This is a genomic window from Aquabacterium sp. A7-Y (assembly GCF_026153205.1).
In the GTDB taxonomy this organism is placed as follows: domain Bacteria; phylum Pseudomonadota; class Gammaproteobacteria; order Burkholderiales; family Burkholderiaceae_C; genus Caldimonas.
This window is the reverse complement of sequence record NZ_JAPFBW010000007.1, coordinates 166,595-222,324: the sequence shown is the minus strand read 5'-3', so window position 1 is coordinate 222,324 and position 55,730 is coordinate 166,595. Positions and strand designations below refer to the sequence as shown.

The window sequence follows — 55,730 nt, the reverse complement described above, 5'->3', positions numbered from 1 at the left end:
GCTCGCCCGGCTGCATGAGGTTGTAGCGCACCGCCGAGAAGTAGAGCGTCATCGCCAGCGGCACGATCATCCACAGCAGCAGCGTCAGCACGGCAGGCGCCATCAGCAGGCGCGGGACCACGCGGCGCCGGTCGGCGCCCGGGGCGGGCGCCGACCCGGCGAGGTCCTGCCCGGGGGACACGGCGGCCGCCGCGGCAGCGGAGGCCTGTGCGCTCATTTGTAGTAACCCGCCTTCCTCATTTCACGCTCGGCGGCGGCCTGGGCCACTTCCAGCGCCTTGTCGACCGTGACCTTGCCCGCCAGCGCCGCGCTCATCTGCTGACCCACCGCGACGCCGATGGCCTGGAACTCGGGGATCGCCGCGAACTGCACTCCGACATAGGGCGACTTCGGCAGGGTGCTGTCGCTCGGATTGGTCGAGAAGATGGCCTTGCGCTCGGCCTCGGCGAACGACGCGGCCTTGAGGAAGTCCGGGTTCGCATAGGTCGATTGCCGGGTGCCGGTGGGCACGCGCGCCCAGCCGGACTCCTTGGCCACCAGCTGGATGTAGTCCCGCGAGGTGGCCCAACGGACGAACTTCTGCGCCTCCTCGACCTTCTTCGAGCCGACCGGGATGCCCAGCGCCCACGCCCACAGCCAGTTGGCGCCCTTGGGCGTGACGGCGGTGGGCGCCTGCGCGAAGGCCACCTTGCCGGCCACCTTGCTCTGTTTCGGATCGGAGACGAAGGAAGCCGCGATGCTGGCGTCGACCCACATGCCGCACTTGCCCTCGTTGAACAGCGCGAGGTTCTCGTTGAAGCTGTTGGCCGACGCACCGGGCGGCCCGTACTTCTTCATCAGGTCCACGTAAAACGTGATGGCGTTTTTCCAGGGCTCGGAGGTGAGCTGCGGTTTCCAGGACATGTCGAACCACTGCCCGCCGAAGGTATTGACCATCGTCGTGATCAAGGCCATGTTGTCGCCCCACCCCGGCTTGCCGCGCAGGCAGATGCCGTAGACGCCGCTTTTCGGGTCGTGGATCTTGGCGGCCGCCTGGCGCACCTGTTCCCAGGTGGGCGGGTCGGACAGGCTGATGCCGGCCTTCTGCATCAGGTCGCTGCGGTACAAGAGCATCGAGCTCTCGCCGTAAAACGGCGCGGCATAGAGCTGGCCGTTCAGCGACAGGCCCGAGGCGATGGGCGGAAGGATGTCTTCCGGCGCATAGGCCGGGTCCGCCTTGATCGGTACCAGCCAGCCCCTTTTCGCCCAGATCGGCGTCTCGTACAGGCCGATGGTCATGACATCGAACTGCCCGCCCTTGGTGGCGATGTCGGTGGTCACGCGCTGGCGCAGCACGCCCTCTTCCAGCGTGACCCACTTCAGCCTGATGCCCGGGTTGGCCTGCTCGAACTGCTTCGAGAGCTTCTGCATCTCGATCATGTGCCCGTTGTTCACGGTGGCGACGACCAGCTCGCCGGCCTGCGCGGCGGCCATGGCCGCCATGCCGGCGACGATCGTTATGGAAGCCTTGAGCTTCATGGCAAGTCTCCTTCTGCAACCTTGTGCTTGCGGTACTGTGAATCGGCAGACGAAGCGTAGGAGAAGGCAGCCGGGCTCACCGCGCCGTTTCGGCCTCGGAATCGATACTTTCATGCAGGGCCGGCCTGGGACTTACCCTTCCTGGTGACTGCGGATACCGGAACGGGTGCCCGGGGGCATGGAAGGAGACGTCGGGCGAGCCCTCAGGAGCGCGCGGCCCGGCCTTGCAGCGCCAGGCCAGCGTGTTCCCGGGGTTTCCCCCGGCAGCGCCCGAGCCGCCTCAGGCGGCCATCTGCACGCAGTTGCGGCCGCTGCTCTTGGCTCGGTACAAGGCCTGGTCGGCGCGCTGCAGCAATTGCTCCGGCGTTTCGCCGTCGAGACCGACCGCCACACCGACGGAAACGGTCACGGCCAGGTTGGGCGCCAGCTCGGTCCAGGGCATGCCGGCAACCGCCGCGCGCAGGCGCTCGGCGGCTTGCACGGCGTGGTCCGACGAGGCGCCCGCACCGATCAGCAGCAGAAACTCTTCCCCACCGTAGCGACCCAGCCGGTCGCTGTGGCGCAGGCTACCGATGGCCGACAAGACAAAACGCCGCAACACCTCGTCGCCCACCAGGTGGCCGTGACGGTCGTTCACCTGTTTGAAATGGTCGAGGTCCAGCAAGGCCACCGCGGCAGGCGGTCCACCCTCGGCGTGGTGCTGCAGGGCCTGCCGCACTTCGGCCATGATGGCGCGCCGGTTCAGCGCGCCGGTCAGCTCGTCGCGGGCGGCCAGGGCGTGCAGCTGCGCCTGGGCCTCGGCCAGCTCCCGGTTGCGCGAGCCGAGCAGTTGGCGAACCGAGGCGCCGTAAAGGCCCACGAAGGCGCAGCGGCCCACCGCCAGCGACATCCACAGCGCCGATATCAAGGCCTGCCAGGCGGTCTCGTGAGGAATGCCCAGCGGCTGCGATGCCTGCGCGACGACCAGCGCGATGCCGGCCGAAATGAGCAGCCACAAGGGCATCAGCTGGCGTGGCGTGAGCCGCAGCGCGCTGAACGCGAACACCAGGAAGATCATGCAGAGCGACAGCATGCCCACCTGGGGCGCCCAGACAGCCGTCAGCAGCTGCAGCCCCGAGGCCGTCACCATCTGCGGGCCGGTGAGATAGGGGTCGCGGAAGCGCTCGCTGAAGCCGCTGCGCAGGGCGAGGTAGTAGGTGCCGCACACCGCGGCACCGATCGCTGCATAGAGGAGCGGCACCCACAAGGGGACGGCGCCCGCGAAGTGGAACAGCACCAGCAGCATGGTGTCCAGGGCGGAGCTGGCGTACACCATTCCCACCATGCGCACGCGCTCGCCCCGGCGCCGGCGCGCACGCGCGTCGGCATCCTCCGGATGAACGGGAGGCACATGCGTGGCGGCGGACGGGATAGGCACGCGGGTCATCTCAGGGCTGCGGGGTCGACATCTCGGGTCGTCTGCAGCTCTATCGGCAGGCGCGGCGAGTTCTTGATGGCGGCGCGGGAGAGAGGCCGCTGCGCCGGTTGCCGGGGAAAGCCTGAGCAAGCGGCCGGACGGATGCATCGCCGACAAAAATCCTGCGATGAACGCCATGTCACAGCCAAAAACGCCACCACCCCTGACATTGCCAGTCAAAAAAATAGACCAGCGGATCGTAAAGCGCTCGCCGCGCCCTGCCCCAGGCAGTGCACCGGTGATGCGATCAGTTCAGATCGAAAGGAAGAGGGGCAATCGGCCGGTCTGGACGCCGAGGGCCTCAGGCGCCGCCCGGGGCACCGCGCTGCATCGCACCCAGGCGAGCCATCACGCCTTCGAAGATCTCGCGGCTCGTCTGCCAGGCGGCGTCTTCGTCGACGGCACGGCATTCCAGCAGGCCGATGGCGCGCTCCAGCGCCTGCCCGGCAGCCTCCAGCGTGGAGCAGGTTGCACGGGCATCGGCACCGGCGTGGCGCAGCTTGCTGGCCAGTTCATCGCTCTGCCCGGGCGGCAAGGCCGCCTGCAGCGGCTCGGCCGCCAGCGCATCGAGCCGGTCGCCGCAGACGCTCGCCCTGCCCCAGCCCACCGCGGTGAGGGTGTGGGCGGCACGCGCCAGCGGCAGCAGCGACTGCGCTGCCCCCACCGTGGCGGGCGCCTCGCTGACGCCCTGCCGCGCCAGGCCGACCATCTGCACGCACAGCAGGTCCAAGGTCGCAAGCAGGCTCGCGATCTCACGGGCGGAGCGGCTCACCTCGTCCAGTTCCGCAACAATCCTTCCAATGTCTGGCATCTCTCGCACACCTGCTGTTGACCTGTTGTGAGGCCGAGCGCGGCCCCACAAACGCGACCATGCCATGCGAGCGGACCGGGCGGCAAGGCCCGGATCGGGGGGGCGCGATGTAAACGTCGATCGCGCTTGTTCCTGTTTGTTCGTGCTCGCTCCTGCCGCATGATCCCGAATCGGTCTTCGCGACGCCGAAGCCGGCCTCCCTGAAGCAGCTCGCTGCCGACTTCGGCTCGGTATTTGCTTTGCTTGGAGGGACGACAGAGCCGGCTGCCGCGATTGGGCGCAGCAGCGCGGCCCCACCGGCCTGCCGGGGTGTCGCGTCGTTGCGGCATGTCGACGGTCGGCACAGCGAGGCGCGCGATGAAGGCGAGTCCGGGCAGCGAAGAGCGGGCGGCAAAGACGGCGGCAGAATCTGCCGGGAGCCGCGGCGTGGTGGTCGTCTACCCTTGTACCGCCTATCGCGATCCGCGCCGCCACGAACGTGTCACGCTGACGGCGCTGGCCCGCGAACTGGCGGTCATCAAGGGCTGGGAGTTCGGCGGAGAGTTCGACCCGGCGCGCGCCTACGACATCCCGCTGTATTTCGTGCCGAGCGACACGCTGCCCAGCCTCGACTTCGCCCGCGGCCTGGGCATACACGGCGAAGCCGAGCTGTTCGGCGGTGTCGTCCCCTACCCGTTCGCTGCCACCAAGACCATCACCCATGCGCTGCCGGAGCCCGGCGGCAGCGGCCCGAGGGGCTGGTCGGCCGACTTCGCGCGCCGTGTGCAGCCGGTGGTGCTGCCCGGCTACTCGGCGTTCACACGGGACGATGCCCGCCGAGCCGCCGAGCGTCTGCTGGTGCGCGGTGCGGTGCGGCTGAAACGGGCCGATGGCATCGGCGGCTCGGGACAGGCGGTGATCCGAAACACCGAGGAGCTCGCGGCCCAGCTCGATCAGCTCGATGCGACCGAGCTGGCACGCGCTGGCGTCGTGCTGGAGCGCAACCTCGCCGAGGTCGAGACCTGCAGCGTCGGCCGGGTTCGTGTCGGCGACCTGGTCGCCACCTATTTCGGCACTCAGCAGTTGACGCCCAACAACCGGGGCGAGCTGGTCTATGGTGGCTCGAGGCTGAGCGTGGTGCGCGGCGACTTCGACGCCTTGCTGCCGCTGGCACCCACAGCGGCCCTGCGCACCGCGGTGGAACAGGCGCAGCGATACCACACGGCCGCGATGGTGTCGTTTCCCGGCATGTATGCGTCGCGCTGTAATTACGACATCGCCCAAGGCTTGGACGAAGGCGGGCACTGGTGCTCGGGCGTGCTGGAGCAATCGTGGCGCATCGGCGGGGCCAGCGGCGCGGAGATCGCGGCCCTCAAGGCCTTCGTCGCCGACCCCGGGCTCGACGCCGTCAACGCCTCCACGGTCGAGGTCTACGGCCCCGCACCTGCCCTGCCCGACGACGCCTTCGTCTATTTCAACGGCGTCGACGAACACGCCGGGCGCATCACCAAGTATTCGCGGCTGGAGTTGTATGGCCACCCATGACGAAAGCATCCACATCAAGGTCGACGGCGGTCACATCGCCGGCACGGTGGTCACGCCCGGGACGCTGCTGCCGGGCGTGCTGTTTGTGCACGGCTGGGGCGGCAGCCAGGAACAGTACCTGGCCCGGGCGCGCGAGGTGGCGGCGCTGGGCTGCATCTGCCTGACCTTCGACCTGCGCGGCCATGCCGGCACCGAGCCGCAGCGCGAAACCGTCTCGCGCGAGAGCAATCTGTGCGACGTCGTGGCCGCCTACGACGTGCTGGCCCGGCACCCGGGCGTGGACCGCTCGGCAATCGCCGTCGTGGGCAGCAGCTACGGCGGCTACCTGGGGGCCATCCTGACGTCGATGCGGCCTGTCCGGTGGCTGGCATTGCGGGTGCCGGCACTCTACATCGACACCGGCTGGGAAGTGCCCAAGCTGCAGCTGCACAAGGACCAGGACCTGGAAAGCTACCGGCGCAACTTCGTCGAGGCGGCCGACAACCGCGCGCTGCGTGCCTGCGCGGCGTTCCGGGGCGACGTGCTGCTGGTCGAGTCGGAGTGCGACACAGTGGTGCCGCACCCGGTCATTGCGAGCTACCGGGAGGCTTGCATCCAGGCCGCCTCGCTGACCTACCGCGTGATCCACGGCGCCGACCACGGCCTCTCGCAGGACAGCGCGCAGCGTGCCTACACCGCGCTGCTGGTGAACTGGCTCTCGGAGATGGTGCTCGGCGCCCGCCAGGGCGGCGGCACGCCGCCCGGCCCGGTGTCCGGCAGCACGGTGCCCGAAGCACCGCCTATGCCGGGCTGAGGGCGCCCCCTCGCCCACGCTCAGTGTTGCGCAGCGCCTTCCCGCGATCGCAGCTGCAGCCGCCCGTCCAGGCGCCCGAAGTCCACCTGCGCGACCGTCGGCCGCAGGTACTCCGGCACGCCGAGCGCATCGCCCAGCTTCTTCAGCGCCCCAGGCGTGAGGTAGAGGCCGGTGGCTGCCAGGTCGCGCCAGGGCGGCGTGGCGGGTGTCTCGACGATGGAGCGCACCTCATAGATGTCCTCGCCGGGGCTCACGCTGCCATTGACATTGATGTCCCCGCGCAGGCGCTTGGCCGCCACGTCGAGCTTGAAGCGATAGAGCGTGATGACGGTGCTGCCGCGTGTCAGCGTGACGCCGGCGTTGGGGTCGGTGTCCACGCTGGCGACCTGGTTGTCGAGCACCGTGCCGCCTGCCACCGGGAAGGAGAAGGCCACACCGGGCGTGACCGTTCCCGCGGTGCCGGCCGCGGCCACCGTCACGCCGATCAAGGTCAGCGTGGAGACGGCGTCCTGCGAGAAGGTCAGGATGCTTTGCCCGCCCGTCACCTGCGCCTGCGCCGGGCCGGCTGCGGCCCAGGCCAGCGCGGCCGCGCTCAGCAAGGTGGTGAGGCGGGGCCGGAGCAAGGTCCTCGGGACGCGGCTCGATCTGAAGGTCAAATGGAACTGCATGATGTTGTGGTCCTCAGGGCATGGGATGCGGGGCAGGGTCGCGCGCCACCGACAGATGGACGGGTGCCCGCGCATGCCCGTCACGCTCTGCGCTTCCTGTTCCGGATCACCGTTGCAGGACCCGGCGCAGGCCCAGGTTCGGCGAGACGCCCTGCGCGGGCAATGACGTCGGTCGTGCCGCGGCAGCGCGCGCAGACAGGACAAGCACAACCAGGCCTATGGCCGCGGTGCCTGTTCCACATGGCCGGAGGGGCGTGCGGGCGGCGGCTGCTACGGGCCGCTATATGCTCAGAAGGCGCGTGCGCGCCTTCGAGTCGCTGATGCCGTCCCGTCCTCTGTCCACCTGCCTGCTGGCCTGGCTGTTGTCCGGGCTGGCTGGTGCTGCCCCCGCCCAGGCACCGCCGCGGGAAACCGTCGGCGTGGACACGGCCAATGCGCCCTTCATGTACGAACGGGACGGCCGCCCCGCCGGGGTCTACCCCACGCTGCTGCTCGCCACCTTCGCCCGCATGAAAACACCGCTCGATCTCAAGGTCGCGCCCTGGAACCGCATCATGGCGGCCGTCGAGCAGGGCCAGGCCGGCGCGGTGGGCGTCTACAGCAACGCCGAGCGACGCCGCCGCTACGACTTCAGCGAGCCGCTCTACACCGAGAAGATCTTCGCCTGGGCGCCGGCGCACCGGGCCGCGACCCTGCGTTCGCTGGCGGATCTCAAGGGCCTGCGGGTCGGCGTGCTGCGCGGCTGGAGCTACGGCGATGCCTTCGATGCGGCGGTGCGGGACGGCAGCGTGCGCGCCGAGGTCGTTGCCGAGGACACTTACAACTTCCGCAAACTTGCGGCACGGCGGCTCGACGTGGTCCTCGCCGTGGAGCAGGCCGGCGCCGCGCAGCTGCGCTCCGGGCGCTACCCCGGCGTGGCGGCGAGCGCCGCGCCCATGCTCCTGCATCCCGCCCATCTGGTGTTCCTGAGGCAGGCCGGCAAGGGCGCACTGCTGGACCGCTTCAACATCGAGTTGCGGGAACTGCGCAGCTCGGGCGACTACCAGCGACTGGTCGACGGGGCCTTGGCGACGTTCTTCCGCAACACGCCGGGCGCCTCCGGGACCCCCTGAGCCTCGCCGGCCGCTACCGCGCGCCTTCAGGGGTTGCCAGTCTCCTATGGGCGTTTGGCCCGCTACAGTGGGTCAAGCGGCCCACCGGAAGCCGCCGCGCCGTGGAGCCGGCGCGGCGTCGTCCCGGGATCGCACCCCCTGGCAAGCCACCACGGCCCTACTTGCGGAGGCGCGAGATGCATCACAGCCCCCCGGACGACTGCAGGCGCGACATCACGGGCCCCGGCCTGGCGCGCCGCCACTTCAACGCGCTCGCCGGGGGCCTGTGGCTGGGAGCCGCGCCGCGAGCCCGGAGCGCGGACCCACGGGCGCAGCCGGGGACAGCCGCCGAGGCCGGCGGCGCCGGCCGATGGAGCAACTGGTCAGGGCTGCAGCACTGCGCGCCCCAGCAGTGGCAGGGCCCGGCCGACGAGAACGAGCTGGCGGCCCTGCTGACCGGCGCGCCCGGCCCGCTGCGTTTCGTCGGTGCCGGGCACTCCTTCAGCCCGCTGGTGCCCACTTCAGGGACCCTGGTTGTGATGGACGGCTTCAGCGGAGTGCGCCGCCACGATGCCGCCACGCAGCGTGTCACCGTGGGCGCCGGCATGCGCATCGCCGCGCTCGCGCTGCAGCTTGAGGAGCTGGGCCTGGCGCTGCCCAACCAGGGCGATATCGACGTGCAGTCGCTCGCCGGCAGCTATGCCACCGGGACCCACGGCACCGGCGCGAGCCTGCCGGCCCTGCATGCCCAGGTCCGCGCGCTGCGCCTGATCACACCCGCCGGACAGCTGCTGGAAGCCAGCCGCGAGCGCCGGCCCGAGCTGTTCGACGCCGCCCGCGTGAGCCTGGGCACGCTGGGCGCGCTGACCGAGGTGGAGCTGGAGGTCCAGCCGCGCTTTTACCTGCGGCGCCGGGTCTGGACCGCGCCCACCGAGGAGCTGCTCGAAGCCGCCCCCCGGCTGGCCACCGCCCACCGCCACTTCGAGTTGTTCGTGCTGCCCCACACCGGCTGGTCGGCCGGCATCGTGCACGACGAGGTGCCGGCCCAGCCCCCCCACCGCGCCGGCAGCGATGACGAGCGTCTGCTGACCGATCTCAGGCGCCTGCGCACCCTGCTCGGCCCTTGGCCGGCCCTGCGACGGTGGATGGCGGGGCGCCTGATCGGCGGGCGCGAGGAGGTCTCGGTGGACCTGAGCTGGCGGCTGCTCAGCAACATCCGCGACACCCGCTTCAACGAGAGTGAATACCATGTGCCGGCCGAGCAGGGCATCGCCTGCCTGCGCGAGGTGCTGGCGGTGCTGGAGCGGCACAACGAAGCCTATTTCCCGATCGAGTTCCGGCACGTCGCGGCCGACGACGCGTGGCTCAGCCCCTTCTACCAGCGTGCGAGCTGCTGCATCGCCGTGCACGCGGCCGCCAACGAGCCCTATGCCTACCTGCTGAAGGAAGTGGGGCCGGTGTTCCGGCGCCACGAAGGCCGCCCGCACTGGGGCAAGCTGCACGACATGGAGCCCGGCGAGCTGGCCGAGCTCTACCCGCGCTGGCGCGATTTCCTGGCGCTGCGCCGGGAGCTGGACCCCGGCGGCCGACTCCTCAACGAGCACCTGGGCCGCCTGTTCGGCGAGCCCGCGAATGGCTGAGCGGCGCCGCCTGTTGCAGGCGGCCGCCGCCACAGCAGCACTGGCCAGCCTGGCGGCGCTCCGGCCGCGCGACCGCGGCCGCCCGCACCCGCCCTACTTCGTCACCCTGCAGCAGGGGCTGCGCGAGGCCGGCATCGCCTGGCCGGTGCTGCTCGTCGACCAGGACCGGCTGCAGCGCAACCTGGCGCGCATCGGCCGGTCCACGGCACGCCGCGGCCTGCCGCTGCGGGTGGTGGTGAAGTCGCTGCCCGCGCTGGCGCTGATCGACAGCTGCTGCGCCGCCTGGCAGACCGACCGGGCCATGGTCTTCAACGCCGTCCAGCTCTTGCAGGTGGGGCGCGCCCGGCCGCGGCTGCGGCTGCTGCTCGGCAAGCCGCTGCCGGCCGCGGCGGCACGCCGGGCGATGGAGGCGCTGGCAAGCGCCGGCGAGCCCGAGCCGGGGCGCCGCATCGAGTGGCTGGTGGACACGCCCGAGCGGCTGCAGCAATACCGCGAGCTGGCACGCGCGCTCGGCGTGCCCTTGGCGCTGAACATCGAGATCGACGTCGGGCTGCACCGCGGCGGCGCCGAGACGCCGGCGCAACTTGCGGCGATGCTGCAGGCACTGCAGGCCGAGCCGCTGCTGCGCTGGGCGGGACTGATGGGCTACGACGCGCACGTGACCGCTCTGCCCGACCTGCCCGGCGTGCGCGACGCCGCGCAGCGCGCGACCCAGCGGCGCTGGCAGGCTTTGTGGCAGGAGGCCCGCCAGCTTGCGCCCGCGGCCGCGCACGATCGCCTGACGCTCAACACCGGCGGCTCGCGCACCTTCCACCTGCACGGCCGCGATGGCCTGCCCAACGAGGTCGCGGTCGGCTCGGCGGCCTTGAAACCCTCGGACTTCGACACGCCGACACTCGCCGACCTGGAAGCCGCGGCCTTCATCGCCGCCCCGGTGCTCAAGGACCTGGGGCGCTTCCGTCTGCCCGAGGGCGCGGGCTGGCTCTCGACGGTGGCGCGCGCCTGGGACCCCAACCGATCGCGCGGCTATGCCATCCATGGCGGCCGCTGGCTGGCCGACCCGGTCTCGCCAGCCGGCATGGAAGCGAGCCGGCTGTTCGGCCCCTCCTCCAACCAGCAGGTGATGGCCGGCTCTTCTCGGCTTGGCCTGCAGGCCGATGACTTCGTGTTCTGGCGGCCGCGCCAGAGCGAAGCGGTGCTGCTGCAGTTCGGCGAGCTGGTGTTCGTCTCGCAAGGGCGGGTGGTCGGGACGCAGGCGATGCTGCCCGCCTCGGCGTGACGACAGGCGCCGCCACGGGCGCCTGTTTTTGTCAGCCGGCGGCGCCGGCTGCGTCCTGGAACTCGTGCATCAGGCCATTCACCTGGCCGGCCAGGTCGGCCTGAGCGGCGGCCGCCTGCCCCAGCTCGGCGATGGCACGGCGGGTGCCTTCGATGTCGGACGCGATGCGGCCGAACGCCGCAGAGGCCTGCTGCGACGCGGCCAATGCCGGCGCCACACGCCGCACCGAGTCGATGATGAGCCGGCTGCTCTGGCTGGCTGCCAGGGTCGAGCGGTCGGCCAGCTGGCGCAGTTCCTCCGCCACCGCCGCAAAGCCGCTGCCCTGCTCGCCCGCCCGCACGGCTTCCAGCGCGGCCGTGAACGCCAGCACGGTGGTCTGGCCGGCGATACCGCTGACCAGCTTGACGATCTCGCTCATCTCGTCGGCGGCGGCCTCGATGCCGGCCATGGCCTGCGCCGAGCCGTCCAGCAGCGCGGTGGCCCGGGCGGCTTCGGCGACCGAGCCCTGGACCGTCGTCTCGGCCGCCTGCGCGGCAGCGGCGATCTCGCCCAAGGAGCCAAGCAAGCGGGCCACCGGTGCCAGCACGGTGGCCGAGCGGTCGCGGCGCTGCTGCTCCAGCCGGACCTGCGCCGTCACGTCGGTGGCGAACATCAGCACCTTGAGCGGCTTGCCCGCGGCATCGAGCACCGGGCTGTAGCTGACCTGCAGCTGCAGTTCGTCGCCGTGCCGGCTCTTGAAGGGGTAACGGCCCGACACCGACTCGCCCTGGCCCAGCCGGCTCCACAGCTCGGCGTACTGCGGCGTCGCGAGATGGCTGCCGGGGCAGAGCATGCCGTGATGCTGACCGGCCAGCTCGCGCAGGCCGTAGCCCGAGAGCGCCAGGAAGCAGTCGTTGGCGCCCTGGATGTTGCCGGCGAGGTTGAACTCGACCACCGCCTGCGCCCGGTCCAGCGCCGCCAGCCGGCCGCGCGCCTCGGCCAGGATCTGGCGGTTCAGCGTCACATCGGTGCCCAGCATCACGACCCGCGCCGGCCTGCCGTCGGAATCGGCCACCGGCAGGTAGCTCGCCTGCAACCACAGCTCCCTGCCGGTTTTCGCGAGGTGCTGGTATTCACCGGCATCGGCCTCGCCACGCGCGAGCTTCTGCCAGAAACGCAGGTAGGCCTGCGAGCGGGTGAACTCTTCCTCGCACAGCACCCGGTGCAGCCGGCCGACCAGTTCCTCGGCGGCGTAGCCCAGCATCTGCAGGGCCGGCGCATTGGCCTGCAGAATGCGGCCTTCGAGGTCGAACTCGATCACGGCGTGGCTGCGGGCCACGCCGGCCCAGAGGGCGTCGGGAGACAGGGGCGTCGCGTCAAGGGCGTCGGCGAGTGCGGCCAACTCGGGGGTATGGGGTGCGTTCATCGTGAAGCGGATGGATGACAGGAACCGTGCGGGCTCGACGGCGAGCGGCAGTGTGGCCTCCGCACTGGGCTCGGGCGGTGGCATTCCGCTGCAGGCCGGAGCAGAAAATTCCCTACGGCTGGCGCCAGCGCATCCGCTCGGGCGCCTCGGCGTCCGGCTCAGCGGCTTGGGGCGGCAGCGGGTCGCGCCGCGCGGCGCCGCGCGCCCTCGCCGGTGTTGCCGGTCTGGGCCCTGTAGCGGGGCTGAGTCGGCAGTACACTGCGCCGCTTCGGGACCGGCCGCTCGTCGGGCCCGCCATGCCGGCATGAGGGGCCCGCGGTCCGGCGTGCCCACCGGCCCAGGAGTACAGCAGAGATGAAGATCGTGCGCAGCAAGGACTTCACCGCGAGCCGCGCGTGGGGAGCCATGGACATCGCCAACATGGGTGGCATCACGACCCGGCTGCACTGGACCGACCAGCCCTACAAGTGGCACGTCAACGACGGCGAGGAGGTGTTCGTGGTGCTCGACGGCAGCGTGGACATGCACTACCGCGTCGAAGGCGAGGAGAGGGTCGTGGCGCTGCACGCCGGCGACGTCTTCCACGCGGGGGTGGGCTGCGAACACCTGGCGCACCCGCGCGGCGAGGCACGCATCCTGGTGATCGAGCGCGAAGGCAGCGTCTGACCCCGCGCCCGGCCCCGCGTGGCGGGGCCGGGCTTCGCGGCCAGCTCGCCTGCGCTCACCGCGCGCCGTCGGGCGTGCCGCGTCCGGTGACCTTCTGCAATTCCTCGATGCGGCGCGAGGCCTCGGCCTTGGTCAGGCCGTCGTCGAAGGCCTGCTTCGCTTCCTCGGACAGCGTCTTCAGGTAGGACCGCTGCGCGCCGGTCATGGGTTCGTCGCCGGTCACCCAGTCCTGCGGGTCCTTCTCCATGTTGCTGTGCTCGGCGCTGGCCGCAGTGCGCTTGTCTGTCATCGCTGGACTCCTTGCCTGCCGCCACCCGGCGGCCTCACACTGAGGCTGCCAGCAGGGCTTGTGCCCGGTGGCCCGCCTCGCCCGGCGCCCCTTGGGCGCACCTCTTGCCGCCTGGTGCCGTATGACCCTGCCTGCCATCCCGCTCGCCCTGCTCGTCGCGCTGCATGCCTACATCGGCCTGCGGCTGCTGCCCGACCTGCCGGCCGCCGGGCAGCCGGCCGGCATGGCCCTGCTGGCACTCGAGTTCGCGCTGGTTCACTCCGGCCTGGGCCATGTGTTCGGCCCGCGCCCCTCGCGGGGCGCGGCCGCCTGGGTCGGCCTCACCGCGCTCGGCTTTTTCTCCAGCCTGCTGGTGTTGACGCTGCTGCGCGACGTGCTGCTGCTCGGCGCAGCCGGGGCCTCCTGGCTGGGGCTGGCGGCGCTGCGGCCGGCGCCGCTGGCCGGGCCGTCCGCGTGGGCCGTGCCCGTGCTGGCGCTGCTGGCCAGCGCCGCCGGCTTGTTCCTGGCGCGGCGCCGCCCGCCGGTGCGGCGGGTCGAGGTGCCCCTGCCGGGGCTGCCCGAGGCGCTGGAGGGCTTGCGTATCGTGCAGATCAGCGATCTGCACGTCGGACCGACCATCCGGGCCCCCTTCGTGGACAAGGTGGTGACGGCGGTCAACGCACTGCAGCCCGACCTGGTGGTCGTCACCGGCGATTCGGTCGACGGCAGCGTGGCCGAACTTGCATCGCACACCGCGCCGCTCGGCCGGCTGCAGGGCCGCCTTGGTGTCTATGCCGTGACCGGCAACCACGAATACTACTCAGGCGGCCCGGCCTGGATCGCCGAGTTCGAGCGCCTCGGCATGCGGGTGCTGATGAACGAACATGTCGTGCTCGAGCACCGCGGCGCCCGCCTGGTGCTGGCAGGCGTGCCGGACTATACGGCCCACCATTTCGTGCCCGCCCACCGCAGTGACGCGCTGCGCGCGCTGCACGACGCACCGGCCGACGCCGGCGTCAAGATCCTGCTGGCCCACCAGCCGCGGGCCGCTGCGGCGGCTTCCGCGGCCGGCTACGACCTGCAGCTCTCGGGCCACACCCACGGCGGGCAGTTCCTGCCCTGGCGCTGGTTCGTCCCCCTGCAGCAGCCCTATGTGTCGGGCCTGCAGCGGCATGCGGCGATGTGGATCTACATCAGCCGTGGCACGGGCTACTGGGGCCCGCCCAAGCGGCTCGGCGCCCCCTCGGAGATCACCGAGCTGCGGCTGGTACGCGGCGCCGCGGGCTGAAGGCCGGCCGCGCCGCTTCGATCTCCCGCAGGCTCAACGCCAGAAACGCGGCAAAGCCGAGGTGGCGCTGTTGAGCAGGTAGGCCCCGGCGCCCACCGCGCCGGCGGCCATCAGGACGGCGCCTTCGGGGAAGGAGCGCATCGCCGTCCACCCGACCTCGGGTGCACGTGAGCCCAGCAGCTGCAGCCGGCGCCGGGTCATCTGTGCGCCCAGCTCCTGGAGCCGGTCGGACAGCAGGCGCTCGGCGGCCGGGATCAGCGTGGTCTCCTCGTCCGCCACATGGTGCAGCACATTGCGCATCAGCTCGAGGTAGGTGCTGTCGTAGCCCGGGTCGCCCGGGCGCATGCCGCGCAGCTCGGCCATCAGCCGGCGCATCTCGGCGTGCTCGGGATAGCTCTTCTCGACGATGTCGACGTCGCTCGCCAGCTCGCGCAGGGCCGGGTAGAAAACTTCCTCTTCGAGCTGGGCATGGATCTCCAGCGCCAGGCAGGTCGCATTGACCAGCGCGGCCTTCTTGTCGGGCGGATTGCCGGCGTGGAACTGGTGAAACGTTTCCAGCACGTGGCTGTGGTCCATGCGGATCATGTCGGTGACGGAAGGCGAAAGCTGGGAGATCAGGGCGGCCATGGCGGAAGGACGGAGTGGGGTATGCCGGCCTGCAGGCAAGCGGCATACCTGTGGCGGCCTCGGCGCCCGGCACGCCGCTCAGCGCTTCAGGGCCGGCAGCACGGCGGTGCCGTAGAACTCGATGAACTCGCGCTGCAGGGTGCTGACCTGATGCAGGTCGATCGCACTCACGCCCAGCTCCTGGCAAGCCTGCAAGTGCTCGATGTGGCGCGCCGGCTCGCTGGCGATGAGCACCTGCGGGTGCAGGTCCTCGGGTCGCACGAAACGTGCCGCGGCCTCGAAATCCTCCGGCCGGCGCAAGTCCCAGCAGGCCTCACCGCCGAGACAGTTGAAACGCCAGTGGCAGTGCGCGAGCCGGAGCGCCTCGGCCGGCTCGGGCGCCCAGCTGAGGTCCAGCTTGACGTGCACCGGCTTGCCCTCGCCGCCGCCCTCGCGGAAGGCCGCGATCAGGCGGCGCAGCTGCGCCAGGTCGCGGCCCAGGGTCAACAAACCGTCGGCCCAGCGGCCCAGCCAGCGCGCGGTGGCCTCGCTGGTGGCGGCGCCGAACAGCAGCGGCGGCTGCGCGGGACGGTCCCAGAGACGCGCGTCCTGCACCGTGAGGCGGCCTTCGTGCGACACCCGCTCACCGGCCAGCAGCGCCCGGATCACGCCCACGCCCTCCTGCAGGCGGGCATTCCGCTCCGCCTTGGGCGGCCAGGGTCCGCCGGTCACCTGTTCATTGATGGCTTCTCCGCTGCCGAAGGCCAGCCAGGGCAGCCGGCCGGGGTACATCTGTCCCAGTGTGCCGATGGCCTGTGCCAGGACCGCCGGATGGTAGCGCCAGCCGCCCGGGACCGTGATGGTTGCGAAGCTCAGCTGTCGGGTCGCCTGCAGCGCGGCACCGAGCCAGGCCCAGGTAAAACCGGAGTGCCCCTGCGAGGGTGCCCAGGGCTGCAGATGGTCGGAGCAGAACACGCCGTCGAAGCCGGCGGCTTCGGCCTGGACGGCCAGGGACAGCAACTCGGCCGGGGCGAACTGCTCGTGCGAGGCATGGAAGCTGTAGCGAGTCATCGTCGTGCGCTCGGCTGCGGATGCAGGGCATCTGGCAAGCGCTGTGCCCTGCCCCGCTGCCGGCGCGTTCAGCCGTTTCCGTGCCGCTCCATGGCAGGCACTTCGTCGCCGCACAACGAGGCCAGCGAGCCCGCCTCGCCATAACGCTGCAGCAGGCGGCGGCGGAAGCCACTGCGGCTGGCCGGCGTGCGCAGCAGCAAGCTCTCCAGCGTCTGCAGCTCGGCGCGGGCCTGCTGTGCCGACAGCGAAGTCCACACCGGGTCGAGCGGGAAATTGCCGGCCCAGCGCTCGAAAGCCTGACGCAGCAGGCGGCCTATCGTCGTCGCCGAGCTGCCACACAAGGAGGCAGCCAGGGCCTGCGCATAGATCTGGACCGGCGCGATCAGGGCCCATTGGACGTGCTCGCTGGGCGCCGCGCGCTCCCGCACCAGTTCAGTGAGATGGCGCGCAATGCGCCCTTCCGGCAAGGGGCCATCGCCCCAGACCTGCTCGACCCGTTGCAGGCTGGCGAGCCGGGCATCGGCCTCGGCCGCGTCGGTGTGCGCGGCGAGGAAACGAAAGCCGAGCTGCGCATCGGAGAGTCCTTCGACCACATGCGCCTGCATCAGCCGCAGCGCCGCGACCAGCGGCCGCACATGCCCCTCAAGCAGCAGCGGCGGCAGCGCCGGCTCACGCACGATCAGTGTGAACAGCTGGGGCGAGAAGCTGTAGTAGTCGTGGAAGAGCTGCTTGAAGAAGGCCAGCCCGACGGCGGTGCTTCCAAGGAAGCGGTCTCCGATCACCGCTTGCAAGGCCGCCACTTCGGCGCGCACCGGCGCCGCGTCCTGGATCGTAGGCACGTTTCCTCCCTGCGGCATGCACGGCCGCCGCTCGTCGCTCAACTGCCCTGGGTGCCGCGGCGCGACATGCACGTTCCGTTCCGGAGGACGGCAAGGCGGGGCTCCATGCAATGCAGGAGCGCACCCGAGGCAGCGCCCCCAGCGTTGCGGAGCGCTTCATATGTCAACAGACCCTAGTCGACGCGGGGCCCGTTGCCATCCCTAGAAAGAGGGAGCGGCCCTGGGGCGCGCGCGCCGCCTCTTGCCGAGAGGCACGCCGGCCGGTCGGTGCCGCCGCACCGGCCCTGCTCCCGACCTGCTTGCGCTTGTTTCGACTGCTGAAGCTTCTGCAACACCTGTTCATGTAGCTGCTCTGCATCATCGGCGCCATCGCACGGATGTGCCCGCCCCGAGTGCGCACCACCTCGTGCGCACCTTTGCTCACTCCCGTGCGTCCCGCACCGAAAGGAAACCCGTGCCGGTCCTGCGCCGCCCCGCCCTCGCGTTCCCGCTGCTGCTGCTGGCCTTGCCCGCAGCGGTCGGGCTGATGTGGCGCCTGGGCCTTGCAGAACCGCCTCTGCTGCGGCCCGCGGCCGACGCAACGGTGACCGCTCACGGCGCCGCAGCGCGTCCGCGGGCGGCGGCGTCCGGTCCCGGGCAGGCCGCCTTGCGTTGGAAGGCCGTGCTCGAAGAGGCCGCCGCGGCCTATCGCGACAAGACCGCGCCCGCACCCGACCTGCAGCGCTGGCACGAACTCGACGAGGCGGTGGGTCGCGACGCGGCGCTGCGCGAGCGCCTGATCGCGCACTACGCCGGGCTGGCGGATGCCAGTGAAAAGCGGCTGGTCCTGGAGCTGCTGTCGCGCCGCCCGACGCCCGAAGTGCTGGCCTGGTCGCGCCAGCTCGTCGCCAGCGCCGAGGCCTCGCGCCGGCGTGACGGGTTCGCCCTGCTCGCCAGTCTGCCGCCCGAGGGGGAGGGGCAGCGCGAACTGGCTCAGGCACTCGGCCAGGAACACGATCGGGCGGTGTTGATGGGCGCCGTCGCCGACCTTGCCAAGACGGCGTCGGCCGCGCCCGCGCCCGCCCCGGCGGCCTCGCAACCCGGTGCCCTGGCCGAACCCTTGCGTGTGCTGGCGGGCCATCCCGACCCTGCGATCAAGAGCGCCAGCCTGCGGGCCTTGTCGCGCTGGGACCCCGGCGTGCAGGCCGACGCGGCGCTCAAGCAGGCCCTCGCCGACCCGCGCGAGGATGTCCGGCTGGCGGCAGCCGCCAGCCTCGCCGACGACGCCCGGCGCGCGGCGCTGATGCGCAAGGAACTGATGGACATCGCGGAGCGCGCCGACGCCAGTGCGGCCTTGCGCCGGGCCGCCGTGGAGGCGCTGCAGCGGCTGCCCCTGGACCCCCACGAGGCGGTGTCGCTGAGCCACCTCGAGCGCGAGCTGGACGCCCGGCTCGCGGCCCAGACCGCCAGCCACTAGGGCCTTCTTGCTTTTTCACTTCTTCGCTTGCACCCGGCGTATCGACGCCGCGCCGGGCCGCTGCAGTCGGACCCCCGGCGTTCGCCTTTCGGGCACCGCCCCGACATTCCACAAGGAGACCCCGTCCATGCACCCCCATCCCCGCCTGAGGTCGGCACGACCCGCCGGGCTCGCGCTCCTGTTCGCGCTGGCCTGGTTTCACGCCGCGCCGGCCGAGGCTACCCGGTGCACGCCACGCAACGAGGAACGCAGCGATCCGAACACCGGCCAGCGGTGGAGCCAGTCCTGGTACTGCGGGAACGATGCGTCTGCGCCAATGTTCGCGGGTCCCAACCCGGCCTCCCGGGTCGCGACTTTGCAGTCGCGGCAGAGCTGGTTCGTCTGCTGGCGTCGTGGCGATGCGCATGCTGGCGGCAACGACGTCTGGTACTACACCCAGGGCGACAGCGCCGCAGCAGGCTGGGAGGCGCGCCGGGGCTGGGGCTACGTGCCGGCCGTGGCCTTGGCCACTTCGGTCGATCCCGATCCCGGCATGCCGGAATGCCAGCCCGACATGTGGCAGGCCCGCAAGCAAGTCAGCGACCCCAACACCGGCCGTAGCTGGTCCACGGTCTGGTATGGACGCAACGATGCCGGCGCCACGCTCTACCTCGCGCCCGACGGCGCCACCGCGACCGGCCGGCTCGACAGCACCCTGAGCTATTTCGTGTGCCACGCGCGCGGGGCCCGGCACGGCGGCGGCAACGATGTCTGGTACTACACCCAGGGCGACCGCAGCGCGCCCGGGCAGGAAGCGCGCCGTGCCTGGGGCTACGTGCCGGCGCAGAACCTGCACACGCGCAGCGATCCTTACGACAGCATCCCGGCCTGCGGCGACAACCCGGCCCCGCCGCCTCCGCCGCCCCCAGCGGGGCCCTATGTGCTGCCGCTGCCGCTGGATGCCTTCGAGCGCGCCATCGGCTCCTTGACGAACAACCACTGGGGCGGCAACTACTGGGCGATCGACCTGCTGGTGCCGGTCGGCACGCCGGTGTACTCGGTCAGCGCGGGCGTCGTCAGCAACTATTCCCAGGGCACCTGCGGCAACGGGCTCACCGTGCGTGGCGACGACGGCCTGTCCTACCTCTATTGCCACGGCGACAGCTATGTCGGCGTGCAGCCGGGGCAGCGGGTCGCGGCAGGGCAGCAGATCCTGCGGTCGGGCAACACCGGCCAGTCCGGGGCGCCGCACCTGCACCTCGAAATCAAGCAGTGGTCGGGTGACTGGGGCAGTTCGCCGGCCTGGTGCGCACAGCGTTTCCTGCGTGCGATCCACCGCGGCCAGCCGCAAAGCCCCCGCAACTTCCCGGCCAGCGGCGGCGATTGCACGGCACCCTGAGCCGGGCTCGGCCCGCTCGCCCGTGGACGGGCGGCGGGCGCCGCGGGCGGGTGGCCCACGGTGTCCGCCACCGCCGCGTCCCGCCTTTCGCGGCCGGCCGGTCGGAGGCCTGGCCAGCCAGATCAGACAGTCCTTTCGGACATCGTTCACGTGTTCACAACCCCGCATCGGAACCCGCCCGCGAACACCGGCTCAAATCGGTGCGAGGCGCGCACAAGCTGCGGCAGAGCGGAACGGTCGGGAGGGATGGGCCCATTCAGGGCCGGAACAGCGCGAGGAAATGCCGGGCCAGACTGGCCGACTTGTGCTGCGCAACAAAACGCTCGACGGTCTGATAACCGACCACGGGATCGATCAGGCCGGAGTTGATACGCCCGACGAAGCGGGCGATGCCGATGTCCTGGATCAACTGCTGGAGCTTTTCTGAGTCCGGCACACAGGGCCCTTCAACATCAGGAGCACCTGAGCCGGTTCCTTTGCGAACCATCGCTGGTGACACGATCGTCTCCCCTACCTGACCAGAGCGACTTCGTGTGCTCTACCGCGCAGTGTATGCGCAACCAAGGCGATATAGGGGCTGGCTCTCTCGAACACGATGTTCCCGAAGCCGCCGAGCACCAATCGGTGGTCACCCCAGCGCCAGAACCTGTACGGTTTCTCGCTATGGACGCAGACCACCCCGATACAGCGGTCGACCGCCGCTGCCGGATCGGGCATGCCGCCCGCATGGGGCGGCCCCGGATCCGACACGACGATGGGGATGAAAAGAATGCTCTTGTAGGGCGCCGGTACCCCCGGAGTGGTGGCGCGCACCGGCTTGAAGGGGGTGCCGCGCGAGCGCCCGAACTGGTGCTCCACCATCCAGCGGCCGTCGGTGCCGACGTAGTAGGCCTGCAGCCGGTGGGCGTCCACCGGCCGCCGCGTGGGGCGGCTGGTATCGGTGCGCGCAAGCACCTCCATGCGCTGTCCGAGCGGGTCGCAGAACACCAGCAGGGTCGCGTCGGTGTCTTTGGCGCCGCGGTCTCCGATCAGTTCGCTCACCTCGAAGCGCAGCGCCTCCAGCGCCTCGCGCAGCGAGGGCTCGACCATTGCCAGGCCGCCGTCGGGCGGCACCAGCGGCAGCCGCCTGAGCGCGCCGACGAAATACTTGTAGGCCAACCGGCGATCTGGCCGCTTGCCGTTGCGACGCCAGCTGTCGAGCACCTTCGGAGCCCCCACCACGAGCACCGCGACCGTCATGAAAAATAGGTCAACGCTGTCCAGGTTCTGGAAGATGTTAAGGATCGCCTCCCAACCCTCGGCATCCTCCTCCACCGGCGCCGCCTGGTCGTAGGTCTTGCGCATGAAGACCGAGAGGCTGGCAGCCCCCACCAGCAGCAGCACGCGCAGCAGCACGATGCACGCGCCGACGAAGCTGACCCCGCGGGTGCTGCCGACCAGGTCCGGCAGGGTCCGCCACCACAAGCCCGCCACCGCCTCGCGCCAACCGCCGGCGCGATTCAGGCGCGAGCAGACGTAGGCTCGGGCCTCCCTCTGAAACTGCTCTGCTCTTGTCATGGTCGCTCCCTGAGCAGGCCCCAGTGCCCGGCCCGACCCGCTCTGATGTTGGCCGCACGGAATGCAACGCGACGGCGCTGTGTCGCCACCTCCCATTTCCATCCTCACTGCCCACCCACGCCACTGGCAGCAACTCCAGGTCCTGTGGAAGGTGAGGTGTCCGAAGGGTCGTGCCCAGGTGCCCCTGGTGCCTGGGTCGGGGTAGAACAGGGGTGCCTTGATCGATGCAGCTGAGGGCCTTTGGCGGAAGTTGCCGGTAGAGCCGTGCAGATGGGCTAGAGTTGCCGCCTCCCCCTGCGGCGGTCTTTGAGCTGCGGGCTTGTATCTTTGGCCCGCTTCGGCCCGGGTGGGCCGGTGTTGCGGCCACGCGGCAGCCGGAGGGGGAAAGCAGCTGTGCGGCGCGACCGCGGCATCGCTGGGAAGCGCCGGTGCGCCCTACCCCGTCGCCCCTTGACTCACCACAACCCAGGAGGTCCGGCGCGTGCCGCACAACGTCACCCTGATCACCACCCTGGCCGCCGGCTTCGGCCTGGCCCTGCTGCTCGGCTTCGGCGCTGCACGGCTGCGCCTGCCGCCCCTGGTGGGCTACCTGCTGGCCGGCATCCTGCTCGGTCCCGCAACACCGGGCTTCGTGGCCGACGGCAACATCGCCGGCCAGCTCGCGGAGATCGGCGTGATGCTGCTAATGTTCGGTGTCGGCCTCCACTTCTCGCTCGACGACCTGCTCAAGGTCCGCAAGATCGCCTTGCCGGGTGCCGTGGTGCAAATGGCGGTGGCGACCACGCTGGGTGCCGGCGTGGCCCTGTCCTGGGGCTGGAGCGGCGGCGGGGCCCTCGTATTTGGCCTCGCGTTGTCCGTGGCGAGCACCGTGGTGCTGCTCAAGGCGCTGGAAAGCCGCCAGGTGCTGGCGACGGTCAACGGCCGCATCGCGATCGGCTGGCTGGTGGTCGAGGACCTCGCGATGGTGCTGGTGCTGGTGTTGCTGCCGCCCCTGGCGGGGGTGCTGGGCAGCGCGGCCTCCGAGGGGGGCCAGGACCTCTGGCGCACGCTGGGCATCACCCTGCTGCGCGTGGGTGGCTTCATCGCCTTCATGTTGGTTGTCGGGCGCCGAGTTTTCCCCTGGGTACTGTGGCAGGTCACCAAGACCGGCTCGCGCGAGCTCTTCACGCTGTGCGTGGTGGCTGCAGCGGTCAGCATCGCCTATGGCTCGGCCCAGTTGTTCGGCGTGTCCTTCGCGCTGGGGGCGTTTTTCGCCGGCATGGTGTTGCGCGAGTCGGAGTTCAGCCACCGCGCCGCCGAGGAGACGCTGCCACTGCGGGACGCCTTCGCCGTGCTGTTTTTCGTCTCGGTCGGCATGTTGTTCGACCCGCGCGTGCTGCTGCAGCAGCCGCTGCAGGTGCTCGTGGTGGTGGCCATCATCGTGCTGGGCAAGTCGGTCGCCGCGGCGCTGCTGGTGCTGGCTTTCCGCTACCCGTTGAACACCGCGCTGACGGTGTCGGCCAGCCTGGCGCAGATCGGCGAGTTCTCCTTCATCCTGGCGGGCTTGGGGATGAAGCTGGGACTGCTGCCGCCCGAAGGCCAGAGCCTGCTGCTGGCCGGCGCGCTGATCTCCATCGCGCTCAACCCGCTGGTCTTCCAGGCGATCGAGCCGGTGCGCCGTTGGGTGCATGCCCGGCCGGGCCTGGCCAGCACGCTGGAGCGTCGCGACGACCCGCTGGCCGAGCTGCCGATGAGCACCGACCGCAAGTACCTGTCGAAGCAGGTGGTGCTGGTCGGCTACGGGCGTATCGGTCGGCGGATCGCGCAGGCACTCGGCGAACGCGAGATCCCTTTTGTGGTCGCCGACGAGAACCGCGAGCTGGTCGAGAAGCTCCGCGAGCAGGGCATGCCGGCGGTCTCGGGCGACGCGACCGACCCCGCGGTGCTGATCCAGGCCCATGTCGCGGAGGCCCGCATGCTGGTGATCGCGACGCCCGAGACCATCGACGTGCGGCGCATGGTCGAGACCGCGCGCACGCTGAACCCGTCCATCGAGGTGGTGGTGCGCGGCACCAACGAGGAAGAGGCGACGCTGCTGGAAGCGGCGCACGTCAACCGCGTTTTTCTCGGCGAGGACGAGCTGGCGCTGTCCATCTCGCGCCACGTGGTGGAGCGCATCGAGGCCGGAGCACGGGCAACGCAATAAGGGCGGCCCCGCATCCCAAACAAAAAGGGCGTCCGGTTCGGACGCCCTTTTGGCTGGAAGCGGAATCGCTGCTCAGCGCACCACGGCGAGCTGCTCGCGCTGGCCTGCCTTGTAGGTGTAGAGGGTCAGGGCACCGTTCTTGATGTCACCCTTGTTGTCGAAGGAGATGGTGCCGGTGACGCCCTTGTAGCCTTCGGTCTTGGCCAGCACGGGCAGGTACTTGGCGGGGTCGGACGAACCGGCCTTCACCATCGCAGCCGCCATCACCATGACCGAATCGTAGACGTAGGGAGCGTAGATCTGCACGTCGGCGTTGAACTTCTTCTTGAAGGCGGCACGGAAGTCCTCCATGCCCTTCTTCTGTTCGCCTTCGACGCCACCGGCCTCGGCACAGATGACCTGGCTGTCGGTGATGGTGCCCGCGGCCAGCTTCGGCAGCTCGCTGGTGCAGATGCCGTCGCCGCCCATGAACTTGGCGTTGATGCCCAGCGACTTCATCTGGCGCAGCATCGGGCCGGCCACGGCGTCCATGCCGCCGTAGAAGATCACGTCCGGCTTCTTGGCCTTGATGGAGGTCAAGATGGCGGTGAAGTCGGTGGCCTTGTCGTGGGTGAACTCGCGGCCCACGACCTTGCCGCCGGCGCCCTTGACGCCCTTCTCGAACTCGTCGGCGACGCCCTGGCCGTAGGCGGTGCGGTCGTCGATCACGGCGATGGTCTTGCCCTTGAGCTGGCTGACCGCGTAGCGGCCCAGCGTGCCACCCAGGTGCACGTCATCCGCCACCGTGCGGAAGGTGGTCTTGAAACCCTGGCGGGTGTAGCGCGGGTTGGTGGCCGACGGCGAGATCTGGGGGATGCCGGCGTCGCTGTAGATCTTGGAGGCGGGGATGGTGGTGCCGGAGTTCAGATGACCGACCACACCCTGGACCTTGGAGTCCACCAGCTTCTGAGCAGCGGCGGTGCCCTGCTTCGGATCGCCGGCGTCGTCTTCGGCCAGCAGTTCGAACTTGACCTTCTTGCCGCCGATCGTCACGCCCTTCGCGTTCAACTCGTCGATCGCCATGCGGGCGCCCAACTCGTTGTCCTTGCCCAGGTGGGCGATGCCGCCGCTGGTCGGACCGACGTGGCCGATGCGGACCACTTCCTGTGCCAGTGCCGTACCGGCCAGGCCCAGGGCTGCCGCACCCACGATCAGGTTCATTTTGAATTGCATGAATAGCCTCCTAGCTTGAAAGTTGAGATTTGGATGAATGACTCAACGGGCGGAACAATACTCGAAAAAATACGAGGCCTCCTGCGGGAATCCTCTAGGGAATCCCGAAACAGGCCTGTCAACCGCAGGTTATGGTTTACGTTAGTCCGAGTTGCGTGAGCGGCGGGGCAAGCAAGAGGCAGACCAGGGTCACGGGCAGGATCGCAAATCATGCCCTTTGCCGCGCCGGGCCCTTGTTCAGCGTTTACGCTGGCGCGCCAGTTCTTGTGCCACGGCACGTGCAATCACCTCGCGCAAAGTGGCCGCCAACTCGACCCGTGTATCGCGTATCAATTGATCTGCCATGCGCGCGAGCGCCGGGGTGAGGGTTTCGCGCAGCCGGTATTCGAGCATCACGTCGATCTGGCGCTGCAGGTCGGCCAGCACCCGTTGCGTGATTTGGTCCTCGCCGCCGGCCAGCAGGAAAGCAGGCGGCTCCGGTGGTGTCTCGGCGGCCACACCGCCGGGCAGCGGCGATGCCACTGCAGAGCTCGCACCCGGCGGGGCCGCGTCGCCGGAGCTCTCGGCGAGGGTTGGTTGCACCACTTCGGTGAGCGTGGGGACTTGCCGCAGCGGGGCGGCTTTCACGTGGCTCATCGACGCACTCCAAGGCAGGTACTGCTCATCTCGACTTCCTCAAGGGCGTCGGCCTCAGGCGCCGACTTCGAACTTCTGAATGGCGTAGCCGCGGTCGGCATATTGCTTCCAGCGGCGGCGCCCCGACAGGCGATCGGCCTCGGAGCCGCTGACCACCTCGATCAGGCGGTCGAAACGCTCGAAGCCCTCGGGCACCGCCTCGCCCAGATTGACCAGCACGCCGTGGTGCGGGACCTCCGCGGCATGCGACGCCAGCCACAGGCGAGTATGGGGCGCCAGCGCCGAGCCCGCCTGGCGGGCCGACGCATGCGGCAGGAATTCCAGCGGCTCGAAACACCACAAGGCCCGATCGAGCTCGCCGAGCAGCGCCGCCGGCCCCACCACCCCCAGCTCGGCCGAGCTGCGGTAGGCCTTGCGCAACAGGCGGCAGGCGTACCCCAGCTTGTCGGGGACGTTGAAGTGGAAGGCGATCTCGGTCATGGTTCAGCGCGCCTGGCCCAGCACGAAATGCGTGAGCAGCGGCACCGGCCGGCCGGTGGCCCCCTTGGCGCCGCCGCCCTTCCAGGCCGTGCCCGCGATGTCGAGGTGGGCCCAGCGGTACTTGGACGTGAACTTGCGCAGGAACATCGCCGCGGTGATGGCACCACCGGCGCGACCGCCGACATTGCCCATGTCGGCGAAGTTGCTCTTCAAGGCCTCTTCGTACTCCTCGTCGAGCGGCATGCGCCAGGCCAGGTCCTGCGCCTGGCGACCGCTGTCAAGCAGGGCCTCGGCCAACTCGTCGTCGGCGCAGAAGAGGCCGGTGCGCAAGTTGCCGAGCGCGACCACGCAGGCCCCGGTGAGGGTTGCGATGTCGACCACCGCAGCCGGCTTGAAGCGCTCGACATAAGTGAGCGCGTCGCACAGGATCAGGCGGCCCTCGGCGTCGGTATTGAGGATCTCGATGGTCTGGCCCGACATGCTGGTGACGACGTCGCCCGGCTTGACGGCGCGTCCGTCGGGCATGTTCTCGCAGGCCGGGATGACACCCACCAGGTTGATGCGCGGCTTCAGCTCGGCAACGGCGCGGAAGGTGCCGAGCACGCTCGCGGCGCCGCCCATGTCGAACTTCATCTCGTCCATCTCGGCCGCGGGCTTGATCGAGATGCCGCCGGTGTCGAAGGTGATGCCCTTGCCCACCAGCACCACCGGCGCCTGGGTGCGCGGTGCGCCGTCGTAGCGCAGCACGATAAAGCGCAGCGGCTCCTCCGAGCCTTGCGAGACCGCCAGGAAGGCGCCCATGCCGAGCTTCTCGACCGCCTTGCGGTCCAGCACCTCGACCTTGAGGCCGTGCTCCTTGGCCAGGCTGCGGGCCTGCTCGGCGAGGAAGCTCGGCGTGCAGTGGTTGCCGGGACGATTGGCGCACTCGCGTGCGAGCGTCACGCCGGCGGCGATGGCCTGGCCGCGCGCCAGGCCCTGCTGCACCGCCTTGGCATCGGCCTTCTCACCCAGCAGGCTGACCCGCGCCGGGCCGGCGGCGGGCGGCGCGCTCGGTTTGGTGTGGCGATAGACATAGCTCGCATCGGCCAGCGCGGCAACCACCGCTTCGGCATGTTCCGCCGTGAGGGCCGCACCGGCGGCAGGTGCCACCGCCACGTGTTTCGCACCGCTGTTCTTCAGCACGCCGGCGGCGTTGCCGAGCGCCGCACGCAAGGCCTTGGGGCCTGCATCGGCGGCGGCGGCCAGCACCACACGTGGGGCTTTCACGCCCTGCGGACGGTGCAGATACAGGGTGCGTCCGGCCTTGAGCTGAAAATCCTTCTGAGCGAGGGCGTCCTTGAGCTGCTGCGCGAGCGCGCCGTCGAGTCCCTGGCTGCTTGCATCACCCGTCACGATGACGATGAGGGCGTCGCAGGAAAGCTCGGCCAGGGCCGCCCGGGATGCAGGTGCAAACTTGAAGTCCATAATGCTTGTCTTCGCCTGAATTCATTGATGTTATTCGATTCCTCCGTCCGTCGAGAGCTGGCGCGCAGTTTCGGGGCCACCCTGGTGGTGTTGCTGACCATCGTGCTCACCATGATGCTGATCCGCACCCTCGGGCAGGCCGCCGGCGGTGCCGTCGCGCCCCAGCACATCGTGCTGCTGATGGGCTACACGGTGCTGGGCTACCTGCCCATCATCCTCAGCCTTTCGTTTTTCATCGCCGTGGTCAGTTCGCTGTCGCGCATGTACCGCGAGAGCGAGATGACCGTGTGGTTCGCCAGCGGCCTGCCGCTGGCGCGTTTCGTGCGACCGGTCGCACGACTGGGTGCGCCGGTGGTCGGCGTCATCCTGCTGCTGGCGCTGCTGGGCTGGCCCTGGGCCAACCAGCGCAGCGCCGAGTTGCGCGACCTGTATGAACGCCGCTCCGACCTCTCGCGCGTGGCACCCGGGCAGTTCCAGAGCTCCAGCGACGGACGGCGGGTGTTTTTCGTCGAGCGCAACACCGATGGCGGCCAGGTCGGACGCAATGTTTTCGTGCTGCTGCGCAGCGACAGCGGCGAATCGGTCACCTCGGCCAGCACCGGCCGCATCGAGATGCAGGGCGACAAGCGCTACCTGGTGCTGTCGCAGGGGCAGCGGGTCGACCAGAAGGCCGCGACGCCGGAGAAGAGCATCGCCCAGTTCGACAGCTACCGCATCCTCGCCGGCGAAAAGGCCCAGGCGCAGGGCGCCAACCTGCCGCCCAAGGCGCGCAGCAGTGTGGAGCTGTGGCGCGAGCCGAGCCCGCGCCATCAGGGCGAGCTGGTGTGGCGGATCGGGCTGGCGCTGACCGCCGCCAACCTGATGCTGCTGGGCATCGGCCTGTCGGCCGCCAATCCGAGGCGGGGCGGCAGCTGGAACGTGCTGATGGCCTTTCTCTGTTTTGTGGTCTATTTCAACCTGCTCAACCTGAGCCAGGCCTGGGTCGGCGGGGGCAAGCTGCCGGCCTGGGGAGCGCTCCTGCTGGTGCACGGCGGCGCCACCGCACTGGCCCTGGCGGTGCTGCGCTGGCGCCAGCAAGGGGCGGCCGGCTTCTGGCCGCGCCGGCGTGCCGACCCAAGCCCGGCCTGAGGCCTCTCCACGTTCCGATGAAAACCGTCCGCAGACTCATCTACACCGAGGTGCTGAGCGCCGTGGCCTTCGTCACGGTGGCCTTCCTCGCCCTGTTCTTTTTCATCGACTTCATCGACGAGCTGGAGAAGGTGGGCCGCAACGGCTATCCGGCCGGCACGGCGGTGCTGTACTGCCTGCTGCAGCTGCCGGGCCGGCTCTACGAGCTGGTACCCATCGCGGTGCTGATCGGCACCATCTACTCGATGGCCCGGCTGGCGCAGTCCTCGGAATTCACCGTGCTGCGCACCAGCGGGCTGGGCCCGGTCTCGGCGCTGGGCCTGCTGGTGCAACTGGCGCTGGCCTTCGCGGCCTTCACCTTCGTGGTGGGCGACTACATCGCGCCGGTGTCGGACCGGCACGCCGAGGTGGTGCGGGCCAAGGCGCGCGGCAACAGCTCCTACGGCCACACCGGCGCCTGGCTCAAGGACCGCCTGGAGACGCCCGACGGCGAACGCAGCTACTCGATCCAGCTGACCGCGGCGACGTCGGACGGCGAATTGCGCGACGTGCGCATCTATGAGTTCGACCCCAACGGCCGGCTGGTCTCCTCGGTCCGCGCGCCGAGCGGGCACATCGAGCCCGGCCCGCTGTGGCGGCTGCAGCAGGCCCGCGTCAGCCGCTGGCGCCCGAGCGCCGCGCCCGAGCGCGTGCAGGGCGAGCTGGAGGTCATCGAGCAGGGCCCGGTGACCTACGAGTGGCGCAGCTCGCTGAGCCGGGAGGTGGTCGCCGCCGCGGTGCAGTCGCCCAGCCAGATGTCGGCGGTCGATCTCTACCGCTACGCCAACCACCTGGCCGGCAACGAGCAGTCGGCCCAGCGCTACGAAATCCAGTTCTGGCGCAAGGCGCTCTACCCGCTGGCCTGCCTGGTGATGGTGGCGCTGGCCCTGCCCTTCGCCTACCTGCACAGCCGCTCCGGCGGCATCAGCCTGAAGGTCTTCGGCGGCATCATGCTGGGCATCAGCTTCGTGCTGCTGAACAATGTCGCCAACCACATCGGCCTGCTGCAGGACTGGACGCCCTGGATCGCCGCCTCGGTGCCCAGCGCGGTCTACCTGGTGCTGTCGCTGCTGGCCTTCAACTGGCTGGTGCGCAACCGCTGACGGCGGGCCGGCAAGAGCACACAACCGGGAGGCATCACGATGGAGCAAGGCATCCTCTTGTTCGCACACGGCGCCCGCGATCCGCAGTGGGCGCTGCCCTTCGAGGCGGTCGCGGCCAGGCTGCGCGTGCAGGCGCCCGACACGCCGGTCGAGCTGGCCTTTCTCGAATTCATGACACCCGACCTGCTCGAAGCCGGCGAACGGCTCGCCGCGGCGGGCTGCCGCCACGTCAACGTGGTGCCCCTGTTCCTCGGCGCGGGCGGCCATGTGCGCAAGGACCTGCCAGTCCTGCTGCAACAGCTCTCGGCGCTGCATCCCGACGTGAGCTGGATGCTGAACCCGGCGGTCGGCGAGACCGCCGAGGTGGTGGAAGCGATGGCCGCCAGCGCCCTGCGCATGAGCGCGGCCCGGTGAGCCCTGCGGGGGGCGGTACCCCCGGACCACCGTGCGTGGTCTTTTTCGAAGCAATTCACATGCCCTGATGACATAATTTCGGTCAATCTCAGATCAGGCCGAAATATGAACCTGCATCAGTTCCGTTTCGTTCAAGAGGCCGTGCGGCGCAACCTCAACCTCACCGAGACGGCCAAGGCCCTCTACACCTCGCAGCCCGGCATCTCCAAGGCCATCCTCGAACTGGAGGAAGAGCTCGGCGTGGACATCTTCGCCCGCCACGGCAAGCGGCTCAAGCGGGTCACCGAGCCGGGGCTGGAGGTGTTGAAGGCCATCGAGGTCATCATGCGGGAGGTCGGCAACCTGAAGCGCATCGGCGAGGAATTCTCGAAGCAGGATGCCGGCACGCTCTCGATCGCCACCACCCACACCCAGGCCCGCTACGTCCTGCCCGCCCCGGTGGCGCAGCTGCGCAAGCGTTTCCCCAAGGTCAACGTGAGCCTGCACCAGGGCACGCCCGAGCAGGTGGCGCAGATGCTGATGGAGGAGTCAGCCGAGATCGGCCTGGCGACCGAGTCGCTGGCGAGCTTCGAGGAGCTGGTCACCCTGCCCTGCTACGAATGGCAGCACGTCGCGGTCTTCCCGGCCAGCCACCCGCTGGCCCAGGCCGACCGGCTCACGCTGGAGCAGCTGGCCAACGAGCCGCTGATCTCCTACCACCCCTCCTTCACCGGCCGCACACGCATCGACCATGCCTTCTCGCTCAGGCACCTGAAACCCAACGTGGTTCTGGAAGCAATCGACTCGGACGTCATCAAGACCTATGTGCGGCTCGGGCTGGGCGTGGGCATCGTGGCCGAGATGGCGGTGCGCGAGGATCCGGCCTTCCACCCGGGCACCGGCGACCTGGTCTGGCGCCCCACCGGCCACCTGTTCGGCCAGAACGTGGCCCGCATCGCCTTCAAGCGGGGTGCCTATCTGCGCAACTTCGTCTACGCCTTCGCGGAGTCGCTGTCGGACCGGCTGAGCCGCAGCCTGATCGTCCGCGCGATGGGCAGCGACCCGCAGAACAGCTACGACCTCTGAACCGCAGCACATCGAGCCATGACCTCTCTCGTCCCCCCCGGCACGGCGCGTACCCCCGACGTTGCCACCAAGCTGCCGCAGGTCGGCACCACCATCTTCTCCATCATGTCCGCGCTGGCGCAGGAGCACAGGGCGGTCAACCTCGGTCAGGGCTTCCCCGATTTCGGCTGCGACCCGCGCCTGATCGAGGCGGTCTCGGACGCGATGCAGGCCGGCCACAACCAGTACCCGCCGATGCCCGGCGTGCCAGCGTTGCGCGAGGCCATCGCCGCCAAGATCGAGGCGCTGTACGGGCGACGCTACGACCCGCAGCAGGACATCACCGTGACGGCCGGCGCCACCCAGGGCATCCTGACTGCCATCCTGGCGGTGGTGCGGCCGGGCGACGAGGTGATCGTGCTCGAACCCTGCTACGACAGCTACGAGCCCAACATCGTGCTGGCCGGCGGCACCGCGGTGTTCGTCCCGCTCGGTGACGACGGCGAGCCCGGCAGCTTCCGGCCCGACTTCGACCGCATCGCTGCCGCCATCACGCCGCGCACCCGGGCGCTGATCCTCAACACACCGCACAACCCGAGCGCGACGGTGTGGCGACGCGAGGACATGCAGGCCCTGGCCGAGCTGCTGCGGCCGACCAAGGTGCTGGTGATCAGCGACGAGGTCTACGAGCACATGGTCTATGACGGGCGGCGCCACGAGAGCGTGGCCAGCCATCCCGAGCTGGCCGCGCGCAGCTTGATCGTCTCCAGCTTCGGCAAGACCTATCACGTGACGGGCTGGAAGGTCGGCTACGTCGCGGCGCCGGCCACCTTGAGCGCCGAATTCCGCAAGGTGCACCAGTTCAACGTCTTCACGGTCAACACGCCGATGCAGGTCGGGCTGGCTGCCTACATGGCCGACCCCCGGCCCTACCTGGAGCTGGGCGCCTTCTACCAGCGCAAGCGCGACTTTTTCCGGGCCGGCCTGGCGTCGACCCGATTCCGGCTGCTGCCCAGCGAGGGCAGCTACTTCCAGTGCGTGGACTACAGCGGCCTGGGCGAACGCGCGGCGATGGGCGAGGTGGAGTTCTGCCGCTGGCTCACCACCGAGATCGGCGTGGCGGCGATCCCTCTCTCGGTCTTCTACCGGGGCGGGCGAGAGCAACACATCGTGCGTTTCTGCTATGCCAAGCAGGACGCCACGCTCAGCGAGGCGCTGCGCCGCCTGGCGGCCGTCTAGGAGAGCCTGCGTGGCAGAGCGCGCGGCGGGCCGGGACCCGGCCCGCGTCAGCCGCGCGGATCGCGCCCGCTCTTGCCGCCGGCCCGGCGGGTGTCCTCGGGCAAGTCGAGCTGAATCGGTTCGAACTCGATGAAGTTGCTGGGCGCCGGCTCGCCGGCGGACGGCGCTTCCGCGGCCACCGGCTCGCGGCCGCGGGCCTTGAATTCCAGCGGCAGATCGACCTCGTTCGCAGGTTCCGGACCGTCGTAGGGCCGCACCGGCGTGGTCGCCACCAGCGGCTCCAGCATGGTGTGCGAGAACCCCTCAACCTCCTCGTCGAGCGGCAGCAGCAGGTCGACGCCCGCCGCGTCCGCCTCGGCCTCGACGCGGTCGCGCGCCACCGAGTAGAGCATCAGCAGCTCGCGGTAGGCCGGCAGGTCAAAGGTCTGCGAGGCACGGTCCTTGCGCAACAGCGAGGCCTGCAGCACGTCCAGCGCCCGGCTCGGCGTCTCCCACAGCGCCTGCAGGCGCGAGACCACGGTCGGGTAGTCTTCCAGCGAGCGGCCGTCGGAGAGCGCGTCCTCCCAGGCCGGGGCATAGGCATTGAAGCGGTCGTTGAACTGCCCCCGGATGCGCTCGTAGGCTTCCCGGTCGCCGCGACGCTGGTGGATCTCCAGCAGCTTCAGGTAAGGCAAGGGGCTGCCGTCGGGGTGGCCCGAGACATGGCCCAGCAGCAGATCGACGGCCGCCTCTTCCTGCCCCAGCGCGACGAAAAACTCGGCCTGCTGCTCCAGGTCGATCAGTTCCTCGACCGACACCGTCGGCTGGCTGACGAGTGCGTCCGCTTTCGCCACCGCCCCGGGCGTGGGCGCGGGGGCCCGCAGCGGCGCCGGTTCGGCGATCGGCTCCAGCACCGGCAGGGCCACCTCCGTCGCTGCGACGGGCGGCACGCCGGGCGTGGCGACGAGGAAGGGTTTGGCCTCGGCACCGGTGGACTCGAAGCGCTCGCCCAGGGTCTTGGCACGCACCGGCGGCGGCGCCTCGTCGGCATCGAGGTCGAGGTCGTCGTCGTCGGGCAGGGGGCCGTGGCGGCTGTGAGCCGGCGCGACTTCGGAGGGGCGCCACCAGATGCGCGGCCCGCCACGATGCCGCCACCGCAGGGCCCAGATCAGGCCCACACCCAGCAAGAGGCACACCCCGACCAGCAGGTAGACCAGCAGGGGCGAGCCGTCGCGTTCCTGCTCGGCGCGCTGCAGCTGGGCCCGCAGCGTGTCGAGGCTGCGGCGGGTCTGGGCCGACTCCTCGCGCAGCTGGACCAGTTGACGCTCCAGCTGGCGCATGCGCTCGCGTTCGGCAACGATCTGATCGGGCGTCGCATTGAGCGCCTGCCAGGTGGTTTCGGCGGCACGTCGTTGCGCCTCCGCAGCAGGAGCCGTGCCGGAGGCCAGCTCATCGGAGGAGCGCAGCGCCGGTCCGCTGCTCGGCACCGCCTCCAGGGGATCCAGCCGCAGCCGCGGCTCGGCGGTGCGGCTGCGCGCCCGCTCAGGGGTCGGCGCCCGCGCGGTGGCCGGATCGGCCGGTGCGGCACTGGCCGGGCGGCGGTTGCGTGGCGCGCGGGGCGTCGCAGCAGGGGCGCTGCGGGGCTCGGAAGCACGTGGCACGGGGCTGGCCGCGGGCGTGGGCGCGGCGGCGACCTCCACCTTGCCCGGATCACGCGCCGCATCGGCCGCGCGGCGGGCCGCGGCGCGCCGGGGCGCGGGCGCGGGGCTGGAGGCGATGGCCTGGGGCTCGGTCTCGGGCAGGCTGGCACGCACGGCGGGTGGGTCGGCGAAGGTGACGTAGCTGCGCGAGACCCGCCCCGTGCAGCCAGCGCTGACCGAGACATTGACGATGGGCTCGGCCACGGGCACCACGGTGCTCAAGTGCAGCCGCCACTCGCCCGGGCCGCTGCCGGGCGTGACCCGCAGGCGCAGCGAGGACGAGGGCAGCGGCGTGTCGCCGAACTGCACCTCGGCATTCACGCATTCGGACGAGAACTCGTCGCCCGGCTCGGCGCGCACCGGCACCGTGACCTCCAGCGGGCGGCCGATCAAGGCGGTACTGCGCGCTTCGCCCAGCCCCAGGGCCGCAGCGTTCGCGCACGCTCCCAGCAAGACAACGACAGTGGTCAGCCGGGTGCGGAACTTCTTCATGCGTGCGCTGGTGACAAACTGAAACGGACTCTAGCACGACCCGCCTTGCCGCCACCTTGATGCAGAAGGCAGGCCAAGACGGAGGAACAACAGGGCGCGTGCGGCCGTGTCGGCGCCGGGCGGCAGTTCACTCATGCACAATCGGCTTCGCCGACCAGGCCGCCTCCCGCTACCGCGGGGATGTCCCACAGTCTATCGAGAAGCACCCACGATGCCGAGCGAACTGCGTACCGAACGTCTGGATCGTACCCTGGTCCTGACTCTCCATGATCCCGAGACGCGCAATGCCCTGTCGGAGGAGGTCATGGCGGCCGGGGTGGAGACCCTGAACATGGCCGAGTCCTCGGATGAGGTCAGCTGCGTCGTGCTCACCGGCGCCGGCGGCAGCTTCTGTTCCGGCGGCAACCTGAAGCAGCTGGCCGTCAACAGCCGGCTGGGCCCGGAGGTGCAGACCCAGCGCCTGGACCGTTTCCACCGCTGGATCGAAGCGATCCGGGCCTTTCCCAAGCCGGTGATCGCCGCGGTCGAAGGCGCGGCCGCCGGGGGCGGCTTCTCGCTGGCCCTGGCCTGCGACCTGGTGGTCGCGGCACGCGACGTGCGCTTCAGCCTGGCCTACAACCGGATCGGCCTGTCGCCGGACGGCGGCATCACTTGGCAGCTGATGCAGATGCTGCCGCGCACCCTGGTGGCCGAGATGGTGTGGCTGGGCGAGCCGGTTGGCGCCGAGCGGCTGCAGGCCTGGGGCCTTGTCAATCGAGTGACAGACAAGGGGGAGGCGCTGGCGCAAGCTTTGACCATCGCGCAGCGTCTGTCGGAGCTCGCCCCGAACGCACTGGCCGGCAGCAAGGAGCTGCTCAACCAGTGGCCCGCCAGCCTGCCTCAACAACTCGACGCCGAACGGGACTGTTTTGTCGACAACCTGCATCATCCCAACGCCGCTGAAGGCATCGCAGCCTTCTTCGAAAAACGCCCGCCGCGCTATCGTTGAGCGCCGGACTCCTCGCCCGGGAGGTGCACGATGAGCGGCACCCTGCCCCGGCGGCGGCGCATCTACCTGATGCGCCACGGCTCGGTCGACTATTTCCTCGCCGACGGCACGCCGGTCGCGCCCGACACCGTGCCGCTCAACGAAACCGGCCGCCAGCAGGCGGATGCCGCGGGCGAACTGTTCAAGGCGGCCGGCGTGCGCTTCGACCGCGTGGTGGTCAGCGGCCTGCCTCGCACCGTGGAAACCGCGTCGCGCGTGCTCGCAGCGGCCGGCCAGGCCCAGCTGCCACTGGTGCAGGAGCCGCGCCTGCAGGAGATCCGCGGAGGCCGGCTGAGCGACATTCCGAAGGAGCAGCTGCGGGGCGCCTTCCTCGGGGCCTTCCAGGGCACGGTCGACGAGTCGTCGCGCTTCCTCGGCGGTGAATCGATTGGCGAGATGCAGGACCGAGCGCTGCCGGCGTTCCAGGAGCTGCTGCGAGACGAAGGCTGGCAGCAGCTCCTGCTGGTGCTGCACGGCGGCGTGAACCGCGCCCTGCTTTCCTATGCGCTGGCGGGCCAGCGCTGCTTCCTCGGCCGCATGGAGCAGGCGCCGGCCTGCATCAACGTGATGGACATCAGCAGCGAGGACATGGTGGTGCGGGGGATCAACCTCGCACCGACGCAGTGGCTGCACGAGCGGGAACGCTACACCACGATGGAAAAGCTGCTGGCGCAGTACCTGCGCATGGAAGGCAGCACGCCGCGCAGTTGAGGCGCTGCTCCCGGTTTGGCGCCCCGGGCGCCGGCCGCGAGCAAGCCCCCCCGGAGACGCTCAGTCCCGGTAGCCCGGATCGATGCGATCCAGCCGCCTCAGCAGGCCGGGCCAGTTCAGACTCCCTGCCCCCTGCCCGCGCGTCACCTGGCGCGCCTGCGCCCCAGCCGAGGCGATGATGGCCGGGTCCACCCGCACCAGCTCGCCGCCCCCCGCCTGCGCCCTCACCTGGATCGCGCACACCGTCTCGAACAGGTACATCGACAGGAAGGCGTCGGCCACCGTCTTGCCCACGGTCAGCAGACCGTGGTTGCGCAGCATCAGGAAGGTCTTGTCGCCGAGGTCGCGCACCAGCCGCGGCTTCTCGTCGTCGCGCAGCGCCACGCCCTCGTAGTCGTGATAGGCCAGGCTCGAGAGCACGAAGATCGATTGCTGCGACAGCGGCAGCACGCCCTCCTTCTGCGCTGACACCGCGATGCCGTTGAGCGTGTGCGTGTGCAGCACGCAGCCTGCATCGTGGCGCACCGCGTGGATGGCGCTGTGAATGGTGAAGCCGGCCGGGTTGATGTCGAAGGGCGTGTCGTCGATCTTGCGGCCCTGCAGGTCGATCTTCACCAGGCTGGAGGCTGTGATCTCGTCAAACAGCAAGCCGTAGGGGTTGATCAGGAACTGGTCCTCGGTGCCCGGCACGCGGGCCGTGATATGGGTGAACACCAGGTCGTCCCAGCGGAACGAGGCGACCAGCCGGTAGGCCGCCGCCAGATCCACCCGCACCTGCCACTCCGCCTCGCTGACACTGCCCCGGCGGCTGGAAATCTGCGACCCTGACACGTCCGAATTCATTGCGCTGTCTCCTGTGGGATAGTGGGTGGAAAATACGCCGTGAAGCGCTCGCCCCCTTGTCACTTCAGCGACAAAACATGAACAGCCCCATTCTTACAATCGCCGAACGCAACACGATCGAGTCCGGCCCGTGGTTTTCCAAACTGTCGCCAGCCCTGCGCTCCGCCATTTTGTCGAGATCGACAGTGCGACGCGTGTCCGATTCGGCGCTGTTGTCCTCACGGGGGCAGCCGGCCGACGAGTGGATCGGCGTGGCGCGGGGCGCGGTGCGGGTCAGTTCGGTGTCGCTCTCGGGCAAGCAGATCACGCTGACCTATGTGGAGCCCGGCACCTGGTTCGGCGACATCGCGCTGTTCGACGGCATGCCGCGCACGCACGATGCCAACGCGCATGGCGAGACCACCTTGCTGGTGGTGCGCAAGCCGGACTTCAAGGAACTGCTGCAGCAACACGTCGAGCTCTACGAGGCCTTGCTCAGGCTCAACTGCCGGCGCCTGCGGCTGATGTTCAATGTGGTCGAGGACCTCAACACCCTGCCACTGGCCGCGCGGCTGGCCAAGCAGTTGCTGCTGCTGGCGCGCAGCTACGGCATCGCGCAGGGCGAGGAGATCCGCATCGGCCTGCAGCTCGCGCAGGAGGACCTGGCCCAGCTGCTGGGCGCCTCGCGCCAGCGGGTCAACCAGGAACTCAAGAGCTTCGAGCGCGAGGGGGCCGTGCGCATCGAGCCGACCCGGCTGGTCGTGCTCTCGAAAGACAAACTGATGGCGATCGCGGAGGGCTAGCCACGCGCGGCGTCCCGGCATCGCTTCTTCGTTCAAGAACCGCAGGAAGCATGAACTGATGGACGCCTACACCGGAACCCGCCCCGTCAGCGGGTCGCACGCCTTTGACACCGAGGCTCTCTCCGCCTACCTCCAGCAACACTTGCCGGGGTATGCCGGGCCGCTGACGGTGGAGCAGTTCAAGGGCGGGCAGTCGAACCCCACCTACAAGCTCGTCACGCCCTCGCGCAGCTATGTGATGCGCGCCAAGCCCGGGCCGGTCGCCAAGCTGCTGCCCTCGGCCCACGCAATCGAGCGCGAGTTCGCCGTCATGAAGGGGCTGTACGGCACCGAGGTGCCGGTCGCGCAGATGCACCTGCTGTGCGAGGACGAGGCCATCATCGGCCGCGCCTTCTACGTGATGGAGTTCGTCGAGGGACGGGTGCTGTGGGACCAGTCGCTGCCCGGCATGAGCCGCGAGCAGCGCGGCGCCATCTACGACGAGCTGAACCGGGTCATCGCAGCGTTGCACCGGGTCGACTTCAAGGCCCGCGGCCTGGGCGACTACGGCAAGCCCGGCAACTACTTCGAGCGCCAGATCGCCCGCTGGAGCAAGCAGTACCAGGCCTCGATCACCGAGCCCATCGTCGAGATGGACCGCCTGATCGAGTGGCTGCCGGCGCACGTCCCGGCCAGCGCCCGGGACGACAGTCAGGTGTCGATCGTGCACGGCGACTACCGGCTCGACAACGTGATCTTCCACCCGACCGAGCCGCGCGTGCTGGCGGTGCTGGACTGGGAGCTTTCGACGCTGGGCCACCCGCTGGCCGACTTCAGCTACCACTGCATGGCCTGGCACATCCCGCCCGGCACTTTTCGCGGCATCGGCGGGCTGGACCATGCCGGGCTCGGCATCCCGGTCGAACGCGAGTACGTGAGCCGCTACTGCGAGCGCACCGGCCGCGCCGACCCTGACGCGGTGATGGCGGACTGGAACTTCTACATGGCCTACAACATGTTCCGCATCGCCGGGATCATGCAGGGCATCGCGAAACGGGTGGTCGACGGTACCGCCTCGAGCGCACAGGCCAAGCAGACCGCCGCCGGCGCCCGTCCGATGGCCGAGATGGCCTGGCGCTTCGCACAGAACGTGCGCGACTGATCCGCCGCGGGCGCCGCCGCGCGCCCGCGCCGCTCCCATACCCACCACGGAGATCCCATGGACTTCGACTACTCTCCCAAGACCAAAGAGCTGCAGGCCCGCCTGACGGCTTTCATGGCCCAGCACATCTACCCGAACGAAGCCCGCTTCAACGAAGAGATCGAGGCCAACACCCGCGCGGGCAAGCGCTGGACGCCGCTGCAATTGCTGGAGGAGCTCAAGCCCAAGGCACGCGAGGCGGGTCTGTGGAACCTGTTCCTGCCCGACAGCACGCTCGGCGCCGGCCTGAGCAACCAGGAATACGCGCCGCTGGCTGAAATCATGGGCCGGGTGCCCTGGTCCAGCGAGGTCTTCAACTGCTCGGCGCCCGACACCGGCAACATGGAAGTGCTGGTGCGCTACGGCACCGAGGAGCAGAAGCGCCAGTGGCTGCAGCCCCTGCTGGAGGGCAAGATCCGCAGCGCCTTCGCGATGACCGAACCCGAGGTGGCCTCCTCCGACGCGACCAACATCTGCGCCCGCATCGAGCGCCAGGGCGACGAATACGTCATCAACGGCCGCAAGTGGTGGACCTCGGGCGCCGGCGATCCGCGCTGCAAGGTCATGATCTTCATGGGCAAGACCGACCCCGAGGCGCCGCGCCACCAGCAGCAGTCCATGATCCTGGTGCCCACCGAGACGAAGGGCGTCAAGATCCTGCGGCCGCTCAACGTGTTCGGCTACGACGACGCACCGCACGGCCACATGGAGGTGCTGTTCGAGAACGTGCGCGTGCCGGCGTCCAACATGCTGCTGGGCGAAGGCCGCGGCTTCGAGATCGCGCAGGGCCGCCTCGGCCCCGGCCGCATCCACCACTGCATGCGCCTGATCGGCCTGGCCGAGCGCTCGCTGGAGCTGATGTGCAAGCGCGCCTCGGCGCGCGTGGCCTTCGGCAAGCCGGTGGCCGCGCAGACCGTCACCCAGGAGCGCATCGCCGAGGCCCGCTGCAAGATCGACCAGGCGCGCCTGCTGACCCTCAAGGCCGCCTGGATGATGGACGTCGCCGGCAACAAGGCCGCCAAGGCCGAGATCGCGATGATCAAGGTGGTGGCGCCCAACATGGCCTGCCAGGTGATCGACTGGGCGCTGCAAGCCCACGGCGGTGGCGGTGTCTGCGACGACTTCCCGCTCGCCTCCTTCTACACCCAGGCCCGCACCCTGCGCCTGGCGGACGGCCCCGACGAGGTGCACCGCAACGCCATCGCGAAGATCGAGCTGGGCAAGCACGCCGCCTGAGCCCCGGGGCTGCGGCCCCTGCGGCCCCGGCATGCGCTGCCGGGGCTTTTTTATTTCGGCGGCTTGACCGGCGGGGGCTGCGAGTCGAGCGGCAGCTCGATGTGGGAGTCGTGCTGCCAGGCGATCGAGGTGGTGCTCATCCAGGAGCCGTCGCTGTCCTCCTCCCAGGCCAACATGGCCTCCTTGGCGCGCTCGGCGGCCAGGCGAAACAGCTCCACCACCTCCTCCAGCAGCGACAGCGGCAGCTTGGGCAGGCGCATGCGCAGGTAGAGACGCCCCCTGAGGGTCATCAGGACGAAGGGCACCCCCTCCAGCGTGCTCACGGCCTGCACCGACAGCCGCTCGCCCAGCGGCCCCTGCACCCAGCCGGACGCCGCGTGCGGCGCGTTGGAGACCATGCCGAAGTGCTGCTTCAGCGGTGGCGAGGACGGCAGCGCGACCTTGGGGTACATGGCCAGCCAGCGCATCTCTTCCGGCGACGCGGTGTCGATGTGGGTCTCCACCCGCTTGGTGAAACGCTCGAAGGCCGCGGTTTCCAGCTTGTCCTTCAGGACGCGGGTCATCAGGAGCACGTTGAGCGTGGGCGGCAGGTGCAGCTCCATGCGCATGCGCAGTTCCAGGCCATCGATGTAAGCGCGCTGCGGCGGGCCGTACTCGAGCCGCCAGCGCTCGCCGTCGTAGTCGCCTTCCATCAGGACCTTGAGCGACTCCCGATCCCGTCGCAATTGATAGCCCCGACCCAGGGCCCAGGCCTCGACCGACGCAAGGTCGACGACGGGCCCGGGTCCCCCCAACCAGCGTTTCAGTGCATTCAGCATCGTTTTTCGTACGATGGGGGCCGCCGCCCGGACCTGTGTTCACTCCAGTGGTTCACAGGCTCAGGCCGCGTCCCGACGGGCTTTTCAACACCCTGCTAGATTCCAGCGATCAGCCACCACCAACAGCAACGGAGTAGCGCCAGATGATCGAAGTGTATTCCTGGGCAACGCCCAACGGCCACAAAGTGCACATCATGCTCGAAGAGTGCGGCCTGCCCTACAAGGCGATTGCAGTCGACATCGGCGCCGGCGACCAGTTCAAGCCGGACTTTCTGGACATCAGCCCGAACAACAAGATCCCGGCCATCGTCGACCCGGTCGGGCCGGACGGCCGGCCGATCTCCTTGTTCGAGTCGGGTGCCATTCTGCTCTATCTTGCGGCCAAGACCGGCCGTTTCCTGCCCCAGGGGGACCGGGAAAAGTTCGAGGTGCTCCAGTGGCTGATGTTCCAGATGGGTGGCGTAGGCCCCATGCTGGGCCAGGCGCACCACTTCCGGATGTACGCGCCGGAGAAGATCTCCTACGCGATCGACCGCTACACCAACGAGGCGAAGCGGCTCTACGGCGTGATGGACAAGCGGCTGGGCCAGAGCCGCTACATCGGCGGCGACACCTACAGCATCGCCGACATCGCGATCTTTCCATGGCTGCGTTCGTGGAAGAACCAGGGCATAGACTGGGCCGACTATCCGGCCCTCAAGCGCTGGTTCGACGAGATCGCCGAGCGACCGGCAGTCCAGCGCGGCGTCGAGGTGCTGGCCAAGGCACGCAAGGAGTTGACGGACGACAAGGCGCGCGAGGTGCTGTTCGGTTCGCAGCAGTACCAGCGGCGCTGAGTCGCGCAGCGGTAGCAAGCAGGCCGCTGCAGCTGGCCTGCCCGGAGGGACTCGAACCCCCGACCTACTGCTTAGAAGGCAGTTGCTCTATCCAGTTGAGCTACGGGCAGACGTGGGGCCGCCAGACGCGGTCCAGGCGCGATTCTAAGCGCCGCGGCCGGCGCGCGGCCGCGCTGTCGGCATCCTCCCGACGCCAGGTACTTCCCATGCATGCTAGGCTCGACCCCAGCGAGCCGATGGAGCACCTATGCACAAACCCAACCCGGCCAGGTATCTCGTGCTGATCGAAGCGGGCGGGCCAATGATCGCCAAGCTCTTCGACGCCGAACGCCGCCTCGTCGCCGAAATCGACGGCACTTCTGAGGAAGTCGCGGTCATGACCTTCGGGCTGACACCCCTGGCCGCCGGTGCGTCGCCGGAGTGGGCCGGGCCGCTGGAAGGCCACAACCTACAGGAAAGAGCTGCCGCCCAGGTGTTCGTGCTGGAACTGTAAGGAGAGGGGCCGCCACCGCGTAGCGGCCCTCAGGGGTCAGGGCGCCTCGCCCGAACCTGTCAGCACCGTCTCCAGCTGCGCGAAGGTCGACTCCGCTGTGCTCGGCGCGTTCAGCTTCAGCAGCAGCAGCGAACGCCCGGTCACCTGGTAACTGTCGCCGGCGTCGATCTCCGGCAAGCGTTCGAGGTCGGGCGCGTTGGTGTCCACCAGGCAGGTCCAGCGCGAGCCGCCCGGCACCTCGGGCAGGGTGAACTCGACCAGGTCCTGCCAGGCGTTCAGGACCAGCAGCAAGGTCGCGTCCGAGGCGCGCCGCGGGATGCCGGTGGCCTGGGCGCGCCCATCGAGCACCACCCCGAAGCAGCGCATCGTCGGGTCGCTCCACTGCTCGGGCGTGAGCTCGCTGCCGTCCGGGCTCAACCAGGTGGCGTCCTTGACCTGCAGCGCCTCGTTCCATTCGCCGGTCAGGAAGCGGCTGCGATGCAGCACCGGCAGCGCGTGGCGCAGCGCGAGCAGCTTGCGCACGAAGTTCGTCAGCGCCCTGCCCCGCTCGTCGATGCCCTGCCAATCCACCCAGGAGATCTCGTTGTCCTGGCAGTAGGCGTTGTTGTTGCCCCGCTGCGTGCGGCCGAACTCGTCGCCAGCCAGCAGCATGGGTGTGCCCTGCGCCAGCAGCAGGGTCGCCAGCAGGTTGCGTTTCTGGCGTTCGCGCAATTCGACGATCTCGGGATCGTCGCTCGGGCCCTCGGCGCCGCAGTTCCAGGAGCGGTTGTCGGAATGCCCGTCGCGGTTGTCCTCGCCGTTGGCCTCGTTGTGCTTGTCGTTGTAGCTGACCAGGTCGTTGACCGTGAAGCCGTCGTGGGCGGCAACGAAGTTGACGCTGGCCCAGGGGCGGCGGCCGCGCCGGTTGAACTTGTCGCCGGAGGCGGTCAAGCGCTTCGCCAGCTCGGGCGCCAGGCCCTCCTCGCCCTTCCACCAGCCCCGCACGGTATCCCGGAAGCTGTCGTTCCACTCGGCCCAGCCGGGCGGGAAACGGCCCACCTGGTAGCCGCCCGGCCCGCAGTCCCAGGGTTCGGCGATGAGCTTCACGCTGGAGAGCACCGGGTCCTGCCGACAGCTGTCGAGGAAACCGCCGCCGTCGTCAAAGCCGTGCGGCTCGCGCGCGAGGATGGTCGCCAGGTCGAAGCGGAAGCCGTCCACCCGCATCTCGGTGGCCCAGTAGCGCAGGCTGTCGGTCACCATCTGCAGCACGCGGGGGTGGCTGAGGTTGAGCGTGTTGCCGGTGCCGGTGTCGTTGATGTAGTAGCGCGGCTGGTCCGGCATCAGGCGGTAGTAGCTGGCGTTGTCCACCCCCTTGAAGGAGAGCGTCGGGCCCAGCTCGTTGCCTTCGGGCGTGTGGTTGTAGACGACATCGAGGATGATTTCGAGGCCGGCGGCGTGGTAGCGGTCCACCATCGCCTTGAACTCGTCGATCCACGGCGTGCTCATATAGGCGGGGTGCAGCGCGAAAAAGCCCAGCGTGTCGTAACCCCAGTAGTTGGACAGGCCCTTGTCGATCAGCGACTGCTGGCTCACGTACATCTGGATCGGCAGCAGCTCGACGCTGGTCACGCCGAGCTCGCGGATGCCCTCGACCACTGCATCCGCTGCGAAGCCGGCGAAGGTGCCCCGCAAGTGCTCGGGCACGGCCGGGTGCAACTTGGTGTAGCCGCGCAGATGGGTCTCGTAGATCACGGTGCGGTCCCACGGCACCCGGATGCGGTCGGTCTGCTTCCATTCGAAGCGAGAGTCGACCACCACACACTTGGGCATGAAGGCCGCGCTGTCGCGCTGGTCGAAACTCAGGTCGGCGTCCGGGTGGCCCAGGGTGTAGCCGAACAGCTCGGGCGCCCAGCGCAGCTGGCCGACATGCGCCTTGGCATACGGGTCCAGCACCAGCTTGTTGGGATTGAAGCGGTGGCCGGCGTCGGGTTCGTATGGGCCGTGAACCCGGTAGGCGTAGCGGGTGCCGGGCTGCAGCCCGGCCACGTAGCCGTGCCACACCTCATCGGTGTATTCGGGCAGCACGATGCGCGCGGTTTCGCGCTCGCCCGCCTCGTCAAAGAGGCAGACCTCCACCTTGGTGGCGTGCGCCGAGAAGATCGCAAAGTTGACTCCCTTGCCGTCAAAGGTGGCGCCACGCGGAAACGGGGAACCTTCTTGTAGTCGGGCGGTATCGAAGTGATCGCTCATGGAATGTGCTCGTCGAAACCAGTGTCGCTGGTTGAGCAATCGCTATGCCGCGCTCTGTCCCCGGCCGCGAATGCCGGGGCACGGACCTTGCTTGACCCCTGATGGAGGTTGATACGTGCGTATCCTGATCGTGGACGACGACGCCGACGCAGCCCGCGGCCTGGCCGACCTGCTGCTCTTTTATGGCCACCAGGCCCTGGTGGCCCACAGCGCGACCGAGGGGCTGCGGCTGGGCGAGGTGCTGCGCCCGGAGGTCGTGATCACCGACATCGGCATGCCGGGGGTGAGTGGCCTGGAAGCAGCCCGCCTGTTCCGGCAAACCGGCTGGGGCAGCCACGCCCGCCTGATTGCGCTGACCGGCTGGCCGGCGGCCCGGGCGCATGCGCGCATCCTGAAGGCGGGATTTTTTGCCCATCTGCGCAAGCCGGTCGAGATCGCCGAACTGCTGCTGGCCCTGCCGACGCAGGACACCGGCTGGGGCGTCCCGGCCGGCCAGGCGGCGGAGGCCCCGAACGCGTCCTGCGCCGGGGGCTGAAGGTCCGGCCGCCCCTCGGGCGGGCCGGCCTCACATCGCGAACCGGCCGGTCTCTATCGCCTGGCGGGCCATCAGGAAGGCTGCCGCGTTCCAGCTCTGTCCCGCCATGCCCATCGGCTCGAAACTCTGACCGTGGAACCACTCGGTGAAACGCCAGCCGTCCAGGCTGTTGGTCAGGGCGAGCTTGGCCAGCTCCTTGCGGGCGACCTCGTGCTGGCCCAGGCTTGCCAATGCCATGGCCCAGAAGCCGCCGATGAAGGGCCAGATGCCGCCGTTGTGGTACTGGTGCGGGTGGTTCTGCTTGTGGCGCGCCATGTAGAGGCGCCACAGCTCATCGCCAGGCGTGATCGGCCGCGTGACGGTGCGGATGGGGTAGGGATCGGAGACGCCGGCATTGACGAGGGTCTTGACGATGCCGTGCGCCATCGAATCGCCCGCCAGCCCGTACAGCACGGCCAGCACATTGCCGAAGACATCGCCCTCCTCGCCGGCGAAGGACAGGTTCACGAAACTCAGGTAGAGCCCGGGGTTGCGCTGCCCGCGGCGCGCGTAGTGGCCCAGCAGCCGGGTGCGCCGGTACTCGGGCAGCTCCTGCTGGAAGGGGTGGAAGACGTGGTTGAAGTGGTAGTGCGTCTCCTGCTGGTGGGGCAGGTCGAACAACTGCTTGACGCGGTACCAGAGCGCATTGGTGTAGAGCACGAAACCCGAGCGCGGCATGATGTCGGCCCAGTCGCTCGCCTCGTTCTGCTGCAGCAGGAAAAAGCGCTGGTGCTCCTGCGCCTGCAGCCACAACAGCGCCCGCTGCACCTCTGTCTCCCAGCGGCCTTCCAGCCCGGCCACTGCGCCATGCCGGCGGGTGTGATCCACCGCGATCAGCCACCAGAGCGTGGCGTCGATGCAGCCGAGGTACCAGAAGTCGGCGTCCTGCCCCTCGGGGTCGACGTATTTCGGGATCTGCCCGTTGGGGGCCTGCAGGCGGGCCAGCGAGTCCAGGCTGGCGACGGCGCCCTGCTCCAGCGCCTCGACGCCGCTGCCGGCCATCGCGAGCACGCAGATCGCCGCATCGCGGCCGAAGATGCGGGTGTAGCTGCGCGCCTCGGCCGCTGCGGTACGGCTGGCGGCAAGGATGCCCTGCGGTGTCAGGTTGTCCTGCAGCAGGCGCAGCGACTCGCGGCTGCAGCGCTCCACCAGGCCCGGCCCGGGCATCAGCAACTCGTGCCGCGGGGTGTTCGCGGCCGGCGCGACGACCTGCTCGGGAAGCTCGTCGTTCTCCTGCAGGTCGGGCAGCAGCTCGGGACAGCTGGGGTCGGCGTATTTCATCTCTTCACTCCGGCAGCCGGGCGGGCTGCAACTGGGGGTGACCGGCCGGGCTGCCTCGTGAAGTGCCCCGCCGGCTGACATTGAGGAGGAGTTTAGAGACGGGCTCGCGTGCGTATATCAGGCAAGTCCGTAGCTGCTCGAGCAACGTGAAACATTAGACGGCAGCTTGTCACGACCTTGTGAACTGTGTCGTCAGACGTCGTCGGCACCCCCCTCGGTCGGGGGGGCCGGCGGCAGCCCCTGTGCGAGCGAAGCGGAGCGCGTCAGCGCCGCCATGGAGCGGCCGCACAGCGCATAGGTCTTGCCCTGAGGATAGAGCGTCGGCGGCGGCTCGCCCGTTTCGTAGCGGGTGTCGAGCAGGGCCTGCCAAGACGCCCCGGGCAGCGGTGGCATGACAAAGTGCACGTCGTCGTGGTGGGCGTTGAACATCACCAGAAAGTCGTCGTCGCGGATCGGCTCGCCGCGCCCATCGACGTCGGGAATGCCGGCGCCGAAGATGCACATGCCGAAGCAGCGGGCCTCGGCGTCGCTCCAGTCGGCCTCGGTCATCTCGCGACCGTCGGGGGTCAGCCAGACCAGGTCCTTGAAATCGCCCTCGCGCGACTGGCCGACGAAAAAGCCGCGCCGCCGGAAGGTGCGGTGGCCCCGCCGCAACGCCACCACACGCTGCACGAAACCGAGCAGCGCCCGGCGTTCGGGCGTCTCCCGCCAGTCGATCCAGCTCAGCGCGTTGTCCTGGCAGTAGGCGTTGTTGTTGCCGTCCTGGCTGTGGCCGAACTCGTCGCCGGCCAGCAGCATCGGCACTCCCTGCGAGAGCAGCACGGTGGTCAGGAAGTTGCGCTTCTGCCGCTCGCGCAGCTGACGGATCCCGGCATCCTCGGTCGGGCCCTCGACGCCGCAGTTCCACGATCGGTTGTGGTCGGTGCCGTCGCGGTTGTCTTCGCCGTTGGCATGGTTGTGCTTGTTGTTGTAGGAGACCAGGTCGTGCAGCGTGAAGCCGTCGTGTGCGGTGACGAAGTTGATGCTGGCGTGGGGCCGCTTGCCGGCCGACTCGTAGAGGTCGCTGGAGCCGGTAACGCGGCGTGCCACCTCGCCGATCAAGCCGCGGTCGCCCTTCCAGTAGGCCCGCATGCCGTCACGGTAGCGGTCGTTCCACTCGGCCCAGCCGGCCGGGAAGCGCCCGACCTGGTAGCCGTCCTGGCCCAGGTCCCAGGGCTCGGCGACCAGCTTGACGCGGTTGAGCACCGGGTCCTGGCAGATCGCCGTGAAAAAGCCGCTCAGGTGTTCCACCTTGCCGCGGGCGCGCGCCAGCGCCGGCGCCAGGTCGAAGCGAAAGCCGTCGACGTGCATCTCCTCGACCCAGTAGCGCAGCGAGTCCATGACCAGCTGCAGCACACGCGGATGCACCAGGTTCAGCGTGTTGCCGCAGCCGGTGAAGTCGGCGTAGTAACGCCGGTCTTCCGGCACCGGCTTGTAGTAGGAGCCGTTGTCCAGGCCGCGGAAGGACAGCGTCGGCCCCAGGTGGTTGCCCTCGCAGCTGTGGTTGTAGACCACGTCGAGCAGGACCTCGATCCCGGCCGAGTGCAGGGCCTTGACCATGGTCTTGAACTCCTTGACCTTGCGCGAGGCGCTGTAGCGCATCTGCGGCGCGAAAAAGCCCAGGGTGTTGTAACCCCAGTAGTTGTGCAGCCCCTTCTCGGCCAGGCTGCGCTCGTCGATGAAGCTGTGCGTGGGCATCAGCTCGACGGTGGTGACGCCGAGCCGCTGCAGGTGGTCGATCACCGGCGCGCAGGCCATCGCCGCATAGGTGCCCTGCAGGCGCGGCGGCACCCGCGGGTGCGTCTTGGTGAAGCCGCGCACATGCAGCTCGTAGATCACCATGTCGGCCCAGGGCACCTCGGGGCGGCGGTCGTCGCCCCAGGTGAAGGCGGTCTCCAGCACCCGCGCTTTGGGCATGAAGGGCGCGCTGTCGCGTCGGTCCAGCGACAGGTCCTCCTTCTTGTGGCCGATGGTGTAGCCGTAGAGCGCGTCGCTCCAGCGCAGCTCGCCCACCAGGTCCTTGGCATAGGGATCGACCAGCAGCTTGTGCGGGTTGAAGCGGTGGCCGTCCTCGGGCCGGTAGGGCCCGTGTACCCGGAAGCCGTAGGCCAGGCCCGGGCGCGCCTCCGGCAGGTAGCAGTGCCAGATGTCGTCGCTGCGCTCGCGCAGCGGGATGCGCTGCAGCTCGCGGCGGCCGTCCGCATCGAACAGGCACAGCTCCACGCTCTCGGCGTGCTCGGAGAAGACCGCGAAGTTCACGCCCTCGCCGTCCCAGGTGGCGCCGAAGGGATAGGGTCGGCCGGGCCAGACGATGCCGATCCGCTCGTCGTGTCGAGTCGGGTTCATAAGGGGCGGCGTGTTCAGGGCGTGAGATCGTCGCCGTCGTCGGGGCGGCGCCCGGAGCGCGGCGCCCGGGTGCTGGGCCACCAGCGCTCCAGCTTGTCGGCGGCCCAGTCCTTGCCACCCAGGCCGAAGGCCAGCGCGACGGCCAGCACCACCCCGGCCAGGATGATGAGGAAGCTTTCACGCACGATGTCGCCGCCGATAGCCAGCTGGTCGAGCGCGATCAGCACGACGAAGGTGATGATCGCGTAGCGCGCCAGCGCGCCGAGCAGCTCGGCGTCCTTGAGGTCGATGTTGCGTGCGTAGGTGATCACGGTTTCACTGACGAAACGCGCGAAGTAGGTGCCGAAGGCCAGGATCACCAGCGCGACGATGACATGCGGCACGAACAGCACCACCCGGCCCAGCAGCTCGGTGATGTAGGTCAGCCCCAGGCCATTGAAGGCGATCACGAGCGCACCGAGGATCACCAGCCAGTACACCAGCAGCCCGATGATGCGCGAGGTGTCGGTCTGCACACCCCCCTGGCGCAGGAACCCGTCCATGCCGGCGCGCTCGGTCAGCACGTTGAAGTTGAGGGCCCGCAGCGTCTTCTCGATCGCGAAGCGGATCACCTTGGCGAGCAGCCAGCCGCCGATCAGCACCACCAGCGCAATCAGCAGCCGCGGCAGGAACACGCCGACCTGGGCGAGAAAAACCCGCACCGGATCGAGCAGGATGTCGACGCTTTCCATGTTGTCTCCCTAGCCGTGCACGGTACGCCGTCGCGTGCCTGCGATGTCGATCAGCCGGCCAGGCCGGCGATCCCGTGCAGCGGGATGGCGACCCAGTCGGGGCGGTTGCCGAGTTCGTAGCGCAGCTCGTAGAGCGCCTTCTCCAGCTCGAACAGGTCGAGCAGCCCCTGCACCGGCACCAGCGAGGGGTAGAGCCCGCCCATCGCCGCGGTCTCCGCGTAGGACTGCAGGAAGGCCAGTCGCACCTGCGCCTCCCAGGCGCGCGCAAAGGGCGCCAGCCGGCGGAACTGCTCGCTGTCCTCGGCGACCCGGCGCAGGCCTTCCCAGTGCGCATAGTTGAAGGACCGCAGCATGCCCGCCACGTCGCGCAGCGCCGACTGCTTGGCGCGGCGCTCCTCGAAGCTGCGCGCCGGCTCGCCTTCGAAGTCGATGATGACGAAGTCGTTTTTGGTCAGCAGCACCTGCCCCAGATGGAAGTCGCCGTGATAACGCGTCTTCAGCGCCTCGGGCAGGCGGGCCGTGGCGACGTCAATGCGCGCCAACACCTGCTCGCGCCGCGCCAGCAAGGCCTGGGCGTCGGCCTGGGCCGCCTGCGGCAGCTGCGCCATGCTGGCCTGCAGCAGCTTGAAGGTCGACTCGGTTTCCTCGATGGCCTGCAGGCGCAGCACCTGCAAGTCCTCGTCACGCAGCGGCTCGGGGTCGAAGGCGGGATCGCCGCTGCGCGTGGCCAGCGCGATGTGCAGCTCGGCGGTGCGTCGGCCCAGGGTGCGGATCAGTTCCACGTAGGCCCCGTGCACGTCCTCCGGCAGCTCTGCCGTTCCGGTGCGGCGCTCGTCCAGGAAACGCTCCAGGTAGGCGACGCTGTAGTCCCAGCCGTCGCCCTGGTTGGAGACGTAGGCCTGCACCAGCGCGAGCGTGCTCTGCACGCCGTTGGCGTCGACATACTCGAGCGCGCCGGCGACCGGCACGCAGTGCGCGTAGCGCACCACCTCGGTCAGGTAGCGGCCCATCTCCAACTCGGGGTTGATGCCCGGGCGCACGCGCCGATAGCCCTTGAGGAACAGCCGCTCGTCCAGCGTCACGACGGTGTTGCTGCTCTGCGCTCCCGGTCGGCCCACCGGCAGCTTGGAGACGTCGTCGCCGGCGATCTCCCGGAACGCCGAGGTCGGGCGGAACAGGAGCCGGCCGCGCTGAGTCGCCATGTCCCTGCCGGTGCCGATGGCGGTCACCACCGCGCGGCAGAACACCTCGTCGTTGAAAGCATCCGCCATCACGCCGACATTGGCCTGCTGCCGCACCTTGGCGACCATGGCCGGGATCAGCCCCGGCAGGCGGGCCTCGTCGCGATCCTCCCAGGCCAGCGCCAGCGGCATGAAGTAGCGCGAGCGTTCCGGCGGCCCTTCGAGTTCGAACAGCGGCAGCAGCCAGGTCAGCTCGCCTTCGCGCCAGAAGGCGTGGTCGCACAGCGCGGCACGCTTGACGCTCGCGTCCTTGCTCGCGTACCAGCGCTGGGTCTCGACAAAACGCGGCACCGCCTCGTTCTCGAACTGGGCCCGGGTCTTCTCGGCCATGCCGATACGCCAGGGCACCACCTGGTCCCGGAACAGGCTGTTCCAGCCGTCGAACAGCACCAGCACCGGCCGGTCCTCGGGCGCCATGCGCTCGTCGTGCCACTGCGGCACCTCGACGTCGGTGGCGAGGCGGAACCAGTAGAAGCCGTAGGCCGGCAGCGTCAGCAGGTAGGGCAGTTCGCCGATCGGCGGGAAGGTCACGCGGCCGAGCAGCTCCACCGGCACCCGGCCCTTGAAGCGCGCCAGGTCCAGCTCCACCGGCTGGGCGGTGCGGCTGAGATTGGCAACGCACAGGATCACGTCCTCGCCGTACTCGGTCAGATAGGCCAGGATCTTGCGGTTGCCGGGCTTGAGGAAGCTGCGCTTGCCGCGTCCGAAGGCCTTGCTGGTCTTGCGCACCGCGAGCATGCGGCGGGTCCAGTTGAGCAGCGAGCTCTGCGCGCGTGACTGGGCCTCGACATTGACCGACTGGTAGCCGTAGATCGGGTCCATGATGGGTGGCAGGTAGAGCCGCTGCGGATCGGCGCGCGAGAAGCCGGCGTTGCGGTCAGGGCTCCACTGCATCGGCGTGCGCACGCCGTTGCGGTCGCCGACGAAGACGTTGTCGCCCATGCCGATCTCGTCGCCGTAGTAGATGATGGGCGAGCCCGGCATCGACAGCAGCAGGCTGTTCATCAGCTTGACGCGGTCCGGATCGTTTTCCATCAGGGGCGCCAGCCGCCGCCGGATGCCGAGGTTGATGCGGGCGCGCGGGTCGGCGGCATAGGTGTTGTACATGTAGTCCCGCTCCTTGCTCGTCACCATCTCGAGCGTCAGCTCGTCGTGGTTGCGCAGGAAGATGGCCCACTGGCAGCCCTCCGGGATCTCCGGGGTCTGCTGCATGATCTCGATGATGGGGTAGCGGTCCTCCTGCGCGATGCTCATGTAGATGCGCGGCATCAGCGGGAAGTGGTAGCACATGTGGCACTCGTCGCCGTCGCCGAAGTACTCGCGCACGTCCTCGGGCCACTGGTTGGCCTCGGCCAGCAGGAAGCGGTTCTTGTAGCGCGAGTCGATCGCCGAACGCAGCTGCTTGATCACCGCGTGGGTCTCGGGCAGGTTCTCGTTGTTGGTGCCGTCGCGCTCGATCAGGTAGGGAATCGCGTCGAGCCGGAAGCCGTCCACTCCCATGTCGAGCCAGAAGCGCATGGTGCGGAACACCGCCTTCAGCACGTGCGGGTTGTCGAAGTTGAGGTCGGGCTGGTGGCTGAAGAAGCGGTGCCAGTAGTAGGCCTTGGCGACCGGGTCCCAGGTCCAGTTGGAGGTCTCGGTGTCGGTAAAGATGATGCGCGTGCCCTTGTACTTCTGGTCGTCGTCGCTCCAGACGTAGTAGTTGCGCTTGGTCGATCCCGGCGGCGCGCGGCGCGCGGCCTGGAACCAGGGGTGGGTGTCCGAGGTGTGGTTGATGACCAACTCGGTGATCACCTTGAGCCCGCGCCGGTGGGCCTCGCGCAGCATCACCCGGAAGTCGGTGCGATTGCCGTACATCGGGTGGATGTTGTGGTAGTCCGAGATGTCGTAGCCGTCGTCGCGCAGCGGCGAGGGGTAGAAGGGCATCAGCCAGACCGTGTTGACGCCCAGCTCCTTGATGTAGTCGAGCTTGGAGGTCAGCCCCTTGAGGTCGCCGATGCCGTCGTCGTTGGAGTCGTAGAACGCCTTGACGTTGACCTGGTAGATGACCGCGTCCTTGTACCAGAGCGCCTCGTCGAGGGCCGGGTTGGCGCTCAGTACGTGACCCGGTACGGCACTGCGGGTCGGCGCTGTGTTCATCATGGCGTGGACCTCATTCGAAGTAGTCGAAATCCTTTTCGCTGCGCAGGTGGCGGCGCACCCGGAACACGTGCGCCGGCGAGCGCCGCGGGTCCAGGATCACGAAGTTGCGCCCGCCCCGCCAGGTGAAGCGCTGCCCGCTCAGCAGGTCGTGCATCTGGTAGGGCCGGTCGGCCTCCACGCCCAGCTGCTCCAGGTCGATCTCGACCCAGCCCGACTGCGTATGGTGCGGGTCCAGGTTGACCACCGACAGCACCACGTTCTCGCCGTCGGGGCTGCGCTTGGCATAGGCGATCAGCTGGTCGTTGTCGACCGGGCAGAACAACAGGCTCCAGTCCGACTGCAGTGCGCGGTTCTCGTGCCGGATCGCATTGACCCGTGCGATGAAGCTGGACAGGCTGTCGGGCCGCTCCAGGTCCCAGTGGCGCAGCTGGTACTTCTCGGAATGCAGGTACTCCTCGCTGCCGTGCTCGCGCGGCAGGTGCTCCATGAGCTCGTAGGCGGGGCCGTAGATGCCGTAGTTGGCGCACAGGGTGCCGGCCAGCACCAGGCGGGCCATGAAGGTGGCGCGCTCGCCCGACTGCAGCGCCTCATGCAGGATGTCCGGGGTATTGGGCCAGACGTTGGGCCGGAAATACTCGCGGCCCGGCCCCTGGCTCAGCTCCGTGAAGTACTCGATCAGCTCCTGCTTGGTATTGCGCCAGGTGAAGTAGGTGTAGGACTGGGTAAAGCCCAGCTTGGCAAGCCGGTGCATGACCTTGGGCCGGGTGAAGGCCTCGGCCAGGAAGATCACCTCCGGGTGCTCGCGCTTGACCTCGGCGATGGCCCATTCCCAGAAGGCGAAGGCCTTGGTGTGCGGGTTGTCGACGCGGAAGATGGACACGCCCTCGCCCACCCAGTGGTCGATCACGCTCTTGAGCTCGTCCCACATGCCGGCCCAGTCTTCGCTCTCGAAGTTGAAGGGGTAGATGTCCTGGTACTTCTTGGGCGGGTTCTCGGCGTACTGCACGGTGCCGTCAGGGCGCCAGCGGAACCAGCTCGGGTGCTGCTCGACATAGGGGTGGTCGGGTGCGCACTGGTAGGCGATGTCCATCGCCAGCTCCATGCCCTGCTCGCGCGCGGCCGCCACCAGGCGGCGAAAGTCCTCCGGCGTGCCCAGCTCCGGCAGGATGTCCTTGTGGCCGCCCTCGGCGGCGCCGATGGCCCAGGGGCTGCCGACGTCGCCGGGCTGTGCTGCCAGGGCGTTGTTCTTGCCCTTGCGCTTCTCGCGACCGATCGGGTGGATGGGCGGGAAGTAGATGACATCGAAACCCAGCCGCGCGATATAGGGCAGACGCGCCTCCACGTCCCGGAAGGTGCCGTGGCGGCCGGGTTCCGGCGAGGCCGAGCGCGGGAACAGCTCGTACCAGCTGCTGAAGCGGGCCCGCTCGCGGTCGGCGACCACGCTCAGCTCGGGGCTCCAGGTGACGGCCAGGCTGCGGTCGGGGTAGCGCCGCGTCAGGGCCGCCAGGCCCTCGTCGAGCGCCTGCGCCTTGAGCGCCGCGGGATCGGTGTCGCTCGCCTGCCCCTGCTCGCGCAGCCGCACCGCCCAGGCCTGCAGCGCGCGGCGGTCGTCACCCTGGGCACGTGCCGCGGCTTCGTCGAGCAGGCCGGCACCGACCTGGGCGGCGATGCGGATGTCGGCGGGCTCGACACGGCGTTGCAACTCCTTGCGCCAGGACTCGAAGTGGTCGACCCAGGCGGTCACCGTGTAGAAGTAGCGGCCCATCGCCTCGAGCGGGAACTCGCCCAGCCACTCGTCGTTGTAGCGCAGCGTCATTTCCACTTCGTGGTGCGCGCTCTCGCCCTCCGACCGCCACAGCAGGAAAACGCGCAGTGCGTCGTGGCCATCGGTGAAGCAGTGCGCCTCGACCTGCATCGGCTCGCCGCAGACGCGCTTCACGGCAAAACGGCCACCGTCGACGTTGGGCAGCACTGCATCGATGACGGCGCGTGCCCGCCCAGCAGCCGGCTTGCCGGCGCCGGACACCGCGGGCTGCGAGGCCTGCGCCAGCGCCTTCGTATTGGCCCCGGGCAGGTCCACAGCCTGCGCCGCCGGGGGGCGGGCGCTGACAGCGGGCCTTTTCGCGGCCGGCGGCGCCGCCGCTTCGACCGGGGAGGCGGTCGGCGTCTTTTTCGCCGCTGCCGACCGCTTGGCCGCGGCCGTCTTCCTGACCGGCGGCTTCGCGGCGTCGGAGGCGGGGGCGGCGGGGTTGGACGTCTTAGGCATCGGCTTCGGGTTTCAGGATGAGGGTGGCCAGGGGCGGCAGCGTCAGGCTCAGGGCCTGCAGCTGGCCGTGCGAGGGCAGCGGGGCCGCCTCGACGCCGCCGAGGTTGCCCCAGCCGGAGCCGCCGTAGTCCTGCGCGTCGCTGTTGATGAGCTCGCTCCAACGGCCGGCCACCGGAACACCGAGCAGGTAATTGGTGCGGGGCAGCGGCGTGAGGTTGCAGACCACCAGCAGCGGCGCACCGCCGTCGGCCGGCTTGCGCAGGAAGGCGAACACGCTGTGCTCGGCGTCGTTGCCCTCGATCCATTCGAAGCCGGGGTGGGCGAAGTCGACCTCGTGCAGCGCCGGCTCACGCCGGTAAAGCGCGTTGAGGTCCTTCACGAAACGCTGCACACCTGCGTGGTGGCTGGTCTGCGTGACCCACCATTCGAGCTCGCCGTCATGGGTCCATTCGCGCCGCTGGCCGAACTCGCCGCCCATGAAAAGCAGCTTCTTGCCCGGGTGGGCCCACATGTAGCCGTACATCGC

49 protein-coding genes and 1 tRNA gene (2 of these 50 running past the window's edge) are annotated in these 55,730 nt (G+C 69.4%); 23 read left to right on the top strand and 27 right to left on the bottom strand.

Annotated elements, in window-relative coordinates; all coding sequences use genetic code 11:
• From OOT46_RS08515 to OOT46_RS08500, 4 genes are all read right to left on the bottom strand, one after another.
• Positions 1-103: the 5' portion of a carbohydrate ABC transporter permease gene (locus OOT46_RS08515; RefSeq protein ID WP_265403191.1), read on the bottom strand. Its footprint begins 731 nt before the window's first position; 103 of the gene's 834 nt are visible here — the first part of the coding sequence; the start codon lies at positions 101-103; its stop codon lies beyond the left edge, outside the window.
• A 110-nt stretch (positions 104-213) separates the two neighbouring features.
• On the bottom strand, positions 214-1,518 hold the full coding sequence (locus tag OOT46_RS08510) for an ABC transporter substrate-binding protein (RefSeq protein WP_265403160.1): 1,305 nt from the start codon (positions 1,516-1,518) through the stop codon (positions 214-216).
• Between the two features lie 280 nt (positions 1,519-1,798).
• Positions 1,799-2,944, bottom strand: coding sequence for a sensor domain-containing diguanylate cyclase (locus OOT46_RS08505; protein ID WP_265403159.1), 1,146 nt, complete (start codon positions 2,942-2,944; stop codon positions 1,799-1,801).
• Between the two features lie 331 nt (positions 2,945-3,275).
• Positions 3,276-3,785 carry a hypothetical protein gene (locus tag OOT46_RS08500; protein ID WP_265403158.1) on the bottom strand — a complete coding sequence of 170 codons (510 nt, stop codon included), beginning with the start codon at positions 3,783-3,785 and terminating at the stop codon, positions 3,276-3,278.
• 426 nt (positions 3,786-4,211) lie between these two features.
• Here OOT46_RS08500 and OOT46_RS08495 point away from each other — a divergent pair, with 426 nt between their 5' ends.
• Both OOT46_RS08495 and OOT46_RS08490 read left to right on the top strand, forming a co-directional pair.
• Complete coding sequence (locus tag OOT46_RS08495) at positions 4,212-5,309, top strand: DUF3182 family protein (RefSeq protein WP_265403157.1); 1,098 nt, start codon at positions 4,212-4,214, stop codon at positions 5,307-5,309.
• A complete protein-coding gene (locus tag OOT46_RS08490) occupies positions 5,296-6,102 on the top strand; it encodes an alpha/beta hydrolase family protein (RefSeq protein ID WP_265403156.1) in 807 nt (268 codons plus the stop codon). The genes OOT46_RS08495 and OOT46_RS08490 overlap by 14 nt, the downstream gene beginning before the upstream one ends.
• A 20-nt stretch (positions 6,103-6,122) precedes the next feature.
• On the opposite strand, the gene OOT46_RS08485 is transcribed toward OOT46_RS08490, so the two are convergent.
• A complete protein-coding gene (locus OOT46_RS08485) occupies positions 6,123-6,770 on the bottom strand; it encodes a hypothetical protein (RefSeq protein WP_265403155.1) in 648 nt (215 codons plus the stop codon).
• A gap of 284 nt (positions 6,771-7,054) precedes the next feature.
• On the opposite strand from OOT46_RS08485, the gene OOT46_RS08480 reads away from it, so the two are divergent.
• From OOT46_RS08480 to OOT46_RS08470, 3 genes are all read left to right on the top strand, one after another.
• Positions 7,055-7,882 carry a substrate-binding periplasmic protein gene (locus tag OOT46_RS08480; RefSeq protein WP_265403154.1) on the top strand — a complete coding sequence of 276 codons (828 nt, stop codon included), beginning with the start codon at positions 7,055-7,057 and terminating at the stop codon, positions 7,880-7,882.
• 176 nt (positions 7,883-8,058) lie between these two features.
• Complete coding sequence (locus OOT46_RS08475; protein WP_265403153.1) at positions 8,059-9,501, top strand: D-arabinono-1,4-lactone oxidase; 1,443 nt, start codon at positions 8,059-8,061, stop codon at positions 9,499-9,501.
• Positions 9,494-10,780 carry an alanine racemase gene (locus OOT46_RS08470; RefSeq protein WP_265403152.1) on the top strand — a complete coding sequence of 429 codons (1,287 nt, stop codon included), beginning with the start codon at positions 9,494-9,496 and terminating at the stop codon, positions 10,778-10,780. The genes OOT46_RS08475 and OOT46_RS08470 overlap by 8 nt, the downstream gene beginning before the upstream one ends.
• Positions 10,781-10,811: 31 nt before the next feature.
• Here the strand turns inward: OOT46_RS08470 and OOT46_RS08465 are convergent, their stop codons facing one another.
• Positions 10,812-12,185: a PAS domain-containing protein gene (locus OOT46_RS08465; protein WP_265403151.1), complete on the bottom strand. Its 1,374-nt coding sequence runs from the start codon at positions 12,183-12,185 to the stop codon at positions 10,812-10,814.
• Positions 12,186-12,539: 354 nt separating this feature from the next.
• Between OOT46_RS08465 and OOT46_RS08460 the strand changes: the two genes are divergently transcribed.
• Entirely contained in the window at positions 12,540-12,851 is a 312-nt protein-coding gene (locus tag OOT46_RS08460) for a cupin domain-containing protein (RefSeq protein WP_265403150.1), read from the top strand.
• Positions 12,852-12,906: 55 nt separating this feature from the next.
• On the opposite strand, the gene OOT46_RS08455 is transcribed toward OOT46_RS08460, so the two are convergent.
• The gene (locus OOT46_RS08455) at positions 12,907-13,140 is read right to left on the bottom strand and encodes a DUF3072 domain-containing protein (protein WP_265403149.1); all 234 of its coding nucleotides are present in this window, start codon (positions 13,138-13,140) and stop codon (positions 12,907-12,909) included.
• 121 nt (positions 13,141-13,261) lie between these two features.
• On the opposite strand from OOT46_RS08455, the gene OOT46_RS08450 reads away from it, so the two are divergent.
• Complete coding sequence (locus OOT46_RS08450) at positions 13,262-14,407, top strand: metallophosphoesterase (RefSeq protein WP_265403148.1); 1,146 nt, start codon at positions 13,262-13,264, stop codon at positions 14,405-14,407.
• A 33-nt stretch (positions 14,408-14,440) separates the two neighbouring features.
• Here OOT46_RS08450 and OOT46_RS08445 read toward each other — a convergent pair whose 3' ends face one another.
• The 3 genes from OOT46_RS08445 to OOT46_RS08435 all read right to left on the bottom strand — a co-directional run bounded on the left by OOT46_RS08445 (position 14,441) and on the right by OOT46_RS08435 (position 16,923).
• A complete protein-coding gene (locus OOT46_RS08445) occupies positions 14,441-15,034 on the bottom strand; it encodes a hemerythrin domain-containing protein (RefSeq protein WP_265403147.1) in 594 nt (197 codons plus the stop codon).
• 78 nt (positions 15,035-15,112) lie between these two features.
• Positions 15,113-16,084 carry a TIGR03885 family FMN-dependent LLM class oxidoreductase gene (locus OOT46_RS08440; protein ID WP_265403146.1) on the bottom strand — a complete coding sequence of 324 codons (972 nt, stop codon included), beginning with the start codon at positions 16,082-16,084 and terminating at the stop codon, positions 15,113-15,115.
• Between the two features lie 68 nt (positions 16,085-16,152).
• Positions 16,153-16,923: a hypothetical protein gene (locus OOT46_RS08435; protein WP_265403145.1), complete on the bottom strand. Its 771-nt coding sequence runs from the start codon at positions 16,921-16,923 to the stop codon at positions 16,153-16,155.
• 454 nt (positions 16,924-17,377) lie between these two features.
• Between OOT46_RS08435 and OOT46_RS08430 the strand changes: the two genes are divergently transcribed.
• Both OOT46_RS08430 and OOT46_RS08425 read left to right on the top strand, forming a co-directional pair.
• The gene (locus OOT46_RS08430; protein ID WP_265403144.1) at positions 17,378-18,379 is read left to right on the top strand and encodes a hypothetical protein; all 1,002 of its coding nucleotides are present in this window, start codon (positions 17,378-17,380) and stop codon (positions 18,377-18,379) included.
• 127 nt (positions 18,380-18,506) lie between these two features.
• A complete protein-coding gene (locus OOT46_RS08425) occupies positions 18,507-19,757 on the top strand; it encodes a M23 family metallopeptidase (protein WP_265403143.1) in 1,251 nt (416 codons plus the stop codon).
• Between the two features lie 256 nt (positions 19,758-20,013).
• On the opposite strand, the gene OOT46_RS08420 is transcribed toward OOT46_RS08425, so the two are convergent.
• Together OOT46_RS08420 and OOT46_RS08415 are read right to left on the bottom strand one after the other, a co-directional pair.
• A complete protein-coding gene (locus OOT46_RS08420) occupies positions 20,014-20,193 on the bottom strand; it encodes a hypothetical protein (protein ID WP_265403142.1) in 180 nt (59 codons plus the stop codon).
• Positions 20,194-20,267: 74 nt separating this feature from the next.
• Entirely contained in the window at positions 20,268-21,314 is a 1,047-nt protein-coding gene (locus OOT46_RS08415) for a hypothetical protein (RefSeq protein WP_265403141.1), read from the bottom strand.
• Between the two features lie 481 nt (positions 21,315-21,795).
• On the opposite strand from OOT46_RS08415, the gene ybaL reads away from it, so the two are divergent.
• Positions 21,796-23,499, top strand: coding sequence for a YbaL family putative K(+) efflux transporter (gene ybaL / locus OOT46_RS08410; protein WP_265403140.1), 1,704 nt, complete (start codon positions 21,796-21,798; stop codon positions 23,497-23,499).
• Positions 23,500-23,571: 72 nt separating this feature from the next.
• On the opposite strand, the gene OOT46_RS08405 is transcribed toward ybaL, so the two are convergent.
• From OOT46_RS08405 to OOT46_RS08390, 4 genes are all read right to left on the bottom strand, one after another.
• Positions 23,572-24,711, bottom strand: a complete 1,140-nt coding sequence (locus tag OOT46_RS08405) for a branched-chain amino acid ABC transporter substrate-binding protein (protein ID WP_265403139.1) — start codon at positions 24,709-24,711, stop codon at positions 23,572-23,574.
• 237 nt (positions 24,712-24,948) lie between these two features.
• Entirely contained in the window at positions 24,949-25,347 is a 399-nt protein-coding gene (locus OOT46_RS08400) for a hypothetical protein (protein WP_265403138.1), read from the bottom strand.
• Positions 25,348-25,401: 54 nt separating this feature from the next.
• A complete protein-coding gene (locus tag OOT46_RS08395; RefSeq protein WP_265403137.1) occupies positions 25,402-25,827 on the bottom strand; it encodes a DNA polymerase III subunit chi in 426 nt (141 codons plus the stop codon).
• A 3-nt stretch (positions 25,828-25,830) separates the two neighbouring features.
• Positions 25,831-27,291, bottom strand: coding sequence for a leucyl aminopeptidase (locus tag OOT46_RS08390; protein ID WP_265403136.1), 1,461 nt, complete (start codon positions 27,289-27,291; stop codon positions 25,831-25,833).
• A 27-nt stretch (positions 27,292-27,318) separates the two neighbouring features.
• Here OOT46_RS08390 and lptF point away from each other — a divergent pair, with 27 nt between their 5' ends.
• The 5 genes from lptF (at position 27,319) to OOT46_RS08365 (ending at position 32,258) form a co-directional block, all read left to right on the top strand.
• Positions 27,319-28,419, top strand: coding sequence for an LPS export ABC transporter permease LptF (gene lptF, locus OOT46_RS08385; protein ID WP_265403135.1), 1,101 nt, complete (start codon positions 27,319-27,321; stop codon positions 28,417-28,419).
• Between the two features lie 17 nt (positions 28,420-28,436).
• A complete protein-coding gene (lptG, locus tag OOT46_RS08380; RefSeq protein WP_265403134.1) occupies positions 28,437-29,561 on the top strand; it encodes an LPS export ABC transporter permease LptG in 1,125 nt (374 codons plus the stop codon).
• A gap of 39 nt (positions 29,562-29,600) precedes the next feature.
• Complete coding sequence (locus OOT46_RS08375; RefSeq protein ID WP_265403133.1) at positions 29,601-29,975, top strand: sirohydrochlorin chelatase; 375 nt, start codon at positions 29,601-29,603, stop codon at positions 29,973-29,975.
• Between the two features lie 105 nt (positions 29,976-30,080).
• Positions 30,081-31,040 (top strand): CysB family HTH-type transcriptional regulator, encoded by a 960-nt coding sequence (locus tag OOT46_RS08370; RefSeq protein ID WP_265403132.1) that lies wholly within the window; start codon positions 30,081-30,083, stop codon positions 31,038-31,040.
• 18 nt (positions 31,041-31,058) lie between these two features.
• Positions 31,059-32,258, top strand: coding sequence for a pyridoxal phosphate-dependent aminotransferase (locus OOT46_RS08365; protein ID WP_265403131.1), 1,200 nt, complete (start codon positions 31,059-31,061; stop codon positions 32,256-32,258).
• A 47-nt stretch (positions 32,259-32,305) separates the two neighbouring features.
• On the opposite strand, the gene OOT46_RS08360 is transcribed toward OOT46_RS08365, so the two are convergent.
• Complete coding sequence (locus tag OOT46_RS08360) at positions 32,306-34,429, bottom strand: FimV family protein (RefSeq protein WP_265403130.1); 2,124 nt, start codon at positions 34,427-34,429, stop codon at positions 32,306-32,308.
• Between the two features lie 211 nt (positions 34,430-34,640).
• Between OOT46_RS08360 and OOT46_RS08355 the strand changes: the two genes are divergently transcribed.
• Complete coding sequence (locus tag OOT46_RS08355) at positions 34,641-35,417, top strand: oxepin-CoA hydrolase, alternative type (RefSeq protein ID WP_265403129.1); 777 nt, start codon at positions 34,641-34,643, stop codon at positions 35,415-35,417.
• Between the two features lie 30 nt (positions 35,418-35,447).
• Positions 35,448-36,167, top strand: coding sequence for a histidine phosphatase family protein (locus OOT46_RS08350; RefSeq protein WP_265403128.1), 720 nt, complete (start codon positions 35,448-35,450; stop codon positions 36,165-36,167).
• Between the two features lie 60 nt (positions 36,168-36,227).
• Here OOT46_RS08350 and OOT46_RS08345 read toward each other — a convergent pair whose 3' ends face one another.
• A complete protein-coding gene (locus tag OOT46_RS08345) occupies positions 36,228-37,010 on the bottom strand; it encodes a class II aldolase/adducin family protein (RefSeq protein ID WP_265403127.1) in 783 nt (260 codons plus the stop codon).
• Positions 37,011-37,087: 77 nt separating this feature from the next.
• Between OOT46_RS08345 and OOT46_RS08340 the strand changes: the two genes are divergently transcribed.
• From OOT46_RS08340 to OOT46_RS08330, 3 genes are read left to right on the top strand one after another with little or no spacing between them, the layout of a single operon-like run.
• Complete coding sequence (locus OOT46_RS08340; RefSeq protein ID WP_265403126.1) at positions 37,088-37,792, top strand: Crp/Fnr family transcriptional regulator; 705 nt, start codon at positions 37,088-37,090, stop codon at positions 37,790-37,792.
• A 58-nt stretch (positions 37,793-37,850) separates the two neighbouring features.
• On the top strand, positions 37,851-38,933 hold the full coding sequence (locus tag OOT46_RS08335) for a phosphotransferase (RefSeq protein ID WP_265403125.1): 1,083 nt from the start codon (positions 37,851-37,853) through the stop codon (positions 38,931-38,933).
• 57 nt (positions 38,934-38,990) lie between these two features.
• Positions 38,991-40,208, top strand: coding sequence for an acyl-CoA dehydrogenase family protein (locus OOT46_RS08330; protein ID WP_265403124.1), 1,218 nt, complete (start codon positions 38,991-38,993; stop codon positions 40,206-40,208).
• A 50-nt stretch (positions 40,209-40,258) separates the two neighbouring features.
• Here OOT46_RS08330 and OOT46_RS08325 read toward each other — a convergent pair whose 3' ends face one another.
• Positions 40,259-41,026, bottom strand: coding sequence for a hypothetical protein (locus OOT46_RS08325; protein ID WP_265403123.1), 768 nt, complete (start codon positions 41,024-41,026; stop codon positions 40,259-40,261).
• Positions 41,027-41,169: 143 nt separating this feature from the next.
• Here OOT46_RS08325 and OOT46_RS08320 point away from each other — a divergent pair, with 143 nt between their 5' ends.
• A complete protein-coding gene (locus OOT46_RS08320) occupies positions 41,170-41,862 on the top strand; it encodes a glutathione S-transferase C-terminal domain-containing protein (protein ID WP_265403122.1) in 693 nt (230 codons plus the stop codon).
• 33 nt (positions 41,863-41,895) lie between these two features.
• Here the strand turns inward: OOT46_RS08320 and OOT46_RS08315 are convergent.
• Positions 41,896-41,972: transfer RNA gene (locus OOT46_RS08315), tRNA-Arg, on the bottom strand.
• A gap of 137 nt (positions 41,973-42,109) precedes the next feature.
• Here OOT46_RS08315 and OOT46_RS08310 point away from each other — a divergent pair.
• Positions 42,110-42,355: a hypothetical protein gene (locus tag OOT46_RS08310; RefSeq protein WP_265403121.1), complete on the top strand. Its 246-nt coding sequence runs from the start codon at positions 42,110-42,112 to the stop codon at positions 42,353-42,355.
• Positions 42,356-42,391: 36 nt separating this feature from the next.
• Here OOT46_RS08310 and glgX (OOT46_RS08305) read toward each other — a convergent pair whose 3' ends face one another.
• Positions 42,392-44,584, bottom strand: a complete 2,193-nt coding sequence (gene glgX / locus OOT46_RS08305) for a glycogen debranching protein GlgX (protein WP_265403120.1) — start codon at positions 44,582-44,584, stop codon at positions 42,392-42,394.
• A gap of 115 nt (positions 44,585-44,699) precedes the next feature.
• On the opposite strand from glgX (OOT46_RS08305), the gene OOT46_RS08300 reads away from it, so the two are divergent.
• Complete coding sequence (locus OOT46_RS08300) at positions 44,700-45,119, top strand: response regulator (RefSeq protein WP_265403119.1); 420 nt, start codon at positions 44,700-44,702, stop codon at positions 45,117-45,119.
• Positions 45,120-45,149: 30 nt separating this feature from the next.
• Here the strand turns inward: OOT46_RS08300 and OOT46_RS08295 are convergent, their stop codons facing one another.
• From OOT46_RS08295 to glgB, 6 genes are all read right to left on the bottom strand, one after another.
• Positions 45,150-46,325, bottom strand: coding sequence for an amylo-alpha-1,6-glucosidase (locus OOT46_RS08295; RefSeq protein ID WP_265403190.1), 1,176 nt, complete (start codon positions 46,323-46,325; stop codon positions 45,150-45,152).
• A gap of 306 nt (positions 46,326-46,631) precedes the next feature.
• Positions 46,632-48,824 (bottom strand): glycogen debranching protein GlgX, encoded by a 2,193-nt coding sequence (gene glgX, locus OOT46_RS08290; RefSeq protein WP_265403118.1) that lies wholly within the window; start codon positions 48,822-48,824, stop codon positions 46,632-46,634.
• Positions 48,825-48,838: 14 nt separating this feature from the next.
• On the bottom strand, positions 48,839-49,555 hold the full coding sequence (locus OOT46_RS08285; protein WP_265403117.1) for a mechanosensitive ion channel family protein: 717 nt from the start codon (positions 49,553-49,555) through the stop codon (positions 48,839-48,841).
• A 50-nt stretch (positions 49,556-49,605) separates the two neighbouring features.
• Positions 49,606-52,938 (bottom strand): maltose alpha-D-glucosyltransferase, encoded by a 3,333-nt coding sequence (treS, locus tag OOT46_RS08280; RefSeq protein WP_265403116.1) that lies wholly within the window; start codon positions 52,936-52,938, stop codon positions 49,606-49,608.
• Positions 52,939-52,948: 10 nt separating this feature from the next.
• On the bottom strand, positions 52,949-55,204 hold the full coding sequence (locus tag OOT46_RS08275; protein ID WP_265403115.1) for an alpha-1,4-glucan--maltose-1-phosphate maltosyltransferase: 2,256 nt from the start codon (positions 55,202-55,204) through the stop codon (positions 52,949-52,951).
• A protein-coding gene (gene glgB, locus OOT46_RS08270) for a 1,4-alpha-glucan branching protein GlgB (protein ID WP_265403114.1) crosses the window boundary here: on the bottom strand, positions 55,197-55,730 show its 3' portion. It continues 1,347 nt past the right edge of the window; 534 of the gene's 1,881 nt are visible here — the last part of the coding sequence; its start codon lies off the right edge, out of view — the gene reads right to left on this strand; it ends in the stop codon at positions 55,197-55,199. The genes OOT46_RS08275 and glgB overlap by 8 nt, the downstream gene beginning before the upstream one ends.

Bases quoted from the DNA above. Each gene is read 5' to 3' on its own strand.
- OOT46_RS08360 (WP_265403130.1), bottom strand. From the start codon at position 34,429: ATGAAGAAGTTCCGCACCCGGCTGACCACTGTCGTTGTCTTGCTGGGA.
- OOT46_RS08330 (WP_265403124.1), top strand. From the start codon at position 38,991: ATGGACTTCGACTACTCTCCCAAGACCAAAGAGCTGCAGGCCCGCCTG.
- OOT46_RS08425 (WP_265403143.1), top strand. From the start codon at position 18,507: ATGCACCCCCATCCCCGCCTGAGGTCGGCACGACCCGCCGGGCTCGCG.
- OOT46_RS08370 (WP_265403132.1), top strand. From the start codon at position 30,081: ATGAACCTGCATCAGTTCCGTTTCGTTCAAGAGGCCGTGCGGCGCAAC.
- OOT46_RS08455 (WP_265403149.1), bottom strand. From the start codon at position 13,140: ATGACAGACAAGCGCACTGCGGCCAGCGCCGAGCACAGCAACATGGAG.
- OOT46_RS08320 (WP_265403122.1), top strand. From the start codon at position 41,170: ATGATCGAAGTGTATTCCTGGGCAACGCCCAACGGCCACAAAGTGCAC.
- OOT46_RS08465 (WP_265403151.1), bottom strand. From the start codon at position 12,185: ATGAACGCACCCCATACCCCCGAGTTGGCCGCACTCGCCGACGCCCTT.
- OOT46_RS08340 (WP_265403126.1), top strand. From the start codon at position 37,088: ATGAACAGCCCCATTCTTACAATCGCCGAACGCAACACGATCGAGTCC.
- OOT46_RS08375 (WP_265403133.1), top strand. From the start codon at position 29,601: ATGGAGCAAGGCATCCTCTTGTTCGCACACGGCGCCCGCGATCCGCAG.
- OOT46_RS08310 (WP_265403121.1), top strand. From the start codon at position 42,110: ATGCACAAACCCAACCCGGCCAGGTATCTCGTGCTGATCGAAGCGGGC.
- OOT46_RS08440 (WP_265403146.1), bottom strand. From the start codon at position 16,084: ATGACTCGCTACAGCTTCCATGCCTCGCACGAGCAGTTCGCCCCGGCC.
- OOT46_RS08460 (WP_265403150.1), top strand. From the start codon at position 12,540: ATGAAGATCGTGCGCAGCAAGGACTTCACCGCGAGCCGCGCGTGGGGA.
- OOT46_RS08350 (WP_265403128.1), top strand. From the start codon at position 35,448: ATGAGCGGCACCCTGCCCCGGCGGCGGCGCATCTACCTGATGCGCCAC.
- glgX (WP_265403120.1), bottom strand. From the start codon at position 44,584: ATGAGCGATCACTTCGATACCGCCCGACTACAAGAAGGTTCCCCGTTT.
- lptF (WP_265403135.1), top strand. From the start codon at position 27,319: ATGTTATTCGATTCCTCCGTCCGTCGAGAGCTGGCGCGCAGTTTCGGG.
- OOT46_RS08335 (WP_265403125.1), top strand. From the start codon at position 37,851: ATGGACGCCTACACCGGAACCCGCCCCGTCAGCGGGTCGCACGCCTTT.
- lptG (WP_265403134.1), top strand. From the start codon at position 28,437: ATGAAAACCGTCCGCAGACTCATCTACACCGAGGTGCTGAGCGCCGTG.
- OOT46_RS08475 (WP_265403153.1), top strand. From the start codon at position 8,059: ATGCATCACAGCCCCCCGGACGACTGCAGGCGCGACATCACGGGCCCC.
- treS (WP_265403116.1), bottom strand. From the start codon at position 52,938: ATGATGAACACAGCGCCGACCCGCAGTGCCGTACCGGGTCACGTACTG.
- OOT46_RS08510 (WP_265403160.1), bottom strand. From the start codon at position 1,518: ATGAAGCTCAAGGCTTCCATAACGATCGTCGCCGGCATGGCGGCCATG.
- OOT46_RS08275 (WP_265403115.1), bottom strand. From the start codon at position 55,204: ATGCCTAAGACGTCCAACCCCGCCGCCCCCGCCTCCGACGCCGCGAAG.
- OOT46_RS08405 (WP_265403139.1), bottom strand. From the start codon at position 24,711: ATGCAATTCAAAATGAACCTGATCGTGGGTGCGGCAGCCCTGGGCCTG.
- OOT46_RS08415 (WP_265403141.1), bottom strand. From the start codon at position 21,314: ATGACAAGAGCAGAGCAGTTTCAGAGGGAGGCCCGAGCCTACGTCTGC.
- OOT46_RS08325 (WP_265403123.1), bottom strand. From the start codon at position 41,026: ATGCTGAATGCACTGAAACGCTGGTTGGGGGGACCCGGGCCCGTCGTC.
- OOT46_RS08355 (WP_265403129.1), top strand. From the start codon at position 34,641: ATGCCGAGCGAACTGCGTACCGAACGTCTGGATCGTACCCTGGTCCTG.
- OOT46_RS08295 (WP_265403190.1), bottom strand. From the start codon at position 46,325: ATGCCCGGGCCGGGCCTGGTGGAGCGCTGCAGCCGCGAGTCGCTGCGC.
- OOT46_RS08395 (WP_265403137.1), bottom strand. From the start codon at position 25,827: ATGACCGAGATCGCCTTCCACTTCAACGTCCCCGACAAGCTGGGGTAC.
- OOT46_RS08500 (WP_265403158.1), bottom strand. From the start codon at position 3,785: ATGCCAGACATTGGAAGGATTGTTGCGGAACTGGACGAGGTGAGCCGC.
- OOT46_RS08345 (WP_265403127.1), bottom strand. From the start codon at position 37,010: ATGAATTCGGACGTGTCAGGGTCGCAGATTTCCAGCCGCCGGGGCAGT.
- OOT46_RS08400 (WP_265403138.1), bottom strand. From the start codon at position 25,347: ATGAGCCACGTGAAAGCCGCCCCGCTGCGGCAAGTCCCCACGCTCACC.
- OOT46_RS08470 (WP_265403152.1), top strand. From the start codon at position 9,494: ATGGCTGAGCGGCGCCGCCTGTTGCAGGCGGCCGCCGCCACAGCAGCA.
- OOT46_RS08480 (WP_265403154.1), top strand. From the start codon at position 7,055: ATGCTCAGAAGGCGCGTGCGCGCCTTCGAGTCGCTGATGCCGTCCCGT.
- OOT46_RS08490 (WP_265403156.1), top strand. From the start codon at position 5,296: ATGGCCACCCATGACGAAAGCATCCACATCAAGGTCGACGGCGGTCAC.
- glgX (WP_265403118.1), bottom strand. From the start codon at position 48,824: ATGAACCCGACTCGACACGACGAGCGGATCGGCATCGTCTGGCCCGGC.
- OOT46_RS08390 (WP_265403136.1), bottom strand. From the start codon at position 27,291: ATGGACTTCAAGTTTGCACCTGCATCCCGGGCGGCCCTGGCCGAGCTT.
- OOT46_RS08285 (WP_265403117.1), bottom strand. From the start codon at position 49,555: ATGGAAAGCGTCGACATCCTGCTCGATCCGGTGCGGGTTTTTCTCGCC.
- OOT46_RS08445 (WP_265403147.1), bottom strand. From the start codon at position 15,034: ATGGCCGCCCTGATCTCCCAGCTTTCGCCTTCCGTCACCGACATGATC.
- OOT46_RS08485 (WP_265403155.1), bottom strand. From the start codon at position 6,770: ATGCAGTTCCATTTGACCTTCAGATCGAGCCGCGTCCCGAGGACCTTG.
- OOT46_RS08450 (WP_265403148.1), top strand. From the start codon at position 13,262: ATGACCCTGCCTGCCATCCCGCTCGCCCTGCTCGTCGCGCTGCATGCC.
- OOT46_RS08365 (WP_265403131.1), top strand. From the start codon at position 31,059: ATGACCTCTCTCGTCCCCCCCGGCACGGCGCGTACCCCCGACGTTGCC.
- OOT46_RS08505 (WP_265403159.1), bottom strand. From the start codon at position 2,944: ATGACCCGCGTGCCTATCCCGTCCGCCGCCACGCATGTGCCTCCCGTT.